Origin of the sequence: Methyloversatilis universalis FAM5 (assembly GCF_000214035.2) — a bacterium.
Classification (GTDB): domain Bacteria; phylum Pseudomonadota; class Gammaproteobacteria; order Burkholderiales; family Rhodocyclaceae; genus Methyloversatilis; species Methyloversatilis universalis.
Window position 1 is genome coordinate 169742 of the sequence record NZ_AFHG01000030.1, and the last position, 56745, is coordinate 226486.

Here is a 56745-nt window from a genome sequence, read left to right on the forward strand (position 1 = left end):
CGAGAATGACGGCGAGCGCGTGATTTCCAACGTCGTCATGATGGGCATGGGCGAACCGCTGGCCAATTTCGACGCCACGGTGGCCGCGCTCAAGCTGATGCTGGACGACAACGCCTACGGCCTGTCGCGCCGTCGCGTGACGGTATCGACCTCGGGCATCGTGCCGGCGATGGACCGCCTGCGCGACGCCTGCCCGGTCGCGCTGGCGGTGTCGCTGCACGCGCCGAACGACGCGCTGCGCGACGAGCTGGTGCCGATCAACAAGAAGTACCCGCTGCGCGAGCTGCTGGCGGCCTGCGTGCGCTATCTCGACCGCGCGCCGCGTGACTTCATCACCTTCGAGTACGTCATGCTCGACGGCGTGAATGACAGCGACGAACACGCGCGCCAGCTGGTGGATATCGCCCGCCAGGTGCCGTGCAAGTACAACCTGATTCCGTTCAATCCCTTCCCGCAGGCGCCGTTCGGACGTTCGTCGAAGGAGCGCATCCGCCGCTTCTCCGAAATCCTGATCGAAGCCGGCATCGTCACCACCACGCGCAAGACGCGCGGCGACGACGTGGATGCCGCCTGCGGCCAGCTTGCCGGCCAGGTGCTGGACAAGACCCGGCGCACCCGCAAGACCATTCCCCTCCAGGAGGTTCCCGCACGGTGAAAAGACTGTTTTCGTGTGCGCTGGCTGCCCTGTCGGCCGCCTGGCTGCTCAGCGGTTGCGCGGGTGGCCAGCCGGCCGCCGCTCCGGGTGTCGCGGCACAGAGTCAGCAGCCCAGTACGCCGGTTTCGGAATACAAGCCGGTGGAAACCATCACCACCGGTTCGTCCCGCACCCGCGCCAAGTCGCACACCGAACTCGGTCTGGCTTATCTGGAAGCGGGTAATGTGGCGGTGGCGCTGGAAGAAGGGCGTCTTGCCGTGCGCGACGACAGCAGCTACGGCCCGGCCTACAACCTGATGGGTCTGGCCCACCTCTACCTGCAGGAACGTCAGCAGGCGCGGGAAAATTTCGAAAAGGCGCTGCGTCTCGCGCCCAGTGACCCGGACATCAACAACAACTTCGGCTGGTTCCTGTGCCAGGACGGCGACACCGCCCGCGCGATGCAACTGTTCAACAACGCGATCAAGAACCCGCTCTACGCGTCACCCACCCGGCCCTATACCAACGCCGGCCTGTGCGCGATGCGCAGCGGCGACCTGCAGACCGCCGAGGTCAATTTCCTGCGCGCGATCAACGCCGATTCGACCAATGTGCAGGCGCTGTACAACCTGGCGCTGCTGTTCTATCGCAAGGGCAACTATTACGAGGCGCGCAAGTACGTGAGCGATTTCCATGCGCAGCGTGATCCGGTGGCCGAAAGCCTGTGGCTGGCGCTGCGCATCGAGCGCAAGCTCGGTGACAAGGTGTCCGAAGCCGGTTTTGCCGGCCAGCTGCGCCGCCGCTTCGCCGGGACGCCGGAACACCAGGCCCTGATGCAGGGGAAATACGACTGATGACCGTCGATAACACGGTATCGCAACAGGCTGATTTCGCGGACGAACCGTCGGTCGGACTGCAGCTGCGTCGTGCGCGCGAAGCGCGCGGCATGACGGTCGAGGGCATCGGTGCCGCGATCAAGCTGGCCGCGCGTCAGGTCGAGGCGATCGAGTCGGACGACTACGCCCGCCTCACCAGTGCCACCTACGCGCGCGGTTTCATCCGCAATTACGCGTCGCTGATGGGGCTGGATGCCCAGGCCCTGCTGGCCCAGCTCGATCGTCACGAAGTGCGGGCGCGTCCGCAGCTGGTGGAACAGGCCAATGTCGGTGTGGCCATGCCCAGCCAGTCGGCCCGTCGCAAGTGGATGCTGCCGTTGCTTGCGCTGAGCGTGCCTGCGCTGGCCGCGATCGCGCTCTACGTGTGGTTCGAGTTCTGGCCGGCAGGTGCTCAGCCTGCGGCGGTCGAGCCGACGCCGGCCGTTGTCGTGCCGCCAGCGGCCGAGGCGACGCCCGAAGTGCCGGCCTCAGAGCCTGTACCGCCGGTCGATCCGCAGACCGCTGCCGTGCAGGCCGAAGTGCCGCCGCCGAACCCGTCTCCGGATGCGGCTGCGACTGCAGCGCTTCCGCCTGTGTCGGCGCAGCAGGCGCCTGCAGCGACTGCCGTGCCCGGTCAGCGCCAGCTGAACTTCCGCTTCACCGCGGACTCGTGGATAGAAATGCGCGATGCGCAGGGGCGCGTCGTGCTGTCAGAACTGAATCGCGCCGGCAGCACCCGCAGCTTCACTGCGGTGTTCCCGGTGTCGCTGGTGATCGGGAATGCGAAGTCGGTGAGCATGGACATCGACGGCGCGCCCTACGATCTCGTCCCTTCGACCAAGGTCGAAGTGGCCCGACTGAGGCTTGAATGATGAGCGAACCGTCTTCCGGCATCGTCCGTCGCCCGACCCGCAGCGTGCGGGTCGGCGATCTGGTGATCGGCTCGGCTGCACCGGTGGTGGTGCAGTCGATGACCAATACCGACACCGAGGACCACATTTCCACCGCCATCCAGGTGGCGCAGCTGGCCCGGGCCGGTTCGGAAATCGTGCGCATCACGGTCAACACGATGGAAGCCGCGGCCGCCGTGCCCAAGGTGCGCGAGCAGCTGCTGAAAATGAATGTGGATGTGCCGCTGGTCGGCGACTTCCACTTCAACGGCCACAAGCTGCTGCGCGAACACCCGGCCTGCGCCGAGACGCTGGACAAGCTGCGCATCAATCCGGGCAATGTGGGCAAGGGCAGCAAGCGCGACGAACAGTACGCCGCGCTGATCGACATCGCCTGCCGCTACGACAAGCCGGTGCGCATCGGCGTGAACTGGGGCAGCCTGGACCAGGCGCTGCTCGCCCGGGTGATGGACGAGAACGCCCGCCGGCCGCAGCCCAAGGATGCGATCGAGGTGATGCGCGAAGCGATGGTCACCTCCGCGCTGGAAAGCGCCGCGCAGGCGGTCGAATGGGGCCTGTCGCCGGACCGGATCATCCTGTCGTGCAAGGTGAGCGGCGTGCAGGATCTGATCGCCATCTATTCCGAGCTGGCGAAGCGCTGTGATTACCCGCTGCACCTCGGGTTGACCGAGGCCGGCATGGGCTCCAAGGGCATCGTTGCCTCGACCGCCGCGATGTCGGTGCTGCTGCAGCAGGGCATCGGCGACACCATACGGGTGTCGCTGACGCCGGAGCCGAACGGCGATCGCACGAAGGAAGTGATCGTTGCCCAGGAAATGCTGCAGACCATGGGGCTGCGTGCCTTCACGCCCATGGTTGCCGCCTGCCCCGGCTGCGGTCGCACCACCTCGACCTTCTTCCAGGAACTGGCGGCCGACATCCAGACCTATGTCCGCGACAGGATGCCGGAGTGGAAGACGCAGTACGACGGCGTCGAACGGATGACGCTGGCCGTGATGGGCTGTGTCGTGAACGGTCCGGGCGAGAGCAAGCACGCCAACATCGGCATTTCGCTGCCGGGTACCGGGGAAACACCGGTGGCACCGGTGTTCGAGGACGGCGAAAAGACCGTCACGCTGAAGGGCGACAACATCGCGGCGGAATTCCGCGGCATCGTCGATGCCTATGTCGCCCGCACCTACACCAAGAAAACCGCCGGCCGCACCGGCGTCTGAACGAAGAAGAATGAGCAAACTGCAAGCCGTTCGCGGCATGAATGACATCCTGCCGGACGAGGCAGAGCGCTGGGAAGCATTCGAAACCATCGTGCGCGACTGGCTGCGCGGCTACGGCTACCGGCCGATCCGCATGCCGCTGCTCGAGCACACGCCGCTGTTCAAGCGCGCCATCGGTGAAGTGACCGACATCGTCGAGAAGGAAATGTATTCCTTCGAGGACGCGCTCAATGGCGAGAACCTGACGCTGCGCCCGGAAGGCACGGCGTCCTGCGTGCGGGCGGTGACCGAACACAATCTGCTGTACGACAGCCCGCGCAAGCTCTGGTACATGGGCCCGATGTTCCGCCACGAGCGTCCGCAGAAAGGCCGCTACCGCCAGTTCCACCAGGTCGGCGTCGAGGCGCTGGGCTACGCCGGTCCGGACATCGACGCCGAGCTCATCATCATGTGCCAGCGTCTGTGGGACGACCTCGGCCTGATGGGCATCAAGCTCGAAATCAATTCGCTCGGGTCGCCGGAAGAGCGGCTGAAGCACCGCGCCGAACTGATCGCCTATTTCGAGGCGCACCGGGACCAGCTGGACGAAGACGCGAAGCGCCGTCTGCACAGCAATCCGCTGCGCATCCTCGACACCAAGAACCCGGCCATGCAGGCGCTGGTCGAAGCGGCGCCCAAGCTGTCCGATTTTCTGGGCGAGGCATCGCTGGCGCACTTCAATGCCATCCAGGACACGCTGCGCGCCGCCAATATCGCCTTCCGCATCAATCCGCGCCTGGTGCGCGGGCTGGATTACTACAACCTTACCGTGTTCGAGTGGGTGACCGACCAGCTCGGCGCCCAGGGCACGGTGTGCGCCGGTGGCCGCTACGACGGCCTGATCGCCCAGCTGGGTGGCAAGCCTGCGCCGGCCGCGGGTTTCGCGATGGGCATCGAGCGGCTGATGGCGCTGTGGGATACCCAGGAGGCCGACGCGCTGGTCGAGCGGGTGGAGGCCTATGTGGTGCATTCGGGCACTGGCGCGCAGGCGGCTGCCTTCGCGCTGGCCGAGCGTCTGCGCGACGGCGGCTTCGCGACGCTGATGCACTGCGGCGGCGGCAGCTTCAAGTCGCAGATGAAGCGCGCCGACGCCTCCGGTGCCATGGTGGCGCTCATCCTGGGCGAAGAAGAAGTGGCCGCGGGTGAGGTCACCTTCAAGCCGCTGCGCGGCGGCGAACAGATGCGCATCAGCGCCGACGACGTGGGTGAGCACCTGGCGGCCATGCTGCTGGGTGGCTACGGCGACGACGAAGACGACGCCCTTCAAAAAACCGACTTTCAATAACCGGTCAAACCGGCAGGAGCCAAGCACATGGCAGCACTCGATCTGGAAGAACAGGAACAGCTCTCCGCCATCAAGTCCTGGTGGAACCAGTGGGGCAACGCCATCACCTGGCTGGTGATCGCGGTGTCCGCGGTCATCATCGGCCAGCAGGGCTGGAACTGGTACCAGCGTGACCAGTCGGTCAAGGCCAGCGGCATCTATGACGTGCTGCAGGAAGCGGCGCTGGGCGGTGATCTGAAAAAGACCCGCGAAGCGGCGGCCGAACTGACCGAGCATTTCCCGGGCACCCAGTACGCGGCCCTCGGTGCGCTGCTGTCGGCCAAGGTGCATGCCGAGAACAACGACACCCAGACCGCCCGTGCCCAGCTCGAATGGGTGAAGGACAAGGCCTCGGAGGACGTCGTTCGAGATCTCGCCCGCCTGCGTCTGGCCTATGTGCTGATCGAGGAACAGAAGTTCGATGACGCCGCCAAGCTGCTCGACGGCAAGGCCGAAGCGTCGCTGGAAGCCCGCTTCCTGGAGGCGCGCGGTGACCTGCACCTGATGCGCGACCAGCGTGACGAGGCGCGCACCGCCTACCAGGCGGCGCTGACCCGCATCGATGAGTCGATCAAGGCCGGTGGCGATGCGGCCCGCATCGCCCAGCAGGGCATCCGCAGCGTGGTCGAAATCAAGCTCGACGCGGTCGGAGGCAAGCAGTGAAACGCTTTCCGGCCCTGATTCTGGTTGCCTCGCTGAGCGCGGGCTGCTCCTCGCTTTCGCTGGACAGCCTGAATCCGTTCAGCGGCCCGAGCAAGGGCAAGGTGCCGCCGCTGGGTGTCATCCAGCCGACCGCCCAGCTGGCCGAGGTGTGGCGCTATGGCGTGGGCCAGTCGGAGAATTTCGTGTTCGCGCCGGCGGTGGTGGGCGGCACCGTGTACGCGGCGTCGCGGGACGGGGTGATCGCGCGTCTGGACGACGGTCGCCTGATCTGGAAGATCAATGCCGGCAAGAGCCTGTCCGGCGGTGTGGGCGCCAGCGACAAGCTGTTGGTGGTCGGTACCGAGAAGGGCGAGGTGCTGGCGTTCGGCACCGACGGCAAGCCGCGTTGGCAGGCCACGGTGACGTCCGAGGTGCTGGCGCCGCCGGAAGTGTCCGACGACATGGTGTTCGTGCGCAGCGCCGACAGCCGCATCCAGGCTTTCGCGGCCGCCGACGGTGCCCGCAAATGGAATTACCAGCGCGCCAACCCGGCACTCACGCTGCGCACCCACGCCGGCCTGATCAGCACGCCGTCGCTGGTGATCGCCGGCTTCCCGGGTGGCAAGCTGGTGGCGATCAACCGCAGCAACGGCTCGACCATGTGGGAATCCAATGTGGCGCTGCCCAAGGGGGCGACCGAGCTCGAGCGCATCGCCGACGTGACCAGCCCGCCGGTACTGGCAGGTCGCGAAGTCTGCGCCGCAGCCTTCCAGGGCCGTGTGGCCTGCTTCGAGCTGACCAGCGGCAATGTGGTGTGGTCGCGCGACATTTCGAGCGGTGCCGGCATCGACGTCGATACCCAGAACCTCTACATCAGCGACGACAAGGGCGCGGTGCATGCGCTGGACCGTGCGACCGGCGCCAGTCTCTGGAAGCAGGACAAGCTGGCCCGTCGCGGCCCCGGCCGCCCGCTGGCGGTGGGCGCGTATATTGCCGTGAGCGACGTGGAGGGTATCGTGCACCTTCTGCAGCGCGAGAATGGCGCTTTCGCCGCCCGCCTGAATGGCGACGGCAGCAGCATCGATGCGGCGATGCAGGCCTATGGCCGTGCTTTCATCGCCCAAACCCGGGCCGGCGGCGTGCGCGCGCTGTCCGCCCGCTGAGGATTACTCTTGAAGCCTGTTCTGGTACTCGTCGGACGCCCCAATGTGGGCAAGTCCACCCTGTTCAACCGTCTGACCAAGACGCGCGATGCGCTGGTGGCCGATTTTCCCGGCCTGACGCGGGATCGTCACTACGGCAATGGCCGTCTGGGCGACCGGCCCTTCCTGGTGGTGGACACCGGCGGCTTCGAGCCGACCGCGCGTGACGGCATCATGGTGGAAATGGCGCAGCAGGCGGAGCAGGCGATCGCCGAAGCCGACGTGCTGGTGTTCATCGTCGATGGTCGCGCCGGCCTGACCGCGCACGACCGCGAGATCGCGGCCCGGCTGCGCCGTGCCGGCAAGCCGCTGGTGCTGGCGGTAAACAAGGCCGAAGGCATGCGGCGCGAAATCGTCGCCGCCGAGTTCCACGAACTGGGGTTGGGTGACATCCACGTCATTTCGTCGGCCCACGGCGAGGGCGTGCGCAATCTGGTCGAAGTATGCCTGGCGCCGTTCCCGCTTGACCCGGAGGACGAGGACGACCTGCGCGGCCCGAAAATCGCGGTGGCCGGTCGACCCAACGTCGGCAAATCCACGCTGATCAATGCACTGCTCGGCGAGGAGCGGGTAATCGCCTTCGACCAGGCCGGCACGACCCGGGACGCGATCAGCATTCCGTTCCAGCGCGGCGGCAAGGAATACACGCTGATCGACACCGCAGGTCTGCGCCGCAAGGGCCGGGTGTTCGAATCGATCGAGAAGTTCTCGGTAATCAAGACGGTGCAGGCGATCGAGCAGTCCAACATCTGCATTCTGGTGCTGGATGCCACCCAGGAAGTGTCCGACCAGGATGCGCACATCGGCGGTTTCATCGTCGAAAGCGGCCGTGCGCTGGTGCTCGTCATCAACAAGTGGGACGCGGTCGACAGCTACCGGCGGGAAATCTTCAAGCGGGAAGTGGCGCGCAAGTTGAGTTTCCTCGGATTTGCCCGCCAGCTCTACATTTCGGCGCTGGAAGGGCAGGGCGTGAGCGGCATTTTCGGCGCGGTCGATGCGGCCTACGCGGCGGCCATGATCAAGCTGCCGACGCCGCGCCTGACGCGCGCGCTGCAAGCGGCGGTCGAGAAGCAGGCGCCGCCGAAGCACGGCCTGTTCCGGCCCAAGATGCGCTACGCCCACCAGGGCGGCATGAACCCGCCGGTGATCGTGATCCACGGCACCGCGCTGGAACATGTTTCAGACAGTTACCGTCGCTTCCTGGAACGCCACTTCCTGGAAACATTCAAACTTCAGGGTACGCCCCTGAGAGTGCAATTCCGTACCGCGCACAATCCGTTCGCGGCGCGCGACAAATAGGTCCGCAGGCACGGGATCGAATGCATGGCGTGCCGTGTCGGAAGCTGCGGTGCATCAGAAAATCCAGTACAGTTAAATTTCAAATAAACAAGAGGTGTTCCCATGAGCAACAAAGGGCAAATGCTACAAGACCCCTTCCTCAACACCCTGCGCCGGGAACACGTTCCGGTCGCCATTTACCTCGTCAACGGCATCAAGCTCCAGGGCCAGATCGAATCGTTCGACCAGTACGTCGTGCTGCTGAAGAACACCGTGACCCAGATGGTGTACAAGCACGCCATCTCGACCGTTGTGCCGGCACGTCCGGTCAACATCCAGCACGAGCAGGGCGAGGGCAGTTGAGCCTGCGCCGGTCTTCCGTCATGAAAGCCCCCGCGGATGTTTGATCGTCCGTCGGGGGGTGAGCGCGCGGTCATCGTCCAGCTCGATCTGGGGGCGGGCGACTACGAAAATCGTCTCGACGAATTCACGCTGCTGGTGCGCAGTGCCGGTGCCGAACCGGTCGCGCGGGTCGGCGGTCGTCGTCAGTCGCCGGATCCGGCCACCTTTGCCGGCAAGGGCAAGGTGGCTGAAATCCTCGATCTGGCCAACGCCGGCGAGGCGGACATCGTGCTGTTCAATCACGAACTGTCGCCTGCGCAGCAGCGCAATCTCGAGCGCGCGCTGCAGCGCAGGGTGATCGACCGCAATGCGCTCATCCTCGACATCTTCGCGCTGAGAGCGCGCAGCCATGAGGGCAAGCTGCAGGTCGAACTGGCCCAGCTCGAACATCTGTCCACGCGGCTGGTGCGCGGCTGGACTCACCTTGAGCGGCAGAAGGGCGGCATCGGTCTGCGCGGTCCGGGTGAAACCCAGCTCGAAACCGACCGCCGGCTGCTCGGCGTGCGGGTGAAGGCGCTCAAGGAACGTCTGGCCAAGGTGGAACGTCAGCGCGGCGTGCGTCGCAAGTCGCGCGAACGGCGTGCCACGCCGGTGGTGGCGCTGGTGGGCTATACCAACGCCGGCAAATCCACGCTGTTCAACGCGCTGACCAAGGCCGGCACCTATGCCGCCGACCAGCTGTTCGCGACGCTCGACACCACGTCACGCCAGCTCTACCTGGGCGAGTTCGGTCAGGTTGTGCTGTCGGACACCGTGGGTTTCATCCGCGATCTGCCTCACACGCTGGTGGCCGCCTTCCACGCCACGCTCGAAGAAACCGCAGGCGCCGATCTGCTGCTGCACGTGATCGATGCTTCGGCGCCCGACCGCGATGCCCAGATCGAGGCGGTGGATCGCGTGCTGGCGGAAGTCGGTGCCGACGCGGTGCCGCAGATCCGCGTGCTGAACAAGATAGATCTGATGCCGGCGCTGGCGCCCGGGGCCGACGCGGGGGGCTGTGATACGATCCAGACCGTTCGCGTAAGTGCCCGTACCGGCGCCGGTCTGGCCGAACTGCGTGCGGCGGTTGCGCAGCGGCTGGCGGACGAAAAGGCCGCCGCCGCGCTGCGCAGGCCGCCGAATGACGATCCGCGCGGCCTGGAGCTGGAACCCTCGGCCGGCAGCGCACTCAGAGCCATCGCGGCACCGGAGGCGGACAACGCCGGTGCATCCGGCGCCGACGAGGCGCCGTACGATCCTTCCATCCTTACCTATCCAGTCTGAACGTGCTCAATGCGATCTTGATGTCGCTGAACGATCCCCGCTGGGGCAATCAGGGCGGCAACGGCAACAAGGGCGGTAACCAGGGACCGCCCGATCTCGAAGATCTCTGGCGTGATTTCAACCGTCGGCTGTCCGCGCTGTTCGGCGGCAAGTCGTCCGGTGACGGCGGTGGTGACAGCCGTCCGCCGGTCGGCGCTCGCCAGTTCGGCGGTGGCATCGGCGTCATTCTCGGTCTGGTACTCATCGTCTGGCTGGCCAGCGGTCTGTACATCGTGGACGCCAGTCAACGCGGCGTGGTGCTGCGCTTCGGCAAGCTGCACGAAACCACCGAGCCCGGCCTGCAATGGCGACTGCCGTATCCGATCGATTCGCACGAACTGGTCAATCTGACCGGCGTGCGCACGGTCGAGGTGGGCTATCGCGGCAGCGAGCGCAACAAGGTGCTGAACGAAGCGCTGATGCTCACCGATGACGAGAACATCATCAACATCCAGTTCGCGGTGCAGTACATCCTGCGCGATCCGGTGGCCTATCTGTTCCAGAACCGGCTGCCGGAAGAAACCGTGGTGCATGCGGCGGAAACCGCGATGCGCGAGGTGGTCGGCAAGAGCAAGATGGACTTCGTGCTTTACGAAGGCCGCGAGCAGATCGCGGTCGATGCGCAGCGCATCATGCAGCAGATCCTCGACCGCTATCAGACCGGCATACAGATCAGCAAGCTGGTGCTGCAGAACGCTCAGCCGCCGGAACAGGTGCAGGCCGCCTTCGACGACGCGGTGAAGGCGGGCCAGGATTTGGAGCGCCAGAAGAACGAAGGCGAGGCGTACAAGAACGATGTGCTGCCCAAGGCCCAGGGTACGGCTTCTCGCCTGCTCGAAGAGGCGAACGGCTACAAGCAGCGCATCATCGCCAGCGCGGAAGGTGATGCCAGCCGCTTCAAGCAGGTCCTGAACGAGTACGTGAAGGCGCCGGAAGTGACGCGTCAGCGCATGTACATCGACACCATGCAGCAGATCCTGACCAACACCAGCAAGGTGATGGTCGATACCAAGGGGAGCGGCAACCTGCTTTATCTGCCTCTGGACAAGCTGATGCAGCACGCGGGCGGGCAGGCGGATGGCTCCGCCGCGCGCCCGGCCGAGCCGGTCACGCTGCCGCCGCTGAACGAAGCGCCGGTGTCCGATACGCGCAGCCGTGACGGTCTGCGCTCGCGCGATCGGGGAGAACGTTGATGAAGGAAAAGCTTCCGCTGATTCTGGGCGGCCTGATTCTGGCCGCGATCCTGGCATCGACCTCGCTGTTCACGGTCGATCAGCGCCAGTACGCCATCGTTTTCCAGCTGGGTGAAGTGCGCAAGGTGATCGAGGAGCCGGGTCTGCACTTTAAGTGGCCGCTGGTGCAGAACGTGCGCATGTTCGACCGCCGCATCCTGACGCTGGACAGTGCCGATCCCGAGCGCTTCATCACGTCGGAAAAGAAGAACGTGCTGGTCGACCTGTTCGTGAAGTGGCGCATCACCGACGTGAAGCAGTACTACGTGTCGGTGGGCGGCAACGAACGTCTCGCCGAAACCCGTCTGCTGCAGACGGTGAACGCCGGCCTGCGCGAGGAATTCGGTCGCCGCACCGTGCATGAGGTGGTGTCCGGCGAGCGCGACAAGATCATGGAAGACATGCGCAGTAAGGCCAATGTCGATGCGGTCAAGATCGGGGTCGAGATCGTTGACGTCCGTCTGAAGCGGGTCGATCTGCCGAGCGAGGTGTCGGAATCGGTGTATCGCCGCATGGAAGCCGAGCGCAAGCGGGTGGCCAACGAACTGCGTTCGCTGGGTGCCGCCGAGGCTGAGAAGATTCGTGCCGACGCCGACCGTCAGCGCGAGGTCATCGTGGCCGAAGCCTATCGCGAAGCGCAGAAGATCAAGGGTGAGGGGGACGGCCGTGCAGCCGCCATCTACGCGGATGCCTTTGGCGCCAACCCGGAGTTCTACGCCTTCTACCGCAGCATGGACGCTTACCAGAAAAGCTTCCGCAACAAGGGTGACGTGCTGGTGCTGGAGCCGAATGCCGACTTCTTCCGCTACATGAAGGGCGGGCCGCGACCGGCCGCCAAGTAAGTCATCGGGGCACGGCCCGCGGACGTGCGGTATAGTCCACGGGTTGTTCCTTCGGGAACCGTATTGAAGGCAACAGCCCGCTCTGCGGGCTGTGCTTTTTTGTTGATGGAATCGATACTGCTCGTAGCGGTGGGGCTCATGCTCGTGATCGAGGGTGTGCTCCCCTTCGTCGCGCCCAGACTGTGGCGCGACACCTTCCGGCGGGCGACCGAACTGGCCGATGGCCAGCTGCGTTTCGTCGGCCTCACTTCAATGATCATCGGTATCGCGCTGATCGCGCTGTTCAAGTAATGCGTCGCTGGCTGCTTCCTGAATCCATCGAAGATCTGCTGCCCGCCGAGGCACGCCAGGTCGAACATCTGCGTCGCGGGCTGCTGGACGAGTTCGCGCTGCACGGTTACGAGCTGGTGGCGCCGCCGCTGGTCGAATACATCGAATCGCTGCTCACCGGCAGCGGCCGTGACATGGACCTGCGCACCTTCAAGCTGGTGGACCAGCTGTCGGGCCGCACCATGGGCCTGCGCGCCGACATCACGCCGCAGGTCGCGCGCATCGATTCGCACCTGCTCAATCGCAACGGCGTGGTGCGCCTGTGCTACTGCGGTCCTGTCGTGCATGCGCTGCCGGCCGGCTTCAATGCCACCCGCGAGCCGATACAGCTGGGCGCCGAGCTGTACGGTCACGCCGGCATCGAGGCGGACCTCGAAATGGTGCAGCTGCTGCTGCGCGCGCTCGAAGTGGCTGGCGTACAGCCGGCGCGCATCGATTTCGGTCATGTCGGGGTTTTCCGCGCGCTTGCGGCGCGCCTGCAGTCGCCCGCGCTGCGGGTCGAGGACGGACAGCAGGAGCTGTTCGTCGCGCTGCAGTCCAAGGATCTGCCGTCGCTGCGCCAGTTGCTGGCAGACGAACCGGCGGAGGTGCGCGACGCCTTCCTGGCGCTGCCCGGGCTGTACGGCACGTCGGATGTGCTGGCGCGCGCCCGCAGCCTGCTGCCGGATCTGCCGGAAGTGCGCGCGGCGCTCGATGCACTGGAGCGCATCGCGGCGGCGGTCGATCCGGCGGTGGCCGGCTTCGACCTGGCCGATCTGCGCGGTTACCACTATCACAGTGGCGTGAGCTTCGCCGCCTACTGCGCAGGTCAGGCTCAGGCCATCGCCTTAGGCGGTCGCTATGACGAGGTGGGACTGGCTTTTGGCCGCGCCCGCCCGGCCACCGGCTTCAGTCTGGATCTGCGTCAGCTTGCGCAGCTCGCACCGGCGGTGGCGCCGCGCGCCGGCATTCTCGCGCCGTCGAGCGGTGACGCCGCATTGCGCGCCCGGGTGAGCGCACTGCGCGCCGAAGGCGAAATCGTCATCACGGCGCTGCCGGGTCACGATGAAGATATGCAGGAACTGGCATGCAGTCGCCAGCTGGTATTCGTTGAAGGTGAGTGGCAGGTGAAGCCGCTCGAAAGAAAGGTTTGAGCATGGCAAAGAACGTGGTGGTCATCGGCAGTCAGTGGGGTGACGAGGGCAAGGGCAAGGTCGTCGATTGGCTGACCGATCACGCACAGGGCGTCGTCCGCTTCCAGGGTGGTCACAACGCCGGTCACACGCTGGTGATCAAGGGGCAGAAGTACGCGCTTAACCTGATCCCGTCCGGCATTATGCGTGACGGCGTGGCCTGCTACATCGGCAATGGCGTCGTGCTGTCGGCATCCCATCTGCTGTCGGAAATCGACAAGCTGGAAGCGGGCGGCATCGAAGTGCGTTCCCGCCTGAAGGTGAGCGAGGGCTGTCCGCTCATCCTGCCCATCCACAGCGCGGTCGATCTGGCGCGCGAAGAAGCGCGCGGTGGCGCCAAGATCGGCACCACCGGCAAGGGCATTGGCCCGGCCTACGAGGACAAGGTGGCGCGTCGTGCGCTGCGCGTGCTCGATCTGTTCAACCCCGGACGCTTCGCGGACAAGCTGCGCGAGCTGATGGAGTTCCACAACTTCATGCTGGAAAAGCAGCTCAACGCCAAGCCGGTCGACTACCAGCAGACGCTGGACGAGGCGCTGGCGCTGGCGCCGAAGATCAAGCCCATGGTGGCCGACGTGTCGGCGCTGCTGCACGCGGCCCACAAGCGCGGCGACAACCTGCTGTTCGAAGGTGCGCAGGGCACGCTGCTGGACGTCGATCACGGCACCTACCCGTATGTCACGTCGAGCAATTGCGTGGCCGGTGCAGCCAGTGCGGGCGCCGGTGTCGGACCCGGCATGCTGCACTACGTGCTGGGCATCACCAAGGCCTACACCACGCGGGTCGGTTCGGGCCCGTTCCCGAGCGAACTGCCGATCGAGGAAGAAGGGTCGGTGGGTTACCACCTGTCCACCGTCGGCCACGAGCGTGGCACGGTGACAGGCCGCGTCCGTCGCTGCGGCTGGTTCGATGCCGCAGCGCTGCGTCGCTCGATCCAGATCAATGGCGTGACGGGCCTGTGCCTGACCAAGCTCGACGTGCTGGATGGCATCGACGAGCTTCAGATCTGCACCGGCTACCGCGTGAATGGCGAAGTGTCCGATCTGCTGCCGCTGGGTTCCGAGCGCGTCGGTGCCTGCGAGCCGATCTACGAAACCATGCCCGGCTGGAGCGAAACCACGGTGGGTGCGAAGCGGGTGGATGATCTGCCGGCGAATGCACGTGCCTACATCGCCCGCATCGAGGCGCTGTGCGAAGTGCCGGTGGACATGATTTCCACCGGTCCCGATCGTGAAGAAACCATCGTGCTGCGCCATCCGTTCGCGTGAGCGTTGCGCTTCACACGCACCGCGCGTCCCGAAAGGGGCGCGCGGTTTTATTCTTTGTTCTGGCGGCAGCAGAAAACAAAAAAGCCGACATTTCTGTCGGCTTTTCTGCTGGCTTGTTTGGTGCCCAGGAGAGGACTCGAACCTCCACACCTTGCGGCACTAGTACCTGAAACTAGCGCGTCTACCAATTTCGCCACCTGGGCTAGAGGCTGCGCATTTTATACTAGGCTCTACGATTGTCAAGAGAAAACGAGAAAAAAGTGAAACTGAGCAAGATTCGCCGTGCGGATCCCTTCTTCGAGCGTGAAACCGCGCGTTATGAAAACCCGCTGCCGAGCCGCGAGTACATCGTGCAAGTGCTTGAACAGGCAGCGGTTCCGATGACCGCGGACGAGCTGGTTCATGCGCTCGACATCGAGCCGCACGAGCGCGACTACTTCGTGCGTCGTCTGGGTGCCATGGAGCGCGAAGCGCAGCTGATGCGCAACCGGCGCGACGCCTACATCATTCCCGACAAGGCCGACCTGATCGCCGGCCGGGTAGATGGTCATCCGGACGGCTTCGGCTTCGTCATCGTCGGTGATGACAGGACGCCGCCCGGCGCCAAGGCCGACCGCAAGGACATCTTCCTGAGCGCGCAGGAAATGCGCAGCGTGATGCACGGCGACCGCGTGCTGGTGCGCATCAGCGGTACAGACCGCCGCGGCCGGCCGGAGGGCAAGGTGGTGGAGGTGACCGAGCGCGCCAACACCCGGCTGATCGCGCGTGTGCTCGAGGAGCACGGCGTGCAGTTCTGCATCGCCGAGAACCGCCGCATCCGCCAGCAGATCGTGCTGGCCGCACCCGAGAAGGGGAAGCGGGCGCCCAAGGCGACCGCCGGTGCGGTGGTCGAGGTCGAACTGATCGAACAGCCGACCCGCTACACGCCGCCGATCGGTCGCGTGGTCGAGGTGCTGGGCAATTACGGCGACTCCGGCATGGAGATCGAGATCGCGCTGCGCAAGCACGACATGCCGCACGAGTTCTCGTCGAAGGTCATGGCTGCCACCAAGCGCTTGCCGGACGAGGTGCGCGAAAAGGACCATGCCGGCCGCGTCGATCTGCGCGAACTGCCGCTGGTCACCATCGACGGCGAAACCGCGAAGGATTTCGACGACGCGGTGTATTGCGAGAAGCAGGGCAGGGGTTTCCGCCTGGTGGTGGCGATCGCTGATGTGAGCCATTACGTGAAGCCGGGCACCGCGCTGGATGACGAAGCTTTCGAGCGTGGTAACTCGGTGTATTTCCCGCGCCGGGTGATCCCGATGCTGCCGGAGAAGCTGTCCAACGGCCTGTGTTCGCTGAATCCGGAGGTCGACCGCCTGTGCATGGTGTGCGACATGGACGTGTCGGCGGCCGGCGTCATCCAGCGCTACCGTTTCTACGCTGCGGTGATGAATTCCAAGGCGCGTCTGACCTACACCGAAGTCGCGGCCGCGCTGTACGACAAGGATGCTGATGCGCGCAAGCGGCTCAAGCCGCTGCTGCCGCGTCTGGAAGCGCTGGACGCGGTGTTCCGCGCCTTCGCGAAGGCGCGCGCCAAGCGTGGCGCGATCGACTTCGAAACGGTCGAGACGCAGATGCTGTTCAACGACGCCGGCAAGATCGAGCGCATCGTCCCCTACGCGCGCAATGACGCGCACCGGCTGATCGAGGAATGCATGCTCGCGGCCAACGTGTGCGCCTCGCGCTTCCTGGAGGAGAACGACCAGCCCACGCTGTACCGGGTGCATGAAGGCCCGAGCGAGGACCGCCTGCAGAAGCTGCGTGCCTTCCTCGGCGAGTTCGGCTTCCAGCTCGGCGGTGGCGACAAGCCGCACGCCAAGGATTACGCCGAACTGCTGGAGCGCATCGGCGACCGGCCGGACCGTCAGCTGCTGCAGACAGTGATGCTGCGCTCGCTGCGCCAGGCCATCTACAGTCCGGACAACGTCGGCCACTTCGGTCTGGCCTATGAGGCCTACACCCACTTCACGTCACCGATCCGTCGCTACCCCGATCTGCTGGTGCATCGCGCGATCAAGGCGGTGCTGGCGAAGAAGAAGTACGAGCCGGGTGACTGGTCGGATATCGGCCTGCACTGCTCGACCACCGAGCGGCGCGCAGACGAGGCCAGCCGCGACGTCACCAACTGGCTGAAGTGCTACTTCATGCAGGACCGCGTCGGCGAGGAATTCGAAGGCAGCGTGTCTGCGGTGGTGCCGTTCGGGCTGTTCGTGGCGCTCGATGACGTATTCATCGAAGGTCTGGTGCACATTTCGGATCTGGGCGCTGACTACTTCCATCACGACGAAGGCAAGCACCGCCTGGTCGGCGAGCGCAGTGGCCGGATCTACCGGCTGGCCGACCGCATCCGCATCCAGGTGGTGCGGGTCGATCTGGACAACACGCGCATCGACTTCCGTCTCGCCGGCGGTGGCGAACGCGATTTCGGCCGCATCCCGCAGGCTGCGCTGCTCAAGCCCAAGGCAGGGCCGACCGGGCCTGCGTCCCGCCGTCGGGTGACTGCGGATGCTGCACGCACACCGCCTTTCGAGGACAATGCGCGCCCCGCGAAAAAGCCGGTCGCGCCGGATCGGGCTGCATCCACCCCGGCCCGCAAGGCCGACCCGGCGGATGGCGGCGAGGCCGTATCGCGCAGCCGCGGTCCGGGCTCCGCAGGCAGGAGCGCGGGGAAAGCCGCGGCGCCCTCTCCGGTGAAGGCGAAGAAGGCGGCCGCGAAAAAGACCTCCTCGAAGAAGACCGCGGGCGCAAAGGGTACGGGCAAGAAGGGTCCGGCCAAGAGCGGCGTGGTAACGAGTGAAGTCGCGAAGAGTGTCGTCGGGAACAAGGGGGCTGCGAAGACCGCTCCGGACAAGAAGGCGCCGGCCGAGAAAGCCGCGACCGTAAAGAATGCCGCGAAGAAAAGCGCGGCGGGCAAGAGCACAGGAAAGAAGACCTCAGTGAAGAAAGCGCCGGCGAAGAAGACGACCGCCAAACCGAGCCCCTCGCGCAGCGCAAAGGCCGCCGCTCCGAAGCGGAGAATCCGCGAATGAGCGATACCCGCTACATCTTCGGTTTCCACGCGGTGACCGCCAAGGTGCGTCATGCGCCGGACGCGGTGAAGGAAGTGTTCATCTCCACCGCGCGTCAGGACGGCCGCATGCGTGACCTGATCCGCGCGGTCGAGGCAGCCGGTGTCAAATGGGTGCAGATGGAACCGGCCCGGCTCGACGGCCTGGCGGGCGGGGCCGCCCGTCACCAGGGCGTGGTCGCGCGCGTGCTGGCGCAGATTCCCTACCGTTCGCTGGATGACGTGCTGGACACGCTGTCCGAGCCGCCGCTGCTGCTGGTGCTCGACGGCATTCAGGATCCGCACAACCTCGGCGCCTGCCTGCGGGTGGCGGACGCCGCCGGCGCGCACGCAGTGGTGGCGCCGCGCGACCGCGCAGTCGGCCTGAATGCGACCGCGATCAAGGTGGCCAGCGGTGCCGCCGACACCGTGCCTTACGTGACGGTGACCAATCTTGCGCGCAGCCTGCGCGAAATGAAGGAGCGCGACATCCTGACCATCGGTGCGGCCGGCGAGGCCGACAAGTCGATGTATGCGCTCGATCAGTCCGGCGCGGTGGCCTGGGTACTGGGCGCCGAAGGAGACGGCATGCGCCGGCTCACCCGCGAAACCGTCGATGTGCTGGCATCCATTCCGATGCACGGCACGGTCGAGAGCCTGAACGTGTCGGTGGCAAGCGGCGTCTGCCTGTTCGAGGCACGGCGCCAGCGCAGCGCACGGGCCGGCTGAACGCGGCTTGTAAGAATCAGGGCCCGCACGCTATACTCGCGGGCTTACCTTGCCTCACCGGATTCGCATGCCGGGAGGTGTAACCGCCGGACAGGCTCGTGTTTGTCCGTCACTGAACCGCAAGGAGATTACATGCGACATTACGAAGTTGTTTTCATCGTCCATCCGGACCAGAGCGAGCAGGTGCCCGCCATGGTCGAGCGCTACCGTACGCTGGTCACCGGCCGCAACGGCAGCATCCACCGTCTGGAAGACTGGGGTCGCCGTCAGCTGGCCTACCCGATCCAGAAGGTGCACAAGGCTCACTACGTGCTGATGAACATCGAGTGCGACGGCGAAACGCTGGCCGAACTCGAGCACGCCTTCAAGTTCAACGACGCCGTTCTCCGCCACCTCACCATCAAGATGCGCAAGGCTGTCGTCACGCCGTCGCCGATGATGAAGGAAGAAAAGTCGCGTTCGCTGCTGGCCCCGGCTGCTGAAGCCGCTGCCCCGGCCGCGGAACAGCCGGCAGCTTGACCGAAGGGCAGGGCGCGACCAGCCCGGCGACCAACAGCTTCGCGCTGTCCGCCACGCTGATCGAACGCGATGCACTGAGACAGACCCCGGCCGGCGTGCCCCTACTGCGTGGATGCCTCGAGCACTTCTCGCAGCAGATCGAAAACGGTGCGCCACGCGAAGTCAGGTTTGAAACCGATTTCGTGCTGCTGGGAGACCTGGCAAGGCTGCTCGCTCAGGCCCCGCTCGGAACGTCGTTGATCGCGCAAGGATTCATGGCCGCCCGCAGTGCAAAAAGCAGGCAGGGCGTCATGCACATAACCAGTATCGAATTCGTGACCTCGGGCAGCTAAGCCCGGCGTCGCAACAGTGGAAGGAAACCACCATGGCTTTCAGACCGAAGAATGGCAAGAAGAAGGACGATCGCGGCTCGCGCAGCATGTTCAAGCGCCGCAAGTTCTGCCGCTTCAGCGCCGAGAAGATCGAAGAGATCGATTACAAGGACGTTGAAATCCTGAAGGACTTCATCTCCGAAAACGGCAAGATCATGCCGGCCCGCCTGACCGGCACCCGCGCCGGCTACCAGCGCCAGCTGTCGACCGCCATCAAGCGCGCTCGCTTCCTGGCCCTGATGCCTTACACCGACCTGCACCAGTAATCGAGGGAGACGACCATGCAAGTAATCCTGATGGACAAGGTCGCCAAGCTCGGCGATCTGGGCGATGTGGTGAAGGTGCGTGACGGTTACGCCCGCAACTTCCTGATCCCGACCGGCCGCGCCAAGCGCGTGACCCCGGAAAACCTGGCGGTTTTCGAAGCCCGCCGTGCCGAACTGGAGAAGGCTGCTGCCGAACGTCTGGCTGCCGCCAAGGCCGTGGCCGAGAAGCTGGAAGGCTTCACCGCCCAGATCAGCCGCAAGGCCGGCGTTGATGGCCGCCTGTTCGGTTCGGTGTCGACCGCCGATATCGCCGAAGCGCTGGTTGCCCAGGGCTTCACGGTGGACAAGTCCATGGTCCGCATGCCGGACGGCCCGCTGAAGGCGGTGGGCGAGTCCCAGTTCGAGATCGCGCTGCACTCGGACGTGATCGCCAACATCACCGTGGCGGTGGTCGGCGAGCATTGATCGACGGCCTCCGGGCAGCGATCGGAAGGCCACCTTCGGGTGGCCTTTTTCGTTGACCGGCGCCTGCTCGCGCGGACAGCGGCCCTGAGGGCGTCCGCCCACAGGAATCCCACAGCTTTTCCACAGCTTGTCCAGTTGTCCCGCACCGGGCGGCCGGCTAGATTGCAGGATTGCGTCCGGCGCCGAGCCCGCATGAACAGGACACCATGAGTACCGTGCGTAACCCTCCCGGCGGGCAGGATGCCTCGCCCGCGCCCGATCGCCAGATCGCGGCGCTGAAGCTGCCGCCGCATTCGATCGAGGCCGAACAGTCGCTGATCGGCGGCCTGCTGCTCGACAACAGCACCTGGGACCGCGTGGGCGACCAGGTGAACGAGGCTGATTTCTATCGCGACGACCATCGCCGCATCTTCCGCCACATCGCCCGCCTGATCGAAACCGGCAAACCGGCCGACGTGGTCACCGTCTATGAATCGATAGAACGGGCAGACGAAGCCGAGCACACCGGGGGGCTCGCCTATCTGGGCGAAATCGCGAACAACACCCCCTCGGCCGCGAATATCCGCCGCTACGCGGAAATCATCCGTGAGCGCGCCATCCTGCGGAAGCTGGTGAGCGTCGGCGACGAAATCGCCGCCAGCGCGCTCAGCCCGCGCGGTCGCGATGCCAAGGTGCTGCTCGACGAGGCCGAATCCAAGATTTTCGAGATCGCCGAAGCCGGATCATCCGGCTCCAGCGGCTTCGTCGCCATCCAGCCTGTGCTGGTCGAGGTGGTGAACCGCATCCAGGAACTGTACGACCGTGATGACCCGTCGGACGTGACCGGCGTGCCTTCCGGCTACACCGATCTCGATGCCAAGACCGCCGGCCTGCAGGGCGGTGACATGATCATCGTGGCCGGCCGCCCGGCCATGGGCAAGACCACTTTCGCGCTGAATATTGCAGAGAACGTCGCGGTCGAGCTGGGTCTGCCGGTCGCCATCTTTTCGCTGGAAATGCCGGCCACCCAGCTGGCCATGCGTTTCGTGTCTTCGGTGGCGCGCATCGATCAGGGGCGGCTGCGTACCGGTCGCCTCACCGACGAGGACTGGGGCCGGCTCACCATGGCGCTGGGCAAGCTGCATGAGGCGCCGATCCACATCGATGAGACCGGCGGCATCAATCCGACCGACCTGCGCGCACGAGCGCGCCGGCTGTACCGTCAGTGCGGCAAGCTGGGCCTGATCGTGATCGACTATCTGCAGCTGATGTCGGGCACGCGCGACGGCGAGAACCGCACTTCGGAAATTTCGGAAATCTCCCGCTCCATCAAGTCGCTGGCCAAGGAACTGCATGTGCCCATCATCGCGCTGTCGCAGCTGAACCGCGCGCTGGAACAGCGACCGAACAAGCGGCCGGTCATGAGCGACCTGCGCGAATCCGGCGCCATCGAGCAGGATGCCGACATCATCATGTTCATCTACCGCGACGAGGTGTACAACCCGGACACCCAGGACAAGGGGCTGGCCGAAATCATCATCGGCAAGCACCGTAACGGTCCGACCGGCACCGTGGTGCTCGGCTTCCAGGGCGAGCACACCAAGTTCGTGAACGCTGCCCGACCCGGCTCCTACTGAGGTCACCGTGAAGCGCTGGCTGCCCCGTCTGGCCGTCATGCTGATCGTGCTTGCGGCAGTGCTAGCCGGCACCTTCCAGTACGGCCTGCATCTGCTGCGCGATCAGGTGCTGGCGGCGCTCGGGTCGCGCGGCGAAGTCGGGCAGATCGAGGTCGGACTGGACGCGGTGGTGCTGCACGACCTGCGCATACGGGCAGAGCGTGAAGGCCCTGCCGCCTGGCCGGCCGAGGACGAATTGCGGGCGGATCGGGTGGTGGTGGTGCCGCAGCTGCGCGACCTGCTGTCGGCCCGGGTGCGCATCGCGCGCATCACGGTCGAGGGCGTTTATCTGTCCATGCTGCGCACCCGTCAGGGGGCGCTGCAGGTGCTGCCGGCGCTGATCGGCCGGCCGGCCGACGAGGCCGCCACCCCCTTGCCCGACATCCATATCGCGCAGATCGAACTGCGCGACGCCGCGCTGGATTTCTTCGATGCCAGCGTGCGCCGCACCCCTCACCGTCTGGCGTTCGAGGCGGTGAGCGCGGACCTGGGCCCGGTGGATCTGCCGGCGCTCGCGACCGAGGCACAACTCCAGGTCGACGGCACGGTGAAGGGGCCGCGCACGGACGGCCGTTTTTCGCTGCAGGGCACGCTGCGGCCGTCCACCCGCGACATGAACCTGACCTTCGAACTGCGCGGGGCCGATCTGGTCGCTTTCCAGCCTTACCTGATACAGGCGGCGGAGACCGGGGTGAAGCGCGGCACGATGGATCTCGACTTGCGCCCTGTAGTCAAGGATGGTCGACTGCGCGCCCCGGGACGGCTGACGCTGACCGGGCTGGAACTGGCGTCCGGAAACACCTTCATGGGCATGCCCCGGGCGGCGGTCGTGGGCCTGATGAAAGACCGTGATGGCCGCATCACCGCCGATTTCACGCTCGAAGGCCGGCTGGACGATCCGTCGTTTTCGCTGAATGAGGGGCTGGCGAGCCGGATGGCGAGCGGCGTGGCCGAGTCGCTGGGCGTCAGTCTGGGCGGGCTGGTACGCGGCGTGGGCAGCGCCGGCGCCTCGGCGGTGAAAGGCGTGGGCGAGGCGGTGGGCAAGCTGTTCGGTGACTGACCGAACAGCTCGCGATGACGACGAGTGCTCAGCCCTGTTTCAGTACCTCCAGCGGCCCGGTTTTCAGCTGTGAGCTCAGTTTCTGCAGTTCGGCCCGCATGCGCGCTACCGCGTCCGCCGGCAATCCCGACTGGCGGGCCACTTCGGCGTGCACTTCCTCGGCCCGCTCACGCAGTGCGCGACCGGCGTCGGTCAGCCTGATTTCCAGTGCCCGCTCGTCCATGCGGTTGCGGGACCGGGTCAGATAGCCGCTCGCTTCCAGCCGCTTGAGCAGCGGCGTGAGCGTGGGCGAATCCAGATCCAGCCGCTCGGCCAGCGCCTTCAGCGACAGGTTGTCCTCCTGCCACAGCACCAGCATGACCAGGTACTGCGGGTAAGTCAGTCCGATCGACTTGAGGCCGTGCGCATAGCAGCGCGTGATCGCATGCGAGGCGGCATACAGCGCGAAACACAGCTGCTGGTCCAGCAGCATCGGGTCGATGAAGGTCATCCGGTTATCCCCCGTTGATAGTCAGAGCACGTCGTCAGAGCACTTCGGCGGCGTGGTCGGCCAGACGCGACCGTTCGCCACGCTGCAGCGTGACATGCCCGCTGTGCGGCCAGCCCTTGAAGCGGTCGACCACATAGGTCAGACCCGAGCTGCCTTCGGTCAGGTAGGGCGTGTCGATCTGCGCAATGTTACCGAGACAGACCACCTTGGTGCCGGGGCCGGCACGGGTGATCAGCGTCTTCATCTGCTTGGGCGTCAGGTTCTGCGCCTCGTCGATGATGAGGAACTTGTTCAGGAAGGTGCGGCCGCGCATGAAGTTGAGCGACTTCACCTTGATCCGGCTGCGGATGAGGTCCAGCGTTGCCGCGCGGCCCCATTCGCCGGAACCGTTCGGATCGTCGGTCTTGTTCAGCACGTCGAGGTTGTCTTCGAGCGCGCCCATCCACGGCGTCATCTTTTCCTCTTCCGTACCTGGCAGGAATCCGATGTCCTCGCCCACCGGCACAGTCACCCGGGTCATGATGATTTCGCTGTAGAGCTTGCTTTCCAGCACCTGGGTGAGGCCCGCCGCCAGCGTCAGCAGCGTCTTGCCTGTACCGGCCTGGCCGAGCAGGGTGACGAAATCCACTTCCGGATTCATCAGCAGGTTCAGCGCGAAATTCTGTTCTCGGTTGCGCGCGGTGATGCCCCAGACCGAATTCTTGTGGTGGCTGAAGTCGATCAGCGTTTCCAGCACCGCGGTCCTGCCGTTACGCTCGCGCACCCAGGCGTGGAAGGCCTTGTCCTGTTTCGGGCCGGCTTCCTTGAACACGAATTCGTTGATCAGCAGGTCCGGGCACAGCGGGCCCTTCACCCGGTACAGCGTGCGGCCGTTTTCCTTCCACGATTCGAGATTGCCGCCATGCTCTTCCCAGAAACCGTCCGGCAGCTCGCGCGTGCCGGTGTAGAGCATGTCGGTGTCTTCCAGCACCTTGTCGTTGAAGTAGTCCTGCGCATGCAGCCCGAGCGCGCGGGCCTTGATGCGCATGTTGATGTCCTTGGACACCAGGATGACCTGCCGCCCCGGGTGGCGCTGGCTCAGGTGCATCACCACCGCGATGATCTGGTTGTCCGCCTTGGCGGTGGGCAGCGCGGTGGGCAGCGTGCCGTTGATCGCCTCGGTCTGCAGCAGCAGGTGACCGCTGGCCAGATCGCTGGACGCGGCCGCCAGCGGAATGCCCTCGGCGATGCGCTCCTCGTCGCCGCTGACGATCTCGTCCAGCAGCCGGCTGGCCTGACGCGCGTTGCGCGCCACTTCGGTCATGCCCTTCTTGTTGTTGTCCAGTTCCTCGAGCGTCATGATGGGCACGAAGATGTCGTGCTCCTCGAAGCGGAACAGCGAGGTCGGGTCGTGCATCAGCACATTGGTGTCGAGCACGAACAGCTTGGTGGGCGGGGCGGACTTGCGGGAACGGCGGGCGGGTGCTGCGGCGGGGCGTCGGGTGGCCATGTGTCGTGAAGTCTGGGTTGGATTCGCCGTTGGCGGATCAGAGCGTGCGTATGAAGGCCAGCACTTCTTCCGCATGGCCCGGCACCTTCACACCGCGCCACTCGCGCAGGATACGGTCGTCGGCGCCTATGACGAAAGTGCTACGTTCCACACCGCGCACCTGTTTGCCGTACATGTTCTTCATTTTCATGACGCCGAACAGTTCGCACGCGGTTTCGTCCGGATCGGACAGCAGTTCGAAGGGCAGTTCCAGCTTGGACTTGAAGTTCTGGTGCGATTTCAGGCTGTCGCGCGAAATGCCGACCACGGTGGCGCCGGCCGCCGTGAACTCGGCGTGCAGATCGCGGAAGGCGGCGCTCTCCGTGGTGCAGCCGGGCGTGCTGTCCTTCGGATAGAAGTAGATCACCAGCGGCCGGCTGGCGGCCGACAGCGTGAAATCGCCGCCGGTGGAGGGGAGGGTGAAGTCTTCGATCCGGGTGTCGCTCATCGTGAAAGTCTCCGTACTCGATGGGGTGGCTGCGGCGTCCGGACGGTCAATCAGGGCGCCGCGTCGGGAAGCAGCAGGGCGGCAGCGACCGCGCGGCCTTCCGCGACAAGAATGTTGTAGGTGCGTGCGGCCGCCAGCGTGTCCATCACCTCGACACCAATGCCGGCCGCGATCAGCGTACGCAGCAATGAAGGATGCGGAAACTGCTGGTTCGGGCCGGTGCCCAGGAGCAGGATCTGCACCTGCATGGCCACGATGTCGGCGAAGTCGTCGGAGGTCAGCTGAGCCAGCGCGCTGCGGCCCCAGTCCTCGCGCAGGACGCCGGGGCCGATGAGCACGCTGCGGGTGACCCGGCGCTCGCCGATCTGCAGGTAGCCATCACCGAAGCCGGTGATCAGGGGAATGGTCGGGCGGGGCGTCTGGTGCAGCTTCACAGGGTGCGTCGGCAGTGTCGGACGCCGGTGGCAGGCCGGTGTGTCCGGAGGTGGTTCGGTACACCGGAGGCTACGGTTTTGCCCTGCCTCCAGCGGTCGCATACAATCATACCTTTTTCGTCCGCGGGCAAGGCTGCCCGGGTGGCGGCGCGTATCCGGTGCCGTCGCCGGGACTTCAGAAAGCGCTCATGTCCCGCACCGCATCCAACGTGTCTTCAGAGTCCGCCATCGTGCATCCGCCGGTCACCAAGTCCTCCAAGCTCGCCAACGTCTGTTACGACATCCGCGGCCCCGTGCTCGCGCGCGCCCGTCAGATGGAAGAGGACGGCCACCGCATCATCAAGCTCAACATCGGCAATCTGGCGCCTTTCGGCTTCGACGCGCCGGAAGAGATCGTGCAGGACGTGATCCGCAACCTGCCCGATGCCGCCGGCTACACCGATTCGCGCGGCCTGTTCGCGCCGCGCAAGGCCATCATGCAGTACTGCCAGGAGAAGCGCATCCAGGGCGTGGGCGTGGACGACATCTTCATCGGCAACGGTGCGTCCGAACTCATCGTGATGGCGATGCAGGGCCTGCTCAATACCGGCGACGAAGTGCTGGTGCCGGCGCCGGACTATCCGCTGTGGACCGCCGCGGTCACGCTGGCCGGCGGCACCGCCCGCCACTACATCTGCGACGAGGGCGCCGACTGGATGCCGGATCTGGCCGACATCCGCGCCAAGATCACGCCGGCCACCCGCGCCATCGTCATCATCAACCCGAACAACCCGACCGGCGCGCTGTATTCGGACGACCTGCTGCGCGATCTGGTGCAGATTGCCCGCGAACACAAGCTCATCGTGTTCGCCGACGAAATCTACGACAAGACCCTGTACGACGGCGCGACGCACACCTCGATCGCCTCGCTCGCCGACGATCTGCTGTTCGTCACCTTCAACGGTCTGTCTAAGAACTACCGCGCCTGCGGCTATCGCGCCGGCTGGATGGTGGTGTCCGGCGACAAGCGGCATGCCCGCGACTACATCGATGGCCTGAACATGCTGGCGTCGATGCGCCTGTGCTCCAACGTGCCGGGGCAGTTCGCGATCCAGACCGCACTCGGCGGCTATCAGACCATCAACGACCTGGTGAAGCCGGGCGGCCGCCTGGCACGCCAGCGCGACGTAGCGTGGGAACTGCTGACCGACATTCCCGGCGTGAGCTGCGTGAAGCCGCGCGCCTCGCTCTACCTGTTCCCCAGGCTGGATCCCAAGATCTACCCGATCGAGGACGACCAGCGCTTCATCCTCGAACTGCTGGAAGAGCAGCGCGTGCTGCTGGTGCAGGGTACCGGCTTCAACTGGCCGCGCCCGGACCACTTCCGCGTCGTGTTCCTGCCTCACGAGGACGACCTGCGCGACGCCATCGGCCGTATCGCTCGCTTCCTCGACGGCTACCGCAAGCGTCATGGCGCCTGAGCGCCCGGCGCTGACCGTGCATCGCGTGGCCACCGGCCGCGCGGTGACCGAAGCGGGCTGGCTGGCGAAGGCCGAGGCCGTGCATCGCGCGCTGCGTCCGGACCTGCCCGAGGACTACGCGGCCACCATGCAGGGCATCGTGGCGGACGGCGGCGAGATCGCGGTGGCTGCCGCCGGCGACGAGGTGCTGGGCGTCACCGTATTCCGCAGCTATCGCAACACCGCCTGTGGCGTGTTCTTCTACGTGGATGATCTGGTGACCGCGCCGGCTGCCCGTTCGCTCGGCGTCGGCAAGACGCTGCTGGACTGGCTGACCGTCGAGGCGAAGGCACGTGGCGCGACCCGGCTGCGGCTCGATTCCGGCACCCACCGCATCGATGCGCACCGCTTCTACCATCGCGAAGGCATGCACATCGCCTGTTTTCATTTTTCGCGGGATCTGGCCTGAGCGGCCGGCCCCACCCATCAAAGGACGAGGGACAGCATGAAACCCATCAACGTAGGCCTGCTCGGCATCGGCACCGTCGGCGGTGGCACCTGGACGGTGCTCACGCGCAATCAGGAAGAGATCACCCGCCGTGCCGGCCGCCCGATCCAGATCACCGCCGTTGCCGACCGCGACACCGAGCGCGCGACGTCGCTGACCGGCGGTTCGGTCAAGGTGACCGGTGACGCCTTCGAGGTGGTGCGCGATCCGAGCATCGACATCGTGGTCGAACTGATCGGCGGCTACACCGTGGCCAAGCAGCTGGTGCTGGAAGCGATCGCCAACGGCAAGCATGTGGTGACCGCCAACAAGGCGCTGCTCGCGGTGCACGGCCAGGAAATCTTCGCCGCGGCTCAGGCCAAGGGCGTCATGGTGGCGTTCGAAGCCGCGGTGGCCGGTGGCATTCCCATCATCAAGGCGGTGCGCGAAGGCCTGACCGCCAACCGCATCGACTGGATCGCCGGCATCATCAACGGCACCACCAATTACATCCTGTCGGAAATGCGCGACAAGGGCCTCACCTTCGCCGACGCGCTGGCCGACGCGCAGCGCCTGGGCTATGCCGAAGCCGACCCGACCTTCGACATCGAAGGCGTGGACGCCGCGCACAAGATCACCCTGCTGTCGGCGCTGGCTTTCGGCATTCCGGTGCAGTTCGATCGCGCTCACATCGAAGGCATCACCAAGCTCACCGCCGAAGACATCCGCTACGCCGAGGAACTGGGCTACCGCATCAAGCTGCTGGGCATCACCAAGCGCAAGGCCGACGGCTTCGAACTGCGCGTGCATCCGACGCTGATCCCGTCCAAGCGCCTGATCGCCAACGTCGAAGGCGTGATGAACGCGGTGGTGGTGAAGGGCGACGCGGTCGGTGCCACGCTGTACTACGGTCGCGGCGCGGGCGCTGAACCGACGGCCAGCGCGGTGATTGCCGACCTGGTCGACGTGACCCGCCTGCACACCGCCGACCCGGAACACCGCGTGCCGCATCTCGCCTTCCGCGCCGACCAGTTGTCGGACACGCCCATCCTGCCGATCAGCGAAGTCGAGAGCGCCTACTACCTGCGCCTGCGCGTGCAGGACAGGCCGGGCGTGCTGGCCGACATCACCCGCATCCTGGCCGACCAGGGCATCAGCATTGACGCCATGCTGCAGAAGGAGCCGTCGGAAGGCGAGCAGCAGGCCAACATCATCATGCTGACCCACGTCACCCGCGAAAAGCAGGTCGATGCGGCCATCGTTCGCATCGAAGGGCTGGACAGCACCGTGGGCGCGGTCACCCGCCTGCGCCTGGAAGAGCTGAACGGCTGATCGGCCATCGACGGGCCGGCGTCAGCCGGCCCGCATCGCGTCCTCGATCTGCATCCGGTGGTAAAGCGCGGCGACCATGTCGCCGCGGTCCAGCATGCCCACCAGCCGGTGGGCGCCATTGACCACCGGCACCGCAGGCTGATGACCGGCGCTCAACGCCTCCGCCACTTCCGCCAGACTGTCGTGCATCCGGGCCACCTTCAGGCCGGCGCGCGCTTCCCGCATCATCTGCCCCACCACCTCCGCCCGTTCGGAGTGCGTGTCAGGTGAGCGCGTCAGCAGCTGCTTGACCGATTCGCCCAGACTGCGTCCGGCTTCAGGTGACACCGTATTCAGGAAGTCCTCCAGCGCCAGCAGGCCGATCACCCGCCGGCTGCGGTCGATCACCGGCAGCGCGTCCACCCGCAGCCTGCGCATCAGCAGCCAGGCGTCGCCGAGCGGCGTGGCGAATTCCAGCGCCGGGGCGGGCTGCGAGGTATCCAGCACGTCAGCGCAGCGCAGCCTGTGCATGCGCTTGAAGGCGTGACGCAGCGTGCGTTCGTACAGGTCGACCAGATCGTCCTCGCGCACGTCGAGAAAGCCGTCGATCTCGTGCAGCGCGGCCGCCATGTCCTTGTGGGTGAGTGCCGGCGGCACCGTGTGGGCGCGCTGCTTCTGCACCGCAGGCGGCGTGCCCTGCGGATAGTGGCGGCCGGGAATCAGGTTGTTCACCACCATCACCGCCACCAGGATGGCCAGCGTGTTGGCGAACACTGCCCACATGGACGGCCCGAAAGGTGTGCCGTGGGCGGCGGCCATCGCCATCGTCAGCGCCATCGCGCCGGCGGGCGGGTGAATGCAGCGCGCCCAGGCGGTGAGCCAGATCGACGCCGCCAGTGCAGCCGCCATCACCCAGGGGCCGGCCGGCAGCCACAGGCCGCAGGCGTAGCCGAGCGGGGCCGCCAGCATCAGACCGCCGATCACCGACCACGGCTGGGCCAACGGACTGTGGGGCAGGGCGAACAGGATGACCGAGGTGGCGCCCAGCGGTGCCAGCACATGTTTTTCGTCCGGCCCGAGCGGCAGCACGAACAGCACGCCTTCGAACAGCAGCAGGCCGAGAAAGCCGGCCAGCGTGCTGCGCCAGCGTTCGGCGCGCGACAGCGGCGGCGCATCGGACACCAGATGGCGCCGCAGCAGTTCGGGCAGACCGGTCATCGGCTGGAGACGAAAAAACCGGCAGTCTAGACCGTGGGCACCGTCGCGGTGCGCGCATGGCGGCATAACCGCCGGACCGCCGGCACCGGGCGGGGGCGGGCGCTGTGCTAAATTGTTGCCCCTGCACGACGGCCGGGTGCCGTCCACTCCCTGAACGAACAGCTCCAAGCACGACGCGATGCACTACCTCTCGACACGCGGCCAGGCGCCGCAGAAGCGCTTCACCGAAATCCTGCTGGGCGGCCTGATGGAAGATGGCGGTCTGGCCATGCCGGTGCAGTACCCGACCTTCTCGCGCGCCGACCTCGACGCGATGCGCGGCATGGATTACCGCCAGCTCGCGTTCGCCATCCTGTCCCGCTTCGCCGACGACATTCCGGCGGATGACCTGAAGGCGCTGATCGACCGCACTTACACCGCAGACGTGTATCGCAACACCGTGTCCGGTTCGGACGCGCGCGACATCACGCCGCTGTACACGCTGGAATCCGATCTGCACCTGCTTGAACTGTCCAACGGTCCGACGCTGGCGTTCAAGGACATGGCGATGCAGCTGCTCGGCAACCTGTTCGAGTACGCGCTGGCCAAGACCGGTGCCGAGCTGAATATTTTCGGCGCCACCTCGGGCGACACCGGTTCCAGCGCCGAATACGCGATGCGCGGCAAGCGCGGCATCCGCGTGTTCATGCTCAGCCCGCACCAGAAGATGAGCCGTTTCCAGACGGCGCAGATGTTCAGCCTGCAGGATCCGAACATTTTCAACATCGCGGTGCGCGGCGTGTTCGACGACTGCCAGGACATGGTGAAGGCGGTGTCGAACGACCTTGACTTCAAGGCCAGGTACCGCATTGGCACGGTCAATTCGATCAACTGGGCGCGAGTGTCGGCGCAGGTCGTGTACTACTTTAAGGGCTACTTCGCGGCCACGAAGAGCAACGACGAGCAGGTGAGCTTCACCGTGCCGTCCGGCAATTTCGGCAACGTGTGTGCCGGCCATATCGCGCGCATGATGGGCCTGCCGATCCGCCATCTCGTGGTGGCGACCAACGAGAACGACGTGCTCGACGAGTTCTTCCGCACCGGCGTGTATCGCCCGCGCGCGACCGCCGAGACGCTGCACACCACCAGCCCGTCGATGGACATTTCCAAGGCGAGCAATTTCGAGCGCTTCATCTATGACCTCACCGGGCGCGACGCCGACCGGGTGCGTGCGCTGTGGGGCGAGGTGGACCGCGGTCGCCCGTTCGACCTGTCGGACAGCGGCCTGTTCGGCAAGGTGGCGTCCGACTACGGCTTCCAGTCGGGATCCAGCAACCATGCTCACCGTCTTGCCACGATGCGTCTGGCGCAGGCGCGCTGGGGCAGGGCGATCGACACCCATACCGCCGACGGCCTGAAGGTGGCGCTGGAGCGGCGCGAGGCCGGCGTACCGATGGTGGTGCTCGAAACCGCGCTGCCGGCCAAGTTTTCGGAAACCGTGGTGGAGGCGCTGGGACGCGAACCGGTGCGTCCGGCCGGCATGGAGAACCTGGAATCCCTGCCGCAGCGTTTCGAAGTGATGGATGCGGACGTGGCGGCGATGAAGGCCTTCATCGCGCAGCACGCGGACTGAGCCGAGGCCGCCGCTCAAGGCGGTCCCCTGTCTGCCGTTAACCGGACATCCGAATTGTCGACCTGTGGGATCAAGAATGGGTGAGCCGGTGAACGCGTCGCTTGAAGCTCTGCAAAGACTGTCTGCCGAACTGGAGTCGGGAGACATCGTCTTTCCGACCAGCATCGATGTTTCGCTGCGCATCCGTCAGGCGCTCGAGAATCCGGACATCAATATCAACGAGGTCGCGCGGCTGGTCGGCGCCGAGCCGGTGCTCAGTGCGAAGGCGCTGCGGCTGGCGAATTCGGTGGCCTACAACCGCAGCGGCAACGAAATCACCGACGTGCGCACTGCGGTGAACCGGGTTGGTACCGAGCCGGTCCGCATGCTCACCATGTCGCTCATCGTCCGCCAGATGGTCGATGCCCGCGCTGACGAGCGACTGCGGGTGCTCACTCACGACCTGTGGCAGCACACCATTCACGTGTCGGCGCTCAGCTATGTCATCGCGCGCCGGCTGTCCCGGCTGAACGCGGATGCGGCGATGTTCGCCGGTGTGGTACACGAGATCGGCCAGTTCTACCTGCTGGCCCGCGCCGCCGCTTTCCCGGCGCTGCTGCAGCGCGAGCAGGAACTGAGCGGACTCATGTTCAGCTTCAGCCGCAGCGTGGGACGTGCGGTGCTGGAGTCGCTGAAGGTACCGGCGCAGATCATCGACGCGGTTGATGATCCGTCGATCGAAGGCCCGGTGGTGCCGCCGCGCACCCTGGCCGACGTTATCTTCCTGGCCGAAAGCATGGCGGCCTTCCCGAATCCCTTCAGTGTCACCACGCCGGAGAACGAGGCGGTGATCGCCGAAACAGTGACCGCGGAAATCGACAACGAAACGCTGCAGGCGGTGGTGGCGGAGTCGCAGGAAGAGATCGATTCCATCATTGCCACGCTGCAGGTCTGACCGGCAGCGCCGGTGCCGGCCGAGCCGGCCTCAAGTTATCTGCACGGACAACTGTTACAGACGGTGAAGTCCGAACACAGCTGAACCAGGGCAAACCCGTCGAAAGGCGGCGACGCAAAGTTTCCGGTCTAACGGGTGACAACACCCCATGACAGCGGGGCCGCCGCTATACTGCGCCGCACGTCGCGCCCAGAACACCACGCCCCGGTGTCGGCCTTGAACGGTCGCTTTCGCGCGACGTCAAAGGTAAACAATGAGCGCAGCTTCACCCACGCCTCCCAATCTTTCACCCGATCGCGGTCGGGTGATCAATGACTGCCGCGACTTCACGCTGCGCCGCCTGCGTGAGTCGCTGCACGGCATGCTCTCGCGCATCGAGGAAGATCTGGTCGCGCGCGCCGAAGCCGAGCTCGACCGCGACCAGCGCAATCTCTACATGTTCGCCTGCGGCAAGGCCCGCGAGAACTGGGCCGGCATCGAACAGGCTTTCATCGACAACCTCACCCGCTATTTCGACGCCCGTGTGCGCGGCGAGCCGCTGAAAGCCGCAGGCGGCGTCATGCCCAAGTCGCTGGACGAACTGAGTCTGGTCGATGAGGACGATCTGACCCAGGACATCGCGGTCAGCGAAATCACCCGCAAGCTGAAGGAACACTGCGACGAGGACCTGTACGGCGTGGAACAGCGCCTGGGCAGTCTGCTCGGCAAGCAGGACCCAACCGATGCGGACAATCCGGTCGGCACCGAAGCGGTGGCCAATGCGCTGCGCGCCGCGTGCGAAGAGGTCGATCCGGGCGTGCAGATGCGGCTGGTACTGCTGCAGTCGCTCGAGCAGCACATTTCGGGCGAACTGTCGCGGCTGTACCAGGAACTGAATGGCCGGCTGGTCCGCCAGAACGTGCTGCCCGGCCTGCGACGCGGTTTCCGCCGTGCGCCGTCGGCCGCCGCGCGTCCGCGGGACGCGTCGGTCGCGCCGGGTGGCGTGGAACAGCGCGGGCTGCCGCAACCCGATTTCGGCACCGTGTCCGCGGTCCAGGGTTTCGGAACCGGCTCGGTGCATCAGGGCTTCGGCGAAACCTCTTACGCCGGCGTCGAGGGCGACGGTGACGTGTACGCCATGCTGGCCCAGCTGGTGCAGGGCCAGCTGGCCGCCCAGGGATTGCCGCCGACCGCCGGGGTCGGCGCGCTGGCCCCCGCGTCGCCCTTCGTATTCGAAGCGCTGACTGCGCTGCAGGCGGAGGCCGACCACGCGCCCGCCATGCCGGCCATCGGTGTGCCGGCGAATCTGCTGCGCGACTTCCGCACGTCCGACCTCGGCCGCCATCTCGGCCAGTTCGACGCGATCACGGTCGACATCGTCGCGATGCTGTTCGACCTCATTTTCGACGACGCCAATATCGCGGACCCGATCAAGGCGCTGGTCGGCCGGCTGCAGATTCCGCTGGTCAAGGTGGCCATGCTGGACCGCAGCTTCTTCTCCAGCAAGGCACATCCGGCCCGCCGGCTGCTGGACCTGATTTCCCAGGCCATGCTGCGCTGGGGCCGCGACGTCGGGCACGACGATCCGCTGTACGTGAAACTGGCCGAAATCGTCGACCGCATCCTGCGCGACTTCGAACGCGACATGAGTCTGTTCGAAGCCTGCAATGCCGATCTCGAAGCCTTCATCGCCCAGCTGGAAGCGGAAGAAAGCCAGCGCGCCGAAAGCGCTGCCCGTCTGGCCGAGGAAAGGGAGCAGGAACGTCTGCGCCGCGACGACGCGCGACGCGCCGCCGACGATGCGCTCGACGACCGTCTGCGTACGCCGCTGCCGGCGGTCGTCCAGAATCTGCTCGACGGCATCTGGCGCCGCCTGCTGCGCACGCTGGCCGAGCGGGGTGACGAGGCCGCGGTCGACTACCGGCAGGCGCTGGTGACCGCGGACGAACTGATCTGGAGCGTGCAGCCGAAAAGCGATCCGGAAGAGCGGCGCAAGCTGGTGCAGGCGCTGCCCGGCCTGCTGCGACGGCTCAATCAGGGATTCGACAGCGCCGAAGCGCATCCGGCCGACAAGCTGCTCATGCTCAACGGCCTGTTCGACCTGCACGCCCAGTGGATCAAGCCGGGTGCCGCGCCGGCCGCACCGCCGCCGGTCAGGCAGTGGGTGCCGGGAGAAGGCTCAGCCAACGACGCGGTGCCCGCGCCCGAGGTGGTGACCGAGCATGTCGAGCAGGACGGTCTCGAGTTCGAGGACATTTCGCTGAATCTGCCGGCCCATCTCGATCTGGCCGAGTCGGACCGCGTGGCCGACCTGAAGCGCGGCGACTGGGTGGAGTTTCGCCAGCCGGACGGTCAGTTCGTGCGCATGCGGCTGAACTGGGTCAGTCCGCAGCGCGGCATCTACCTGTTCACTAACCCGAATTCGGCGCGTGCGACCTCGATCGCGCCGGACGCGCTGGCACTGCAGCTGGCGCGCAGCGAGGCGCGGGTGGTCGAGGACGCGCCGATGTTCGAGCGCGCGGTGAGCCAGGCGCTGGCCCAGCCGCGCGAACCGGTCACCGGCTGACGCCGGCCGCCCTCACTGCGCGTGCTGGCGGTCGTGCTTCTGCCGGCGGATGTCGCGCTTCGCCCGGTCCTGCATCTTTTCCATATGGCGCGCCTCGTGGCGGTTCAGGCTCCCGTCAGCGAGCGCGCGGTCCTCGACGCGGTCGATGTGCGCCTGCTGATGTTCCAGCCGCGCGGTCTCATGCCGGGTGAGCTGGCCGCTCTGCACGCCCCGGTCGATCCGCTGTTCCTGTCGCGCCTGACGCGCGTCGATGCGGTGTTCCATGCGCTCGGACGGGGTGGTGGCGGACTGCGCCCACACGCTGCCGGTGCACAGCAGGGCGCTGATCATCAGGGCGGAAAGGCGGGCGGTATGCGTATTCATGAACGTGTTCTCCACGATATGGACGCCGCGGGATGCAGCGCCGGTGCCCATATGACGCGGACCCAGCGGTGCGCTTACGCTACGCCGCTGTAAGCGGATGTAAGGCCGCGGCCGCCACAGTAAGAAACCGCCTGCTGCTGCGTCTATCTGCCATCGCCTGCCGGATGATCAGAATGTCCCCCTTGCGTCTGCTGCCACTGTCGGCCCTGCTGTTGCTGCTGACGGCCGGCCTTGCCCGGGCCGAACTGCCGGCCGTGCCCGATCCGGCCGCCTGGAGCGCGCTGCCGCCGGCCCAGCGCGAAACCGAGGCGCGGGCGCTGCGCGAGCGGCTGAAATCCGCCACGCCGGAACAGCGTCGCCAGTTCCGCGAACGGCTGCGTGAGCGCATGTCCTCGCTGCCGCCGGAACAGCGGCGCGAGATCGGCGAGCGCCTCCGCGAGGACTGGAAATCGATGAACGACCAGGAACGCGAACGGCTGCGCGCCGAACGCCGCGCCTATGTGCAGTCGCTGTCGCCGGACGAACGCCGCGCCCTGCTGCGCGAACGGCGGGAAATGCTGGAGCGCATGTCGCCCGAAGAACGCCGGCGCCTGAAGCGTGAACTGGAGCACTGAGCGCCTGCCCCTGTGGCCTGACAGCTGGCGCAGTGATGCGGCGCTGCTGCGCCGCGCGCGCGCCGGCGAAAAGGCAGCCAGCGATCAGCTGATCAAACGCCTGCTGCCGCAGGCGCACGCGCTGGCCTGGCGGCTCACCGGCCATGCGGCGGACAGCGACGACGTGGTGCAGGAAGCGTTCTGCCGGCTGTGGCAGCACGGCGGCGGATTCGAGGGCAGGGCACAGCTGTCGACCTGGTTTCTCGGCATCGTGCGCAATCTGTGCATGGACCGCTTCCGCCGCAGCCGGCCGCAGGCGGACGAGACGGAGATGGATGCGCTGGCGGACGACAGGCCGACGCCGGAACAGCGCTGGCAGACGGTTGCGCGCGAGGGCGCACTGCACCGCGCGCTGGCGCAGCTGCCAGCGCGGCAGCGGGCCGCGCTGATGATGTGGGCGTGGCAGGAGTACGATGTCGCTGCGATCGCTCGCGAGCTCGGCATCGCCGAGAATGCGGCCCACCAGCTGCTGTTCCGCGCGCGTGCGCGACTCAGGATGCTGCTGTCCGGGGAGAGTGACGATGAATGAACGGTTTTCCGACGATGATCTGAGGCGCGCGCTGTGCAGTCTGCCGGCGCCTTCGACCGACCGGCTGCAGACGCGTCTGGCGGCCGGTGCGCCGCCGGTGCGCGACGGCACGGCCGGTCGTCTGCCGTGGGCGGCCGGCCTCGCCTTTTCGCTGCTGCTGATCGCGGTAGTGGCCGGCGTGTCCGAATACCGCGCCTGGCAGGAGGCGGAAGAACTGGCCCGGCTCGACGAACTGTCGATCGCCACCATGCTGGTTCTTTGACCTGTACCGGTTTTCACCGCAGGGCCGGCCTGATACGCTGCGCCGCTGCCTTTTCCGTGGAGTGCCCGATGCTGATAGACCGCCACCGTTCCTCGCTGCTGCTGATCGACATGCAGGAGCGGCTGCTGCCCGCGATGGACGACGCCGACCGCCTGCTCGACAACGTGGTGTGGATGGTGAAGATCGCTCAGCGGCTGTCGGTGCCGGTACTGGTCAGCGAACAGTATCCGAAGGGGCTGGGGCCGACGGTGCAGACCCTGCGCGACCTGATTCCCGCCGCATCCATCGTGCCCAAGATGCATTTTTCGTGCGTCGCCGATGGTTGCCTGAAGCCGCTGCTGGACCCCGAACGGCCGCAGGTCATCGTCTGCGGCATCGAATCGCACATCTGCGTCATGCAGACCTCGCTCGATCTGCAGGCGTCGGGCCGTCAGGTATTCGTCGTGGCCGACTGCGTCGCGTCGCGCGATCCGTCCAATCGAGGGCTGGCGCTCGAGCGCCTGCGTCAGCAGGGTGTCATCGTGGTGTCGCGCGAAATGGTGGCCTTCGAGTGGCTGGGTGCAGCAGGCTCAGAGGAATTCCGCGAAATCAGCCGCACCTATCTGCGCTGATGTCGGCCAGCGTGGCGCAGCCGCACAGCGCCATGCACATTTCCAGTTCGTCCCGCAGCAGCCGGATCACGTGCGCGACACCGAGCGCGCCGGCGGCAGCCAGTCCCCAGAGATAAGGTCGTCCGACCAGTACCGCGCGCGCGCCCAGCGCCAGTGCGCGGAAGGCGTCGGCACCGCTGTCGATGCCGCTGTCGTAGAGCACCGGGACCCGGCCGCCGAGCGCGGTGATCACGTCCGGCAGCCGGCTGAGCGCGGCCGGTGCGACCTCCAGCACCCGGCCGCCGTGATTGCTCACGACCACGCCGTCGCAGCCGAGGTCCACTGCGCGTACAGCGTCACCCGCGTGCAGCACGCCCTTGATCAGCAGCGGCACCGGCACGCGCTCGCGCAGCCAGGCCAGATCGTGCCAGCCGGGCGCCTCCGCCATCCAGCCGTCGAACACCTCGCTCTGGTCCGGCTGCAGCCGGCGCGGCAGCGGCGGCTCGGTATTGACCGGCCGCACGTCGGCCGGCAGCGGCGACGTGGCGAGCTTCACCGGGGCGTCCACCGTGAACACGATGCAGCGATAGCCCGCCGCCAGCGCGCGTTCGAGCAGGCGGGCGGTGCGTTCGCGGCTGCCCTGCCAGTAGAGCTGGAACCACAGCGGCTTCTCGGCCGCCCGCGCAATCTGCTCCAGCGGCTGGCTGGCCAGCGTGCTCACCACCATCTGGCCGTCCTGCGCCGCGGTGGCCATCGCGCAGGCGCTTTCGCCGTCCGGGTGCTGCAGCCGGTGATAGGCGATCGGGGCCAGCAGCAGCGGATGGCCCAGGGTTTCGCCGAACAGTTCGAGCCGGGTATGACCGCCGCGCACCTCAGCCAGCGGTCGCGGCAGCAGCGGATGCGCGTCCAGCGCGGCCCGGTTGCCACGGCCGGTGGGCGTGTCGCGGCCGCCGTCCAGGTAATGCCACACCTCGGGCGGCAGCAGTTCGCGCGCCCGTTCGCGGTAGGCGGCGATCGAAGGCTGCAGGGCGGCCGAGGCGTTCAGGCGTTCCCCCAGCGGCGCAGCAGGTTGTGATAGATGCCGGTCAGCTTGACCATGGAGGCGGTTTCGCCGAGCTGCTGGCGCAGCGTGAGCAGTTCCATGTCGAGGTCGAACAGCAGGCGCCGCTGTTCGGCGTCGCGCACCATGCTCTGGATGAACATGAAGCAGGCGATGCGCGCACCGCGGGTGACCGGCGTCACTTCATGCACTGATGACGACGGATAGAGCACCAGACTGCCGGCCGGCAGCTTGACGCTGTGACGACCGAAAGTGTCCTCGATCACCAGCTCGCCGCCCTCGTATTCATCCGGCTCGGACAGGAAAAGCGTGGCTGACAGGTCGGCGCGTACATAGCCGCTGCCATCCGGCATCGCCCGCATCGCGTTGTCGATGTGCTGCCCGTAGCGGTTGCTGTCGCCGGAATAGCGGTTGAAGAAAGGCGGCAGGATTTTCGCCGGCAGTGCCGCGCTGAAGAACAGCGGCTGCCGGTTCAGCGCGGCCAGCACGCGCTGCCTCAGTTCCGGCAGCAGCGGGGCGCCTTCCGGCACCTGTTCGTTGTTCTTCACGACAGCGGCCTGCGTGCCGGCGGTCAGGCTGCCACTGGCCCAGCCGGTGCGGTCGAGCAGCTGACGGACGGTGGCGATCTCGTCGCGGGCAAGCAGGTCGTCTATCGTGATCAGCATCAGAAGGCGTAAATCGCGGTCAGCACGGCCGAGCGGGCTGCACCCGGAATGCTCTGGCCGCTGGACAGTTCGAAGATGTATTTCTTGTCGAGCAGGTTATACACGTTCAGGCGCAGCTTGAGATCCTTGCTCACTTGATACAGCGCAACCGCGTCGAACACCCAGTAGTCGTCGACCGTGGTGACCAGATCACCGGTGGCGCTGCTGCGGATGATGGCCTTCCGGGTATCGACGTACTGCGCGCCGCCGCCCACGCTCAGCGCCTCGGTCAGCTGATAGGTGGCCCAGCCGCTGAAGCTGTGGCGCGGCGTGTTGTCCAGCGTCTGCCCGAGTTCGAGCGGATTGTTGGACTTCGTGACCTCGCTGTCCTGCAGCGTATAGCCGGCGAACAGGTTGAGCCGGTTGGTGACGCGTCCGCTCGCCGACAGTTCGAAACCCTGGACCTCCTGCACGCCCTGAAGCACGACCGGCGGTTCGCCGGGCAGCCCCGGGGTGCGACCGTTGAACTTCTCGGTGCGGAACAGCGCGGTCTGGATGAGCAGCGCATCGTCCAGTGCGTTCCACTTGGCGCCGACCTCGTAGCTGCGGGTGCGCTCCGGCTTCAGATTGAAGGCCTCGGGCGTGACCGGCAGGGTGTTGTTCCCGCCCGCCAGCTGAACGATGTCCGCGCGGCCACTCGGGTCGAACGCGCTGCCGTAGCCCGCATACAGGCTCAGCGCCGGCACCGGGCGATAGACCACGCCGAGGTTGCCCGACATTTCCCGGTCGGTGCGTGACAGGTGCTGGCTGTAGGCCGGCACCGTGCCGTCGTTCAGCGCGCGCACCGTGGTTTTCACGCGGTCCCAGCGGACACCGGCGTTGATGTCCCACTGCGGCGTCAGCGTGATGATGTCACTCAGGTACAGCGCGGTCGTATCCAGGTCGAGCTGCGCACGCGTGCCGTTGTACGGAATACGGGCCGCCGCACGCAGTTGCGGGTCGAGCAGATGGGTGACCGGACCGTTCGCATCGAGCCGGCGCCTGTTCTCGTTGTCCTCACGGGACACTTCAAGTCCGGTCACCAGATGGTGCCGGATCGACCCGGTCTGGAAGCGGAACGTGAGATCGGTCTGATTGATCAGGATGTCGGTGGTCTGATCCCGCGGCTTCTGGTTGCCGACCGCCAGCGTGGAGGGCGTGATGGTCGTGATGTTGCCGGGCGAAAAGCGGGGCGAGGAGAAGATCGCGTCATTGTGCGTGTAGCCGTAACGCAGCTGGTTGCGGACGCTCACCCGGTCGTTGAAGTCGTGCTCGATGCGGAAGCTGGCCTGATGGGCTTCCAGATCCTGGTAGTCGGTCGAGTGACCGTAGTAGTTCGAATAGCGCACCGGCGCGACGCCGCCGCCATAGCCCGAATTGCGCAGGCTGAAGTTGCGTGCGTTGGGCAGGCCGGAATCCGGCCGGTTGTCCTGTCGCGTGTAGAGATAGCTCAGATTGATGCGGGTGGGCGTGCCGAGACCGAATGACAGCGAGGGGGCGATGCCGAAGCGCCGGTTCTCCACATGGTCGCGACCGGGCTGATCGGCCTGGTGAGACATCAGGTTGAGCCGGAAGGCCGCGCCATTCAGGCTTTCGAGCGGCTGGTTGATGTCGGCGGCCACGCGGAAAAGGCTGTCGGTCCCCAGGCCCGCTTCGATCTCCCGCTTCTGCTTCAGCGTGGGCAGCTTGGATACCTGATTGATGGTGCCACCGGTGGATCCTCGGCCGGCAAAGGCCGATGCGGGGCCTTTGCTGACTTCGATGCGCTCGGTGTTGAACGGATCGCGGAAGAACACCCCCGCGTCACGCACGCCGTCGACCAGGATGTCGTCGCGCGCCGAAAAGCCGCGGATCTTCAGCTGGTCACCGGAGGGCGGGTTGCCTTCGCCCGCCTGGAAGCTGATGCCGGTCACGTTGCGCAGCGCATCGCGCAATGTCCGTGTGCCCTGGTCGTCCATCAGCTCTTCGGACAGGACCTGTATGGTCTGCGGAATGTCCTGGATCGCCTGAGGCCTTTTCGGGCTGCTCAGCACCTCCGGCTTGTACGGCGCCGGTGCGGCACCCTGGATGACCACCTCGGGCAGGACAGGGACCGTCGCAGGCTGTTCGGCCAGCGCGGGCATGCACAGTCCCGCCGTCATCATGGCCGCGCCGATCGGACGCAGCGATCCGTCGTGCGAGCGGACGCTCCGGGTGTGACCACGCGTTCGAATGTCCATGCTTCTGTTGCCCCTTTTCCTCTGTGTCTGAGTGCGATGGATGAGCGCGGGCGCCCTGATTTGTTAGCGCGCAATGTAAATGCTTTGAAAAAGAATAGCAACAAAAACAAGAATCGATCTCAATAACGATTTTAGCTGTCCGGACCGTGCGCAGGGGCGTGCGAACGCGCACCGGATCGCGGCTTACGCCAGCGAACCGGACAGTCGGAAAAGACGGGGAAGGGGCGTCAGCTCAGACGCCCGGATGTGGAAATGCGGCCCGGAGGCCGGTGAAGCGAAGGGCTGTTGCCGGTGATCAGAGATAGAGCACGGCGGGGAACACGGTGACCGCGAGCACGAACACCAGCCACTCCAGGTTGTTGCGGGCGAGAAAGCCGGTGAAGTGCAGGATGAGCACCGTGATCGCCACCACGTAGTACAGGATGAACCACATCAGACGGAATCTCCGAGGGAAGGGTGTGGGCGGGCGGCGCTCAGCGTTCGATGTGTCGCAGCGACAGGTCGATGGCGCGCACGTTCTTGGTCAGCACGCCGATCGAGATGCGGTCCACGCCGGTTTCGGCGATCGCCCGCACGCGGTCGAGATTGACGCCACCGGACGCTTCCAGCTCGGCGCGGCCCTGGTTGATGGCCACCGCCTCGCGCATCTGGTCGATGCTCATATTGTCCAGCAGCACCATGGTGGCGCCCGCATCGAGCGCCTCGTGCAGCTGGGCCAGCGTTTCGACCTCGATCTGGATGAAGGCATTCGACGGCGCGATGCCGCGCGCACGCGCCAGCACCGGGCGGATGCCGCCGGCGGCCATGATGTGGTTTTCCTTGATCAGGATGCCGTCGTACAGGCCCATGCGGTGATTCATGCCGCCGCCCACGGTGACCGCGTACTTCTGCGCCAGGCGCAGGCCGGGCAGGGTCTTGCGGGTGTCGACGATGCGCGCCGAGGTGCCGGCGATGGCGTCGACGAAGCGGCGGGTCAACGTGGCGGTGGCCGACAGCAGCTGCACGAAATTCAGTGCGGCGCGTTCGGCGGTCAGCAGGGCACGGGTTTCCGACAGGATTTCGCACAGGCGCTGATCCGGTTCCACCCAGTCGCCTTCGGCGACGTGCCAGGCCACGCTGGCCTTGGGGTCGAGCGCACGCAGGCAGGCCTCGAACCATTCACGGCCGCACAGCACCGCCTCTTCGCGTGCGGTCACCATGCCGGTGGCGGCACGTCCGGCCGGAATCAACCGGGCGGTCAGGTCACCGGTGCCGACGTCTTCGGCAAGCGCCTGGGCCACATTGCGCTGGATTTCTATGGACAGCTGATCGTTTTCCCGCATTGTCTTTCCGCCATTTCTTGTCGCGGCGCATTCTAGCACCGGCGCACCTTGCAGCCGCGCCGCCGCGCGTCGCCGCGCACCGATGCACAAGTTCTTCACGCTCGGACTGCCGCGGCGGGCGCCCCGCCTTAAAGTTGCCGCCCGCGCTGCCGTAGCTGTGCTGCAGCGATCAGAGGGCCCCGCAAAAGAACCGGCCCCGACCGCGCTCAATCCTTGGGGGAGAGGATCATGAATACCCGCACTCAGCGGCCGGCGCCTGCACGCCGGTCTTCGGTCTTGCCGGTCGGAATGTCCGCGTCATGATGGGGCAGTACGATCCGCTGCTGGTCATGCTGTCGCTGATGGTGGCGGTGACCGCGTCCTGGTCGGCGCTGGACCTGTCGCAGCGCATCCACAGTACAGATCCCCGTGCCGCCCGCATCTGGCTCTTTTCCGGGGCGCTGGTGCTGGGCACCGGCATCTGGTCCATGCATTTCGTCGGCATGCTGGCGTATGCACTGCCGATGCAGACCGGCTTCGATCTGCTGATCACCGTCCAGTCCTGGGGTGTGTCGGTGCTGGTGTCGGTGCTTTCGCTGATCTGCGCGCGCCGCATGCGCCGTTCGCTGGCACTGCTGGCCGCCGGGGCGCTGGCGGTGGGCGGCGGCATCGTGGTCATCTTCCATCTTGCACTGTCCGCCATGCGGATCGAACCGGGCGTGGTGTATGACGAACACCGCCTGTTCATCGCGCTGCTGGTGGCGGCAGCGGTGGCCGGCGCCACCAGTGCCGCGCTGCGGCGCATGCGGGCGCTCGAGGGCCGCACGCTTTTCCTGGTGAAGGCGGTCACTTCGGTCGTGGTGGGCGTCGGCCTGTGCGCGGTGCACTATCTGTGCATGAGCGCCACCGTGTTCGCACCGGAAGCGGCCAGCCTCGCCCGGCACGATATCGATCCGACCTGGCTGGGTCTGACCATTGCCGTCGGTGCCATTGGCTTTACCTGGATAGGCAGCGTGGCTGCGCTGTTCGATGCGCGCATGGAACACCGCACCCGCCAGCTCGCGATGCGCCTCAAGGCCGCCAACAGCGAACTGATGCACGCGGCGCTGCATGACCCGCTGACCGGCCTGCCGAACCGGGTGAATTTCGACGCCGCGCTGTCCGAAGCCGCGGCCAGGGTGCGTGCCCAGGGTGGCCGCCTCGCGGTGCTGTTCGTCGATCTGGACGGCTTCAAGCCGGTCAACGACGTGCTCGGCCACCACGTCGGCGACGAGGTGCTCAAGTGCGTGGCGCGCCGTCTGCGCGCCGGTCTGCGTGACGGCGACGCGGTGGCGCGCATCGGCGGGGACGAGTTCGTCATGATGTCCGAAGGCGCGATCGACCAGGAAGGCGCGGGCCGGCTCGCGCAGCGTCTGGTCGATGCCGCCAGCCAGCCGATGCAGATCGGCACCCACGAAATCCAGGTGTCGGCTTCGGTCGGCGTCGCGCTGTTTCCGGACGATGGCGACGAGAACCGGGTACTGGTGTGCGCGGACACCGCGATGTACGCGGCGAAGCACGCCGGACGCAACACCTGGCGGGTCTATGCCGCAGAAATGGATGGCGGCGGTCCGGACATCCTCGGCATGCAGCGCGCCATCCGCCGCGCGCTCGACAATGACGAATTCGTGCTGCACTACCAGCCCAAGGTGGCCGCGCTGGACGGCGCGCTGCGCGGCGTCGAGGCACTGATACGCTGGCAGGATCCGGAGCGCGGCGTGGTGTCGCCGGGCGAATTCATTCCGGTGGCCGAGCGCTTCGGCCTGATCAACGCGATCGGCTTCTGGACGCTGCGCGAGGCCTGCGGCCAGATCCGCAGCTGGCAGCACGCCGGCTGGCGGATTCCGGTGGCGGTGAATCTGTCGCCGCAGCAGTTCCGTCAGCCCGATCTGGTCGAGCGGGTGCGCGCCTGCATCGACGAGTTCGACATCGATCCCGGCCTGCTGGCGCTGGAAATCACCGAATCGGTGGTGATGGAAAGCTCCAGCAGCGTGCGCAGGGTGCTGGAGGAACTGAAGGCGATGGGCGTGACGCTGTCCATCGACGACTTCGGCACCGGCTACTCCTGTCTGGCCTATCTGTGCCGGCTGCCGGCGCGCCAGCTCAAGATCGACCGTACTTTCGTGATCGACATGGACCACGTGGCCGAAGCCCGTCACGTGGTCGAGGCGGTCATCCGGCTGGCGCATTCGCTGCGCATGGAAGTGGTGGCCGAAGGCGTGGAGCGGCCGGAACAGGTGCTGACCCTGCGCTCGCTGGGCTGCGACCTGATCCAGGGCTATTACTTTTCGCGGCCGGTGCCGGCCGCCGGCATCGAGGCGCTGATGCAGGGCGATCAGCTGACCGAACAGTCGGCCCGCGTACATGCGCTGGCGGAACGCCTGCGCGCCGACTCGGGTTACGGATGCCCGCCCGCGCTGGAGCTGGTGGCAGGTTGAAGGGCGGCTAGCGGCGGTGGGCCAGCCAGGCGCTGGCCAGACCGCAGCTCACGATGAGCGCGGCGCCGCCGACCGCGCTCGGGCCCGGCAGATCGCCGAATACCCACCAGCCCATCAGCGTCGCCCACACCAGCTGTACGTAGATCAGCGGGCTGAGCACCGAGGCCGGCGCGAACGCCATCGCGCGGATCAGCAGGAAATGGCCGGCCATGCCGGACACGCCCAGCGAAATCACCAGCAGGCCGTCGCGCCAGCCGGGCATCGAACCGTGTGCCGACGCCGGCAGCGCCAGCGTGGACAGCGTGGCGCCGACCAGCGCGGTGTAGTACAGCGTGGTGAGCGGTCGCTCGGTTGGCGCCAGCATGCGGGTGGCCAGCTGGTAGAGCGCGTACAGCAGCGAACCGCCCAGCAGCATGAGCACCGGCAGCAGTGGCAGATGGCCGTCAGGCCGGGCGATCAGCAGTACGCCGGAAAAGCCGAACACGGCCAGCAGCCAGTTGGCTGCGGTGATGCGCTCGCCCAGCACCGGTCCGGCCAGCAGCGTCACGATGAGCGGCGTGATGAAGAACAGCGAAGTGCCTTCGGCCATCGGAATGCGCTGCAGCCCGCCCATGATCAGGAAGGACACGCCGGCCAGCAGGGCGGCCCTGAATATCTGCAGCCGCCAGCGCGGCGTGACCAGCAGATTGCGCCGCATGCGTGGCCACAGCACCGCACCGAGCACGATGGCCGGCACCAGATAGCGTGCCCACACCAGCATGCCCACCGGGTAGCGCTGCGACAGGTACTTGCCGGTGGTGTCCAGCACCGCGAAGCAGAACAGCGCGGCCAGCATGAGGCCGACGCCGATCAGCGGATGCCTGCGTTCAGCGTGTGGAATGACGGGGGTCCCGCGAATCGGCGCCGGCGATCAGCGCGTTGAAGGCGGCGCGGGCCGATTCGATTACTTCGCCGGCGGTCAGGCCGTTCGGCCCCTTGCCCTGGGCGACCAGCCGGTCGCCGGCCAGACCGTGCAGATGCACGCCGCCCAGCAGCGCCAGATCGGCCGGCCAGCCCTGGGCCAGCAGGCCCGCGATCAGGCCGGTCAGCACGTCGCCCATGCCGGCCGAGGCCATGCCCGGATTGCCGGTGGTGTTGATGAACCAGCGTCCGTCCGGCAGCGCGATCACGCTGCCGCAGCCCTTGAGCACCACCGAGGCACGGAAGCGCCGCGCCAGTTCGCGCGCCGAGACGATGCGGTCCTGCTGGATTTTCGCGGTACTGCTGCGCAGCAGGCGCGCGGCTTCCATCGGATGTGGCGTCAGCAGCGTGGCGGCTTCGCGCCGGGTGAGCGCCTGTTCCAGATCACCGTGCTGCGCCAGCAGATTGAGCGCGTCGGCGTCCAGTACCAGCGTGGCCGGGGTGCGTACCGCGTCGCGCATCAGGTCGAGCGCAGCCGGGCTCTGGCCGAGGCCGGGGCCGATCGCCACGCAGGTGGCGAGGTCGCCGGCCAGCACTTCGGCCGGGGTCCGTATCATCAGTTCCGGCTGTTCCGGGTCCAGCGGCAGCGCGGCGTGGTCCAGCATGCCGACGAACACGCGGCCGGCGCCCACCTTGAGCGCGGCGCGGCCGGCCAGCAGCGCCGCCCCGGCCATGCCGCGGGCACCGCCCACCAGCATCGCGTTGCCGTGGGTGCCCTTGTGGCTGTTGCGTGCGCGCGGGCGCAGCAGATGGGCGAACAGTTCGCGGCCGACCTGCCAGCCGGACGGCGGCGTGACCGCCGCGCAGTCCAGGCCGAGGTCGTGCAGGCTTACTTCGCCGCAGTGGTCCGGGCCATCCAGCGTGAACAGGCCGGGCTTCATCGCGATCATGGTGGCGGTGTGGCTGGCGCGTATCGCACGGCCCATCACCGCGCCGGTGTCGGCATTGAGCCCGCTGGGCACGTCGATCGCCAGCACCGGGCAGTCCATTTCGTTCACCGCATCGATCCAGGTGGCGTGCACACCTTCGATCGGCCGGGTGAGACCGATGCCGTACAGCGCATCCACCACCAGCGCGTATCCGGTGTCCGGCACCCGGGGCAGCGTGAGGCCGCCGACCGCCCGCCATGAGGCCCAGGCCATCACCGCGTCCTCTGCGCCGCGGTGTTCGTCGCAGTCGTGCACCACGGTCACGTCGAAACCGGTCTGCTTGAGCTGGCGGGCGAGCACGAAGCCGTCGCCGCCATTGTTGCCCGGGCCGCACAGCACCAGGATGCGGCCATGGCGGCCGCCCACCAGCTGCATCGCCTTGGCCGCACCGGTGGCACCGGCGCGTTCCATCAGGCGCGGCGTGCTGTCCGGCGCGTAGTGGCGCTCGATGCGGCGCAGTGCATCGGCGTTGTACAGCGCGGTCAGCGGGGCGGTGTTCAGCGTTCTCGGGGCGGACATGCGGAAATCGGGAATGCGTCGCGGCAGGTGGCTGCGAACGACTGCGACGACGGGACAGGGCGATCCGGAAAGACGCGATTCTATGCCCGGCTGCGTCGTCGTGCCGAGGAATGCGGCACTGCCAGTACCCGTTCGCCGGCGCAGGCGTACAGGCGCAGTCCGGGCGCGGGCGTCTGGTCGGCGTGTCCGGTGAACTGGCCGAATGCCGGCAGCAGGCCCACTGCCTCGCCAAAGGCGAAGCAGGGCAGACGCAGCCGGTCGCCGCCGGCCTCGATCCGGACCGCCGGGTGCACGTGGCCCGCCAGCACGTAGCGGCCGGGCTGAGGCGCCGGATGATGGCAGAGCGCGAACGGACCGTCCGCCCACGGTTCGTCCACCACGGTCAGCGCCAGTTCCGGCGGCACGCCGGCGTGCGCGTCGTGGTTGCCGCGTACCAGCATCCATTCGCAGCCGTCGCGGCGCAGCGCGGCGAAGCGCTGCATCAGGCCGGGTTCGCGTGCGCTGCGGGCGTGGATCAGGTCGCCGAGAAAGATGAGCCGGCGCGGGGCGTGGCGTTCAAGCAGACCGGCCAGCCGGGCCAGCGTGTCGTCCGAACTGCCGGCCGGCACCGGCACGCCCAGCGCCCGGAAGGCGGTGCCCTTGCCGATGTGGGCGTCGGCCACCATCAGCGTGGCGCGCGCCGGCCACCACAGCGCGCGCTCCGGCAGCAGTACCAGGCTTTCGCCGGCGATCAGGACTTCGGTCATGGCCGCACGCCGTCGCAGGCGCGTTCGAGCTGGGCCACCATGCGCGCCACCCGCTCCGACAGCTGTTCGGTCGACAGCCGCTCGCGCAGCCGCGCTACCAGCAGCGGAAAGGCGAACGGCGTCATTGCCGGCGGTTCGGTCAGCCGCAGCGTCGCGCTGCGCAGTTCGGCCAGCGTGCGGGTGATCCGCGCCGCGTCCAGCTCGTCGCACAGCGCCTCCTGCCGCGCCTGCTGCAGCAGCAGATTGTCCGGATCGTGCCGGGTGAATACGTCGAACAGCAGTTCGCTGCTCACCTGCAGCTGGCGCGCCGACTTGCCCTGACCCGGATAGCCCTGGAAGGTGAGGCCGGCCACCCGCGCGATTTCGCGGAAGCGCCTGCGCGCCAGCTGGGCGGCGTTCAGGCAGTGCTCGATGTCGGCGTCCAGCCCGTCGTCGTACAGCAGGCCGGCGGCCACTTCGGTCGTCCAGTCCACCGCTCTGGCGGACAGCAGTTCCAGACCGTAGTCGTTGAAGGACAGCGAAAAGGTGGTCGGCGCACGACGCGCGATGCGCCAAGCGAGCAGGGCGGCCAGACCGGCATGCACCGGCCGCCCGGCGAAGGGGTAGATGAACAGGTGGTGGCCTTCACGCGAGGCGATGCGCTCGACCAGTCTTTCGTCCTGTCCGGGCAGCGCGGACCAGCGCGCCTGCAGTTCGAGCAGCGGGCGCAGCGCCTGCATTTCGGGTTCCGGATACTCGCCGCCGGCCGCGAGGGCGACCAGATGGCGCATTTCGTCCGCCAGTTCGGTCGACAGCGGCATGCGGCCGCCAGCCCAGCGCGGCACCGTGCCGCGCGACGCCGAGCCGGCGCGCACCAGTGCCTGCATGTCGCGCACTGCCACCAGTTCGAGCACCCGGCCGGCGAACAGGAAGCAGTCGCCCGGCCGCAGCCGGCCGACGAAGGATTCCTCGACCTGGCCGAGCCGGCCGCCGGCCAGTGCCGCGGCGCCCGCGTTGCCGCCTGTTTTGCCGCCTTTTGCCCAGCGCACCTCCACCGCCGAATCCGCGGTGATGGTGCCGATCTGCATCCGGTGCCGGCGCGCGATGTCGGCCCGTTCCACCCGGTACAGTCCGTCGCCGCCGCGCTCGACCTTGCGATAGTCCGGATAGGCCTGCAGCGCGGCACCGCCGCGGGTGACGAAATCCAGCGTCCACGCCCAGGTCGCGTCGTCGAGTGCGCGGTAGCTCCAGCAGCGCATCACTTCGGCACGCAGCGCGTCGGCGTCGAAGCCGCCGGCCAGCGCCAGCGTCACCAGATGCTGGGCCAGCACGTCGACCGGCGCCTCCGGCGCGGTGCGCGGTTCGATCCGGCCGGCCGCCACCGCGCGGCGGGCGCCGGCGGCGTCGATCAGCTCCAGCCCGTGGCCGGGCACGCAGGTGGCGTGCGGCGTGCGGCCAGGCGCATGACCGGAGCGGCCGGCACGCTGCATCAGCCGCGCCACGCCCTTGGGCGAGCCGAGCTGCAGCACCCGCTCGACCGGCAGGAAATCCACCCCCAGATCCAGACTGGAGGTGCACACCACCGCGCGCAGTCGTCCGTCCTTCAGACCGGCTTCCACCCATTCGCGTACCTCGCGCGCCAGCGAGCCGTGATGCAGCGCGATGAGCCCGGCCCAGTCCGGGCGCGCCTCCAGCAGCGCCTGGTACCACAGCTCGGCCTGCGAGCGCGTATTGGTAAACAGCAGCGTGGAGCGGCTGGCTTCGAGTTCGGCGATCACCGCGTCGAGCAGTCGCACGCCCAGATGGCCGGCCCACGGAAAGCGCTCGATGCGCGGCGGAATCAGGCTGTCCAGCTTCACCGGCCGCTCGATCTCGCCGGCCACCCGCAGACCGCCGTCGCCGCACAGCACCTGCATCGCGTGATCCGGATTGCCGAGCGTGGCCGACAGCCCCCACACCGGCAGCCCGGCGTTCCAGCCGCGCAGCCGGGCCAGCGCCAGCTGCACCTGCACGCCGCGCTTGTTGGCGATCAGTTCGTGCCATTCGTCGACCACCACTGCCGCCAGTCCGGCCAGCCGCTCGCGCGCGTCCGCGTGCGACAGCATCAGCGACAGGCTTTCCGGCGTGGTGACCAGGGCCTGCGGCAGCCGGCGCGACTGGCGGGCGCGTTCGGCGCTGCCGGTGTCACCGGTGCGCAGACCGACCTCCCAGCCGATGTCGAGATCACGCAGCGTGTGCTGCAGCGTCAGCGCGGTGTCGGCAGCGAGTGCCCGCATCGGCGTGATCCACAGCACCTGCAGCCCGTCGGCCGGACGCGCTGCGGCCCGCTGCAGCGCGCCCAGCCACACCGCCAGCGTCTTGCCGGAGCCGGTACCTGCGTGCAGCAGGCCGGAGCGGCCGGCCGCCAGACCGGCCCAGACGGTGCGCTGGAAGGCGAAGGCCTGCCAGCCGCGGGCGTCGTACAGCGCATTGATGCGGCTCAGAAGCTTGTCCGGCTCGGGCAGCACGCCGTCAGCGGCGCGCCGGCGCGGCCGGGGTACCGCGCCGGACGGCTTCGCGCGCGCCCGGGCGGCACGCAGCTGGCGCGCCAGCGACGACGAGGCGACCACCCGGCGGATGTCTTCGCGGGTGGGTTCTTCCGGAGCCGGCGGGTCGGAGGGCGGGGCGGTCATGGGCGGTCGTGTGCGGTCGGAGCGCGGGCGGGCAGGGCTTGCCTGGCGACTCAGAGCGCGACCGCGCGCGAGGGTTCAGTCCAGCGGACGGATCAGTTCGCGGTGACGGAAACAGTCCACCAGATGGTCATTCACCAGGCCGACCGACTGCATCCAGGCATAGACGATGGTGCTGCCGACGAAGCGGAAGCCCTTGCGGGCCAGTTCCTTCGACAGCGCGTCGGACAGCGGGGTGCTGCCCGGGCATTCGGCCATGCGCCGCCAGTGATTGACCATGGGCTGGCCGTCGACCGCGTCCCACAGCAGATCGGCCAGCGATTCGCCGCGTTCGTGCATGGTCAGCAGCGCGCGGGCATTGCCTATCGTGGCGTCGATCTTGAGCCGGTTGCGCACGATGCCGGCGTCCGCCATCAGCCGCGCGCGCTCCGCTTCGCCGTAGTGCGCGATGCGTTCGGCGTCGAAGCCGTCGAAAGCGCGCCGGTAGCCGTCGCGCTTGCGCAGTATGGTGATCCACGCCAGGCCGGCCTGTGCGCCCTCAAGGATGAGGCGTTCGAACAGCTCGCGCTCGTCGCGCACCGGCACGCCCCACTCGCTGTCGTGGTAATGGACGTAGAGCGGGTCCTGCCCGCACCACGCGCAGCGTGCGGGCCCGACGTTCATGACGCGCGCAGCAGCAGTTCGCCATTGACCAGCGAACTGTCCTCCGGGTCGCGGTTGATGTGGAAGCCCAGGCTCTGCACGAAGCGCAGCATGCGTTCGTTGTTGGCGAGGAACACGCCTTCCATCACCCGCAGGCCGCGCTCGCGCGCCGCCTCGATCAGCAGGTTCATCATGATGCGGGCCAGGCCCTGACGCTGCCATGCGTCGGCGATCACGATGGCGAACTCGCAGCTTTCGCCGTCCGGGTTCACCACGTAGCGACAGACGCCCAGCTGTTCGTCATCTTCCTCGCCCACCGCCACCAGCGCCATTTCGCGGTCATAGTCGATCTGGGTCAGGCGCGCCAGCAGCTGCGGCGGCAGTTCCTTGATCGTGCTCATGAAGCGCAGGTAGCGGGTTTCGGCCGACAGCTCGCGCACGAAGCGCGCTTCGCGGTCCGAGTCTTCCGGCCGGATCGGCCGGATGATGGTGCGGGTGCCGTTGGGCAGCGTGACCACATGTTCCAGCCGCGCCGGGTAGGGGTGGATGGCCATGTGCGAATACGGCGTCGCGGTCGGCTGCACGTCGGCCAGGATGATGCGGGCATCCACCGCCACGCAGCCGCTTTCGTCGACCAGCAGCGGATTGATGTCCATCTCCCGTATCCACGGCAGTTCGCACACCATTTCCGACACGCGGATGAGCACCCGCTCCAGCGCTTCCATGTCGATCGCCGGCATGCCGCGGTACTCGCCCAGCATCTGCGAAACCCGGGTGCGCTGGATCGCGTCGCGCGCCAGTTCGACGTTGATCGGCGGCAGCGTGACCGCGCGGTCGCGCAGCACCTCGACCCGGGTACCGCCGTGGCCGAAGCTGATGACCGGGCCGAACACCTCGTCATGCACCACGCCGACGAACAGTTCGCGCGCATTGCGCTTGTTCACCATGGGCTCGATCGACACGCCGCGCAGCCGCGCTTCCGGCTTGCGGCGGCCGACTTCGGCCATCAGTTCCTGCCAGCAGTCGCGCACCGAACGCAGGTTGTCGACATGCAGGCGCACGCCGCCGACGTCGCTCTTGTGGGTGATGTCCGGCGAATCGATCTTCATCGCCACCGGCAGGCCCATTTCTTCCGCATACACCATGGCTTCGGTCGCGCTGCGCGCCACCACGGTCTGCGCGATCGGGATGCGGAAGGCGGCCAGCAGCGCCTTCGATTCCATTTCGGTCAGCACGGTGCGCCGTTCCGACAGCGCGGTTTCGATCACCAGCCGGGCCGATTCCACCGACGGCGGATCGAGGTCCTGCGCCAGCGAGGCCGGCGCGTGGCGCAGCAGCTGCTGGTTGCGGTAGTAGGACGAAATGTGATGGAACAGTTCGACCGCCGGCTCCGGCGAGCGGAAGGTCGGGATGTGCGCCGCCTCGAACAGCGCGCGGGCGGCGCGCACCTGTTCGCAGCCCATCCAGCTGGTCATCAGCGGCTTGCCGGCCGTTTTCGCGACTTCGATCACCGCTTCGGCGACCGCAGTCGGCTTGGTCATGGCCTGCGGCGTGAGCAGTGTGAGCACGCCATCCACGTTCGGGTCGGCCAGCACCGCTTCCAGCGCGGCGCGGTAACGGGCGTCGTCGGCGTCGCCGATCAGATCGACCGGATTGGCGTGCGACCAGTTCGGCGGCAGCGTGCGGCTCAGCACTTCCAGTGTTTCCGGTGCCAGCTGCGCGAGCGGGATGCCGAGGTCGGCCGCGCGGTCTGCGGCCATCACGGCCGGACCGCCGCCATTGGTCACCACCGCCAGCCGCTTGCCGGCCGGCTTGAAGCCGGTGAACAGCGCGTTGGCGGCCGAGAACATCTGGCCCAGCGTGGCCAGACGCACCACGCCGGCGCGTCGCAGCGCGGCGTCGAACACGTCGTCCTCGCCCACCATGGCGCCGGTGTGCGACGCCACCGCCCTGGTGCCGGCCGGGTGGCGGCCCACCTTGATCGCCAGCACCGGCTTCACCCGGGCCGCCGCACGCACCGCGCTCATGAAGCGGCGCGCGTCGCGGATGCCCTCGATGTACATGAAGATGCTCTCGGTTTTCGGATCCGCGATCATGTAGTCGAGGATTTCGCCGAAATCGAGATCGACCGACGCGCCCAGCGATACCACGGACGAGAAGCCGACGCCATTCGACTGCGCCCAGTCCAGCAGCGCGGTACAGACCGCGCCCGACTGGGAGATCAGGCCGATGCTGCCGGCCTTGCCGCTGGAGCGCGCGAAGGTGACGTTGAGGCCGAGCGAAGGCCGCATCAGGCCCAGACAGTTGGGGCCGATGATGCGCACGCCGCCGCGCTTGGCCGCGGTACGGGTGCGGCGCAGCAGTTCGGCGCCGGCCGGGCCGGTTTCGGCGAAACCGGCGCTGATCACGATGGCGGCCTTGATGCCGGCACGCCCGCACTCGTCGATCAGGCCCGGCACGGTGCGGGCCGGGGTACAGATCACGACCAGGTCGGGCCGCTTGCGCAGGTCTTCCAGGCGGGCCACGCAGGGCACGCCGAACACCGCCTTGTGCTTCGGGTTGATCGCGTGCAGCTCGCCCTTGAACTGGGCGTCCAGCATGTTGCGGACAAGGACCGCACCAATCGAATCCGGCCGCTCGCTGGCGCCGACGATGGCGACCGACTGCGGCTCGAACATGGCTTTGAGGTAGTGCTCGTACTGCATCGTGTAACTCCCGTGGCTAGGAAGACCGGCAGCGGCAAAGGAGGGGCGCTGTCCGCGTCTTCGCGGGCGGAGGCCCGCGCACGTTCGACAACAGTATATTGCATTGCAACATAGGCTGCGCCTGTGGAAAACCACATATTGCAGCCCGACTCGCGGCGTGCAGTCCGCGCTGTCCGGTGGCACGACACCGACGCGGCGCGCCGCATCCGGCTGCGAAGTATCCCGGATGCGGCGCCACGCCGCCAGTGCGGGCAGGGCGCCCGCGCGGCTCAGAAGCCTATCGTGTAGTGCGCGTAGGCGGTGGCGGAGCCGGTGCGTTCGAACGGCAGCTCCTGGTAATACACGTCCAGCGCCACGCGCTGGCCCTTGGCCACATCGTAGAAGGCACCGGCCGATGCCACCGGACGGGTCCGCTTGATGTCGCTGTTGAAGCTTTCCGAGGTCAGGCCGGCCAGGCCGGTTGCCGCAAAGCGGCTCACCTTGTGCTCGACATCCTGTTCCACGCCCAGGCTGCCGGTCAGCGTGAGCTTGGGCGTGAGCCGGTGCTGCGCCTTGATGCCGGCCAGGATGCTGGTCGAGCGGTCCTTCAGTCCGGCCACGGTCAGCGGGGTGCTCACACCGCGTTCGGTATAGCCGTCCTGTTCGATCAGCGTGTAGCGCGCAGCGACGTAGGGGCGCAGCAGCGTGTTGTTGCCCTGGTTGAAGGCATAGCTCAGTTCGGTCACATAGCTTTCGCTGGTGAGCTTGGTCGAGCCCTGGCCGGCTTCCGAGGTGCCGATCACGGCGCGGGTGATGTCCACATCCTTGGACTGATAGGCATTGGCCAGCTTGACCTGCCAGCCGAGGCCGTCGGCGTTCTGGTTCCACACGCCGAACAGACCCATCAGCGGCACGCGGTTGTCCAGATCGATGCCGGTCGGCGTATTGCGGTTGAAGCTTTCGTCGACGAAGGCGCCGATGCGCAGCTGCGGGCTGACCTTGTAGCCCAGCACCAGCACCGCGTTGGAGGTGGCGGTATCCGGGCTGTTGGCCGAGGTGTAGCGGCCACCGACCGACACGCAGACGCCGCGTGCGTCGAACAGGGCGCAGTCGTAGGTGTTCATGTTGGCGAAGTTCGACGCGATGGCGGCGACGTTGAACACGCTGCGCACCTTCTGCGCCGACTGTCGCAGCGACAGCTGGGTGTCGGCCACCGACGGGCCGGCGGCGAACAGCAGGAAGTTGCCGATCAGGAAGGGCGTATCGGCTGCGCCGACGTAGGTCACCGTGCCGTCGGCATTGATCCGCTGAACGTCACCGATGGCATTGACCGTCAGCGTGCCGCCGGCGTAGCTGAAGTTCAGCGCCGGTGCGAACCACGGATTGCCGCCGTTCAGAATGAAGTAGTCGTTGGAAAAGAGGGTCGCGCCGGTACGCGCATCCTTCACCGTGATGGTCGAAGCCCCTCCGAAACCCGCGATGGTGTTGATACCGCCCGTTGTCGGAACGCCGGCGATATTGCGCGTGGCGGACGCCCCAAAACCCGACTCGCTGTTCTCGAGCGTGAAGCCACGACCGTCGGCGAAGGTGAAGGTGGTCAGACCGTTGGCCGTGGACGGGAAATGGAAGGTGTTGGCCGACGCCTGGGCAAAGCCCGCTTCGTCCGACGATATGGTGACGCCATTCGCGACGAAACTGGCCGCATGGACCGGTTGCAGCGCGCCGGACAGGATGCCGACGGCGAACAGCGTGGCTGCGGCGAGAGGCTTGTGGGCGGGGCAGAAAGACATGGTGTTTCCCTAGGCGAGTTGTGTTTGTGTGTTCGGGGCCCGCGCGGCAGACCTTGAATGGGACGGCTCGGGGCGCGGAGTATGGCCCGCGAGCCCGGTTTTGTGTAATCCCTGGTGCATATCGGCTGTACCGGCTCTGACTTGAAGGGGATCGGCTCCCGGTGAGCGTTCAGTGACTGGGGTCGGGCAGCGTGAAGTAGAAGCAGGCACCCTTGCCCGGCGAACCTTCGGCCCAGATGCGCCCGCCGTGGCGCGCGACGATGCGGGCCACCGTGGCCAGACCGATGCCGGTGCCCGAGCGGTCCGACTGGTCGTGCAGCCGGTTGAAGGGCTTGAACAGCTGCGCCGCGTGGTCCATGTCGAAGCCGACACCGTTGTCGCGCAGATGGAACACCACCTCGCGGTTGCGCAGCCGGGCGTC

General features: G+C 66.9%; 53 protein-coding genes, 1 tRNA gene and 1 riboswitch (2 of these 55 only partly in view). Of the genes, 34 read left to right on the top strand and 20 right to left on the bottom strand.

What is annotated here, in order from left to right; all coding sequences use genetic code 11:
• The 15 genes from rlmN to METUNV1_RS03730 form a co-directional block, all read left to right on the top strand.
• A protein-coding gene (gene rlmN, locus METUNV1_RS03660; RefSeq protein WP_008058962.1) for a dual-specificity RNA methyltransferase RlmN crosses the window boundary here: on the top strand, positions 1-655 show its 3' portion. It extends 455 nt beyond the left edge of the window; only the last 655 of its 1110 coding nucleotides appear in the window; the start codon falls outside the window, past its left edge; its stop codon occupies positions 653-655.
• Positions 652-1488: a type IV pilus biogenesis/stability protein PilW gene (pilW, locus tag METUNV1_RS03665; RefSeq protein ID WP_008058964.1), complete on the top strand. Its 837-nt coding sequence runs from the start codon at positions 652-654 to the stop codon at positions 1486-1488. Before rlmN ends, pilW begins: the two co-directional genes overlap by 4 nt.
• A complete protein-coding gene (locus METUNV1_RS03670) occupies positions 1488-2381 on the top strand; it encodes a RodZ domain-containing protein (protein WP_008058966.1) in 894 nt (297 codons plus the stop codon). Before pilW ends, METUNV1_RS03670 begins: the two co-directional genes overlap by 1 nt.
• Positions 2381-3634 (top strand): flavodoxin-dependent (E)-4-hydroxy-3-methylbut-2-enyl-diphosphate synthase, encoded by a 1254-nt coding sequence (gene ispG / locus METUNV1_RS03675; protein ID WP_008058967.1) that lies wholly within the window; start codon positions 2381-2383, stop codon positions 3632-3634. The genes METUNV1_RS03670 and ispG overlap by 1 nt, the downstream gene beginning before the upstream one ends.
• Before the next feature lie 10 nt (positions 3635-3644).
• The gene (hisS, locus tag METUNV1_RS03680; RefSeq protein WP_081471316.1) at positions 3645-4958 is read left to right on the top strand and encodes a histidine--tRNA ligase; all 1314 of its coding nucleotides are present in this window, start codon (positions 3645-3647) and stop codon (positions 4956-4958) included.
• 27 nt (positions 4959-4985) lie between these two features.
• On the top strand, positions 4986-5660 hold the full coding sequence (locus METUNV1_RS03685; RefSeq protein ID WP_008058971.1) for a YfgM family protein: 675 nt from the start codon (positions 4986-4988) through the stop codon (positions 5658-5660).
• Complete coding sequence (gene bamB, locus METUNV1_RS03690; RefSeq protein WP_008058973.1) at positions 5657-6802, top strand: outer membrane protein assembly factor BamB; 1146 nt, start codon at positions 5657-5659, stop codon at positions 6800-6802. Before METUNV1_RS03685 ends, bamB begins: the two co-directional genes overlap by 4 nt.
• Positions 6803-6811: 9 nt before the next feature.
• Entirely contained in the window at positions 6812-8140 is a 1329-nt protein-coding gene (gene der / locus METUNV1_RS03695; protein WP_043358953.1) for a ribosome biogenesis GTPase Der, read from the top strand.
• A gap of 102 nt (positions 8141-8242) precedes the next feature.
• A complete protein-coding gene (gene hfq, locus METUNV1_RS03700; RefSeq protein WP_008058977.1) occupies positions 8243-8482 on the top strand; it encodes an RNA chaperone Hfq in 240 nt (79 codons plus the stop codon).
• A 36-nt stretch (positions 8483-8518) separates the two neighbouring features.
• Positions 8519-9784, top strand: a complete 1266-nt coding sequence (gene hflX / locus METUNV1_RS03705) for a GTPase HflX (RefSeq protein ID WP_008058982.1) — start codon at positions 8519-8521, stop codon at positions 9782-9784.
• 20 nt (positions 9785-9804) lie between these two features.
• A complete protein-coding gene (gene hflK / locus METUNV1_RS03710; protein WP_008058983.1) occupies positions 9805-11016 on the top strand; it encodes an FtsH protease activity modulator HflK in 1212 nt (403 codons plus the stop codon).
• On the top strand, positions 11016-11897 hold the full coding sequence (gene hflC / locus METUNV1_RS03715; protein ID WP_008058984.1) for a protease modulator HflC: 882 nt from the start codon (positions 11016-11018) through the stop codon (positions 11895-11897). Before hflK ends, hflC begins: the two co-directional genes overlap by 1 nt.
• Before the next feature lie 105 nt (positions 11898-12002).
• Complete coding sequence (locus tag METUNV1_RS03720) at positions 12003-12188, top strand: DUF2065 domain-containing protein (RefSeq protein WP_008058985.1); 186 nt, start codon at positions 12003-12005, stop codon at positions 12186-12188.
• Positions 12188-13360, top strand: a complete 1173-nt coding sequence (locus tag METUNV1_RS03725) for an ATP phosphoribosyltransferase regulatory subunit (RefSeq protein WP_008058988.1) — start codon at positions 12188-12190, stop codon at positions 13358-13360. Before METUNV1_RS03720 ends, METUNV1_RS03725 begins: the two co-directional genes overlap by 1 nt.
• Before the next feature lie 2 nt (positions 13361-13362).
• Positions 13363-14667, top strand: coding sequence for an adenylosuccinate synthase (locus METUNV1_RS03730; protein ID WP_043358956.1), 1305 nt, complete (start codon positions 13363-13365; stop codon positions 14665-14667).
• A 118-nt stretch (positions 14668-14785) separates the two neighbouring features.
• Here METUNV1_RS03730 and METUNV1_RS03735 read toward each other — a convergent pair.
• A tRNA-Leu gene (locus METUNV1_RS03735) sits at positions 14786-14870 on the bottom strand.
• Between the two features lie 57 nt (positions 14871-14927).
• Between METUNV1_RS03735 and rnr the strand changes: the two genes are divergently transcribed.
• The 8 genes from rnr to METUNV1_RS03775 all read left to right on the top strand — a co-directional run bounded on the left by rnr (position 14928) and on the right by METUNV1_RS03775 (position 22823).
• Positions 14928-17741 carry a ribonuclease R gene (gene rnr / locus METUNV1_RS03740; protein WP_008058990.1) on the top strand — a complete coding sequence of 938 codons (2814 nt, stop codon included), beginning with the start codon at positions 14928-14930 and terminating at the stop codon, positions 17739-17741.
• Positions 17738-18487 carry a 23S rRNA (guanosine(2251)-2'-O)-methyltransferase RlmB gene (gene rlmB, locus METUNV1_RS03745; protein ID WP_008058991.1) on the top strand — a complete coding sequence of 250 codons (750 nt, stop codon included), beginning with the start codon at positions 17738-17740 and terminating at the stop codon, positions 18485-18487. The genes rnr and rlmB overlap by 4 nt, the downstream gene beginning before the upstream one ends.
• A gap of 132 nt (positions 18488-18619) precedes the next feature.
• Positions 18620-19006 (top strand): 30S ribosomal protein S6, encoded by a 387-nt coding sequence (gene rpsF, locus METUNV1_RS03750; protein ID WP_008058992.1) that lies wholly within the window; start codon positions 18620-18622, stop codon positions 19004-19006.
• The gene (gene priB / locus METUNV1_RS03755; RefSeq protein WP_008058993.1) at positions 19003-19338 is read left to right on the top strand and encodes a primosomal replication protein N; all 336 of its coding nucleotides are present in this window, start codon (positions 19003-19005) and stop codon (positions 19336-19338) included. The genes rpsF and priB overlap by 4 nt, the downstream gene beginning before the upstream one ends.
• A 32-nt stretch (positions 19339-19370) precedes the next feature.
• Entirely contained in the window at positions 19371-19643 is a 273-nt protein-coding gene (gene rpsR / locus METUNV1_RS03760) for a 30S ribosomal protein S18 (RefSeq protein ID WP_008058994.1), read from the top strand.
• Positions 19644-19658: 15 nt separating this feature from the next.
• Positions 19659-20108, top strand: coding sequence for a 50S ribosomal protein L9 (gene rplI, locus METUNV1_RS03765; RefSeq protein WP_043358958.1), 450 nt, complete (start codon positions 19659-19661; stop codon positions 20106-20108).
• Positions 20109-20314: 206 nt separating this feature from the next.
• Positions 20315-21724, top strand: a complete 1410-nt coding sequence (gene dnaB, locus METUNV1_RS03770; protein ID WP_008058996.1) for a replicative DNA helicase — start codon at positions 20315-20317, stop codon at positions 21722-21724.
• A 7-nt stretch (positions 21725-21731) separates the two neighbouring features.
• The gene (locus METUNV1_RS03775) at positions 21732-22823 is read left to right on the top strand and encodes a DUF748 domain-containing protein (protein WP_008058997.1); all 1092 of its coding nucleotides are present in this window, start codon (positions 21732-21734) and stop codon (positions 22821-22823) included.
• A gap of 28 nt (positions 22824-22851) precedes the next feature.
• Here METUNV1_RS03775 and METUNV1_RS03780 read toward each other — a convergent pair whose 3' ends face one another.
• The 4 genes from METUNV1_RS03780 to METUNV1_RS03795 are packed head-to-tail and all read right to left on the bottom strand — an operon-like array spanning position 22852 to position 25723.
• Positions 22852-23313, bottom strand: coding sequence for a MarR family winged helix-turn-helix transcriptional regulator (locus METUNV1_RS03780; RefSeq protein WP_008058998.1), 462 nt, complete (start codon positions 23311-23313; stop codon positions 22852-22854).
• A 34-nt stretch (positions 23314-23347) separates the two neighbouring features.
• Positions 23348-24802, bottom strand: a complete 1455-nt coding sequence (locus tag METUNV1_RS03785; protein WP_008058999.1) for a PhoH family protein — start codon at positions 24800-24802, stop codon at positions 23348-23350.
• 37 nt (positions 24803-24839) lie between these two features.
• Positions 24840-25289, bottom strand: coding sequence for a peroxiredoxin (locus METUNV1_RS03790; RefSeq protein ID WP_008059001.1), 450 nt, complete (start codon positions 25287-25289; stop codon positions 24840-24842).
• 50 nt (positions 25290-25339) lie between these two features.
• A complete protein-coding gene (locus METUNV1_RS03795) occupies positions 25340-25723 on the bottom strand; it encodes an Mth938-like domain-containing protein (RefSeq protein WP_008059003.1) in 384 nt (127 codons plus the stop codon).
• A 188-nt stretch (positions 25724-25911) separates the two neighbouring features.
• Between METUNV1_RS03795 and METUNV1_RS03800 the strand changes: the two genes are divergently transcribed.
• The 3 genes from METUNV1_RS03800 to METUNV1_RS03810 are packed head-to-tail and all read left to right on the top strand — an operon-like array spanning position 25912 to position 28981.
• Positions 25912-27183 carry a pyridoxal phosphate-dependent aminotransferase gene (locus METUNV1_RS03800; protein ID WP_008059005.1) on the top strand — a complete coding sequence of 424 codons (1272 nt, stop codon included), beginning with the start codon at positions 25912-25914 and terminating at the stop codon, positions 27181-27183.
• A complete protein-coding gene (locus METUNV1_RS03805) occupies positions 27173-27631 on the top strand; it encodes a GNAT family N-acetyltransferase (RefSeq protein ID WP_008059006.1) in 459 nt (152 codons plus the stop codon). Before METUNV1_RS03800 ends, METUNV1_RS03805 begins: the two co-directional genes overlap by 11 nt.
• Positions 27632-27667: 36 nt before the next feature.
• The gene (locus tag METUNV1_RS03810; RefSeq protein ID WP_008059007.1) at positions 27668-28981 is read left to right on the top strand and encodes a homoserine dehydrogenase; all 1314 of its coding nucleotides are present in this window, start codon (positions 27668-27670) and stop codon (positions 28979-28981) included.
• A 21-nt stretch (positions 28982-29002) separates the two neighbouring features.
• On the opposite strand, the gene METUNV1_RS03815 is transcribed toward METUNV1_RS03810, so the two are convergent.
• Positions 29003-30178, bottom strand: coding sequence for an HPP family protein (locus tag METUNV1_RS03815; RefSeq protein WP_008059008.1), 1176 nt, complete (start codon positions 30176-30178; stop codon positions 29003-29005).
• Positions 30179-30356: 178 nt separating this feature from the next.
• Between METUNV1_RS03815 and thrC the strand changes: the two genes are divergently transcribed.
• From thrC to METUNV1_RS03830, 3 genes are all read left to right on the top strand, one after another.
• Complete coding sequence (gene thrC, locus METUNV1_RS03820; protein ID WP_008059009.1) at positions 30357-31790, top strand: threonine synthase; 1434 nt, start codon at positions 30357-30359, stop codon at positions 31788-31790.
• A gap of 76 nt (positions 31791-31866) precedes the next feature.
• Positions 31867-32724 (top strand): HDOD domain-containing protein, encoded by an 858-nt coding sequence (locus tag METUNV1_RS03825; protein ID WP_008059013.1) that lies wholly within the window; start codon positions 31867-31869, stop codon positions 32722-32724.
• 79 nt (positions 32725-32803) lie between these two features.
• Positions 32804-32892: riboswitch (cyclic di-GMP riboswitch) on the top strand.
• A gap of 85 nt (positions 32893-32977) precedes the next feature.
• Positions 32978-35269, top strand: coding sequence for a DUF1631 family protein (locus METUNV1_RS03830; RefSeq protein WP_051165290.1), 2292 nt, complete (start codon positions 32978-32980; stop codon positions 35267-35269).
• A 12-nt stretch (positions 35270-35281) separates the two neighbouring features.
• Here the strand turns inward: METUNV1_RS03830 and METUNV1_RS03835 are convergent, their stop codons facing one another.
• Complete coding sequence (locus tag METUNV1_RS03835; protein WP_008059018.1) at positions 35282-35632, bottom strand: hypothetical protein; 351 nt, start codon at positions 35630-35632, stop codon at positions 35282-35284.
• A 173-nt stretch (positions 35633-35805) separates the two neighbouring features.
• Between METUNV1_RS03835 and METUNV1_RS03840 the strand changes: the two genes are divergently transcribed.
• From METUNV1_RS03840 to METUNV1_RS03855, 4 genes are all read left to right on the top strand, one after another.
• Positions 35806-36246 carry a DUF3106 domain-containing protein gene (locus METUNV1_RS03840; RefSeq protein WP_193374295.1) on the top strand — a complete coding sequence of 147 codons (441 nt, stop codon included), beginning with the start codon at positions 35806-35808 and terminating at the stop codon, positions 36244-36246.
• Complete coding sequence (locus METUNV1_RS03845) at positions 36230-36814, top strand: RNA polymerase sigma factor (RefSeq protein ID WP_008059021.1); 585 nt, start codon at positions 36230-36232, stop codon at positions 36812-36814. Before METUNV1_RS03840 ends, METUNV1_RS03845 begins: the two co-directional genes overlap by 17 nt.
• Positions 36807-37076 carry a hypothetical protein gene (locus tag METUNV1_RS03850; RefSeq protein ID WP_043358961.1) on the top strand — a complete coding sequence of 90 codons (270 nt, stop codon included), beginning with the start codon at positions 36807-36809 and terminating at the stop codon, positions 37074-37076. The genes METUNV1_RS03845 and METUNV1_RS03850 overlap by 8 nt, the downstream gene beginning before the upstream one ends.
• 68 nt (positions 37077-37144) lie before the next feature.
• Positions 37145-37687, top strand: coding sequence for a hydrolase (locus METUNV1_RS03855; protein ID WP_008059023.1), 543 nt, complete (start codon positions 37145-37147; stop codon positions 37685-37687).
• Here METUNV1_RS03855 and METUNV1_RS03860 read toward each other — a convergent pair.
• The 5 genes from METUNV1_RS03860 to nadC form a co-directional block, all read right to left on the bottom strand.
• A complete protein-coding gene (locus METUNV1_RS03860; protein ID WP_008059026.1) occupies positions 37665-38636 on the bottom strand; it encodes an alpha-hydroxy acid oxidase in 972 nt (323 codons plus the stop codon). The two genes, METUNV1_RS03855 and METUNV1_RS03860, sit on opposite strands and share 23 nt — an antisense overlap.
• Before the next feature lie 71 nt (positions 38637-38707).
• On the bottom strand, positions 38708-39391 hold the full coding sequence (locus METUNV1_RS03865) for a Fe2+-dependent dioxygenase (protein WP_008059028.1): 684 nt from the start codon (positions 39389-39391) through the stop codon (positions 38708-38710).
• Positions 39391-41553, bottom strand: coding sequence for a TonB-dependent receptor (locus METUNV1_RS03870; RefSeq protein WP_232416268.1), 2163 nt, complete (start codon positions 41551-41553; stop codon positions 39391-39393). Before METUNV1_RS03870 ends, METUNV1_RS03865 begins: the two co-directional genes overlap by 1 nt.
• A 370-nt stretch (positions 41554-41923) precedes the next feature.
• The gene (locus METUNV1_RS03875; RefSeq protein WP_008059032.1) at positions 41924-42061 is read right to left on the bottom strand and encodes a hypothetical protein; all 138 of its coding nucleotides are present in this window, start codon (positions 42059-42061) and stop codon (positions 41924-41926) included.
• Between the two features lie 40 nt (positions 42062-42101).
• Positions 42102-42950 carry a carboxylating nicotinate-nucleotide diphosphorylase gene (gene nadC / locus METUNV1_RS03880; protein ID WP_008059033.1) on the bottom strand — a complete coding sequence of 283 codons (849 nt, stop codon included), beginning with the start codon at positions 42948-42950 and terminating at the stop codon, positions 42102-42104.
• A 299-nt stretch (positions 42951-43249) separates the two neighbouring features.
• On the opposite strand from nadC, the gene METUNV1_RS03885 reads away from it, so the two are divergent.
• Positions 43250-45406: a putative bifunctional diguanylate cyclase/phosphodiesterase gene (locus METUNV1_RS03885; protein ID WP_008059035.1), complete on the top strand. Its 2157-nt coding sequence runs from the start codon at positions 43250-43252 to the stop codon at positions 45404-45406.
• A 7-nt stretch (positions 45407-45413) separates the two neighbouring features.
• Here the strand turns inward: METUNV1_RS03885 and METUNV1_RS03890 are convergent, their stop codons facing one another.
• From METUNV1_RS03890 to METUNV1_RS03925, 8 genes are all read right to left on the bottom strand, one after another.
• Positions 45414-46304, bottom strand: a complete 891-nt coding sequence (locus METUNV1_RS03890; protein WP_339327524.1) for a DMT family transporter — start codon at positions 46302-46304, stop codon at positions 45414-45416.
• The gene (locus METUNV1_RS03895; RefSeq protein ID WP_008059038.1) at positions 46273-47814 is read right to left on the bottom strand and encodes a bifunctional ADP-dependent NAD(P)H-hydrate dehydratase/NAD(P)H-hydrate epimerase; all 1542 of its coding nucleotides are present in this window, start codon (positions 47812-47814) and stop codon (positions 46273-46275) included. The genes METUNV1_RS03890 and METUNV1_RS03895 overlap by 32 nt, the downstream gene beginning before the upstream one ends.
• Before the next feature lie 80 nt (positions 47815-47894).
• Positions 47895-48560 (bottom strand): ligase-associated DNA damage response endonuclease PdeM, encoded by a 666-nt coding sequence (pdeM, locus tag METUNV1_RS03900; protein ID WP_008059040.1) that lies wholly within the window; start codon positions 48558-48560, stop codon positions 47895-47897.
• A complete protein-coding gene (locus METUNV1_RS03905) occupies positions 48557-51211 on the bottom strand; it encodes a ligase-associated DNA damage response DEXH box helicase (protein WP_008059042.1) in 2655 nt (884 codons plus the stop codon). The genes pdeM and METUNV1_RS03905 overlap by 4 nt, the downstream gene beginning before the upstream one ends.
• Positions 51212-51286: 75 nt before the next feature.
• A complete protein-coding gene (locus tag METUNV1_RS03910) occupies positions 51287-51871 on the bottom strand; it encodes a DNA-3-methyladenine glycosylase I (RefSeq protein WP_008059044.1) in 585 nt (194 codons plus the stop codon).
• Positions 51868-54555, bottom strand: a complete 2688-nt coding sequence (locus METUNV1_RS03915; RefSeq protein ID WP_008059045.1) for a bifunctional acetate--CoA ligase family protein/GNAT family N-acetyltransferase — start codon at positions 54553-54555, stop codon at positions 51868-51870. The genes METUNV1_RS03910 and METUNV1_RS03915 overlap by 4 nt, the downstream gene beginning before the upstream one ends.
• 269 nt (positions 54556-54824) lie before the next feature.
• Positions 54825-56324, bottom strand: coding sequence for an autotransporter outer membrane beta-barrel domain-containing protein (locus tag METUNV1_RS03920; RefSeq protein ID WP_008059047.1), 1500 nt, complete (start codon positions 56322-56324; stop codon positions 54825-54827).
• 169 nt (positions 56325-56493) lie between these two features.
• Positions 56494-56745, bottom strand: the 3' end of a protein-coding gene (locus tag METUNV1_RS03925; protein WP_008059049.1) for a sensor histidine kinase. 1455 nt of this gene lie beyond the right edge of the window; 252 of the gene's 1707 nt are visible here — the last part of the coding sequence; the start codon falls outside the window, past its right edge; it ends in the stop codon at positions 56494-56496.

Coding starts and splice junctions, on each gene's coding strand:
- hflX (WP_008058982.1), top strand. CDS start 8,519: ATGTTTGATCGTCCGTCGGGGGGTGAGCGCGCGGTCATCGTCCAGCTC.
- METUNV1_RS03895 (WP_008059038.1), bottom strand. CDS start 47,814: ATGTCCGCCCCGAGAACGCTGAACACCGCCCCGCTGACCGCGCTGTAC.
- METUNV1_RS03800 (WP_008059005.1), top strand. CDS start 25,912: ATGTCCCGCACCGCATCCAACGTGTCTTCAGAGTCCGCCATCGTGCAT.
- METUNV1_RS03830 (WP_051165290.1), top strand. CDS start 32,978: ATGAGCGCAGCTTCACCCACGCCTCCCAATCTTTCACCCGATCGCGGT.
- METUNV1_RS03875 (WP_008059032.1), bottom strand. CDS start 42,061: ATGTGGTTCATCCTGTACTACGTGGTGGCGATCACGGTGCTCATCCTG.
- METUNV1_RS03905 (WP_008059042.1), bottom strand. CDS start 51,211: ATGACCGCCCCGCCCTCCGACCCGCCGGCTCCGGAAGAACCCACCCGC.
- METUNV1_RS03835 (WP_008059018.1), bottom strand. CDS start 35,632: ATGAATACGCATACCGCCCGCCTTTCCGCCCTGATGATCAGCGCCCTG.
- rlmB (WP_008058991.1), top strand. CDS start 17,738: ATGAGCGATACCCGCTACATCTTCGGTTTCCACGCGGTGACCGCCAAG.
- hflK (WP_008058983.1), top strand. CDS start 9,805: ATGTCGCTGAACGATCCCCGCTGGGGCAATCAGGGCGGCAACGGCAAC.
- METUNV1_RS03865 (WP_008059028.1), bottom strand. CDS start 39,391: ATGCTGATCACGATAGACGACCTGCTTGCCCGCGACGAGATCGCCACC.
- METUNV1_RS03910 (WP_008059044.1), bottom strand. CDS start 51,871: ATGAACGTCGGGCCCGCACGCTGCGCGTGGTGCGGGCAGGACCCGCTC.
- METUNV1_RS03805 (WP_008059006.1), top strand. CDS start 27,173: ATGGCGCCTGAGCGCCCGGCGCTGACCGTGCATCGCGTGGCCACCGGC.
- METUNV1_RS03810 (WP_008059007.1), top strand. CDS start 27,668: ATGAAACCCATCAACGTAGGCCTGCTCGGCATCGGCACCGTCGGCGGT.
- METUNV1_RS03685 (WP_008058971.1), top strand. CDS start 4,986: ATGGCAGCACTCGATCTGGAAGAACAGGAACAGCTCTCCGCCATCAAG.
- METUNV1_RS03855 (WP_008059023.1), top strand. CDS start 37,145: ATGCTGATAGACCGCCACCGTTCCTCGCTGCTGCTGATCGACATGCAG.
- METUNV1_RS03885 (WP_008059035.1), top strand. CDS start 43,250: ATGATGGGGCAGTACGATCCGCTGCTGGTCATGCTGTCGCTGATGGTG.
- hflC (WP_008058984.1), top strand. CDS start 11,016: ATGAAGGAAAAGCTTCCGCTGATTCTGGGCGGCCTGATTCTGGCCGCG.
- dnaB (WP_008058996.1), top strand. CDS start 20,315: ATGAGTACCGTGCGTAACCCTCCCGGCGGGCAGGATGCCTCGCCCGCG.
- METUNV1_RS03840 (WP_193374295.1), top strand. CDS start 35,806: ATGTCCCCCTTGCGTCTGCTGCCACTGTCGGCCCTGCTGTTGCTGCTG.
- METUNV1_RS03815 (WP_008059008.1), bottom strand. CDS start 30,178: ATGACCGGTCTGCCCGAACTGCTGCGGCGCCATCTGGTGTCCGATGCG.
- METUNV1_RS03720 (WP_008058985.1), top strand. CDS start 12,003: ATGGAATCGATACTGCTCGTAGCGGTGGGGCTCATGCTCGTGATCGAG.
- METUNV1_RS03790 (WP_008059001.1), bottom strand. CDS start 25,289: ATGAGCGACACCCGGATCGAAGACTTCACCCTCCCCTCCACCGGCGGC.
- rplI (WP_043358958.1), top strand. CDS start 19,659: ATGCAAGTAATCCTGATGGACAAGGTCGCCAAGCTCGGCGATCTGGGC.
- METUNV1_RS03780 (WP_008058998.1), bottom strand. CDS start 23,313: ATGACCTTCATCGACCCGATGCTGCTGGACCAGCAGCTGTGTTTCGCG.
- METUNV1_RS03920 (WP_008059047.1), bottom strand. CDS start 56,324: ATGTCTTTCTGCCCCGCCCACAAGCCTCTCGCCGCAGCCACGCTGTTC.
- METUNV1_RS03670 (WP_008058966.1), top strand. CDS start 1,488: ATGACCGTCGATAACACGGTATCGCAACAGGCTGATTTCGCGGACGAA.
- METUNV1_RS03785 (WP_008058999.1), bottom strand. CDS start 24,802: ATGGCCACCCGACGCCCCGCCGCAGCACCCGCCCGCCGTTCCCGCAAG.
- thrC (WP_008059009.1), top strand. CDS start 30,357: ATGCACTACCTCTCGACACGCGGCCAGGCGCCGCAGAAGCGCTTCACC.
- METUNV1_RS03870 (WP_232416268.1), bottom strand. CDS start 41,553: ATGATGACGGCGGGACTGTGCATGCCCGCGCTGGCCGAACAGCCTGCG.
- rpsF (WP_008058992.1), top strand. CDS start 18,620: ATGCGACATTACGAAGTTGTTTTCATCGTCCATCCGGACCAGAGCGAG.
- METUNV1_RS03730 (WP_043358956.1), top strand. CDS start 13,363: ATGGCAAAGAACGTGGTGGTCATCGGCAGTCAGTGGGGTGACGAGGGC.
- rpsR (WP_008058994.1), top strand. CDS start 19,371: ATGGCTTTCAGACCGAAGAATGGCAAGAAGAAGGACGATCGCGGCTCG.
- METUNV1_RS03850 (WP_043358961.1), top strand. CDS start 36,807: ATGAATGAACGGTTTTCCGACGATGATCTGAGGCGCGCGCTGTGCAGT.
- nadC (WP_008059033.1), bottom strand. CDS start 42,950: ATGCGGGAAAACGATCAGCTGTCCATAGAAATCCAGCGCAATGTGGCC.
- METUNV1_RS03825 (WP_008059013.1), top strand. CDS start 31,867: ATGGGTGAGCCGGTGAACGCGTCGCTTGAAGCTCTGCAAAGACTGTCT.
- ispG (WP_008058967.1), top strand. CDS start 2,381: ATGAGCGAACCGTCTTCCGGCATCGTCCGTCGCCCGACCCGCAGCGTG.
- METUNV1_RS03915 (WP_008059045.1), bottom strand. CDS start 54,555: ATGCAGTACGAGCACTACCTCAAAGCCATGTTCGAGCCGCAGTCGGTC.
- hisS (WP_081471316.1), top strand. CDS start 3,645: ATGAGCAAACTGCAAGCCGTTCGCGGCATGAATGACATCCTGCCGGAC.
- pdeM (WP_008059040.1), bottom strand. CDS start 48,560: ATGACCGAAGTCCTGATCGCCGGCGAAAGCCTGGTACTGCTGCCGGAG.
- hfq (WP_008058977.1), top strand. CDS start 8,243: ATGAGCAACAAAGGGCAAATGCTACAAGACCCCTTCCTCAACACCCTG.
- METUNV1_RS03725 (WP_008058988.1), top strand. CDS start 12,188: ATGCGTCGCTGGCTGCTTCCTGAATCCATCGAAGATCTGCTGCCCGCC.